This window comes from Streptomyces caeruleatus (genome assembly GCF_001514235.1).
Lineage (GTDB): Bacteria > Actinomycetota > Actinomycetes > Streptomycetales > Streptomycetaceae > Streptomyces > Streptomyces caeruleatus.
On record NZ_KQ948925.1, the window covers coordinates 57,672 to 114,291 of the forward strand.

45 protein-coding genes and 7 pseudogenes (2 of these 52 only partly in view) are annotated in these 56,620 nt (G+C 69.7%); 26 read left to right on the forward strand and 26 right to left on the reverse strand.

From position 1 onward, the window contains the following. Window positions 1-39 (forward strand): annotated as a pseudogene (locus tag AQJ67_RS48970) (ABC transporter permease) (its annotated part extends 534 nt beyond the left edge of the window); the annotation flags it as partial. A 200-nt stretch (window positions 40-239) separates the two neighbouring features. On the opposite strand, the gene AQJ67_RS48545 reads toward AQJ67_RS48970, so the two are convergent. Continuing rightward, a complete protein-coding gene (locus AQJ67_RS48545) occupies window positions 240-776 on the reverse strand; it encodes a phenolic acid decarboxylase (protein WP_062716842.1) in 537 nt (178 codons plus the stop codon). A 104-nt stretch (window positions 777-880) separates the two neighbouring features. Between AQJ67_RS48545 and AQJ67_RS05220 the strand changes: the two genes are divergently transcribed. Continuing rightward, window positions 881-1,324 carry a MarR family winged helix-turn-helix transcriptional regulator gene (locus AQJ67_RS05220; RefSeq protein ID WP_062717471.1) on the forward strand — a complete coding sequence of 148 codons (444 nt, stop codon included), beginning with the start codon at window positions 881-883 and terminating at the stop codon, window positions 1,322-1,324. A 789-nt stretch (window positions 1,325-2,113) separates the two neighbouring features. Here the strand turns inward: AQJ67_RS05220 and AQJ67_RS05225 are convergent. The 3 genes from AQJ67_RS05225 to AQJ67_RS05235 all read right to left on the reverse strand — a co-directional run bounded on the left by AQJ67_RS05225 (window position 2,114) and on the right by AQJ67_RS05235 (window position 6,640). Further along, window positions 2,114-3,067 (reverse strand): alpha/beta hydrolase fold domain-containing protein, encoded by a 954-nt coding sequence (locus AQJ67_RS05225; RefSeq protein WP_062716843.1) that lies wholly within the window; start codon window positions 3,065-3,067, stop codon window positions 2,114-2,116. Between the two features lie 54 nt (window positions 3,068-3,121). Continuing rightward, on the reverse strand, window positions 3,122-5,362 hold the full coding sequence (locus AQJ67_RS05230; RefSeq protein WP_062716844.1) for a glycoside hydrolase family 3 C-terminal domain-containing protein: 2,241 nt from the start codon (window positions 5,360-5,362) through the stop codon (window positions 3,122-3,124). 126 nt (window positions 5,363-5,488) lie between these two features. Further along, the gene (locus AQJ67_RS05235) at window positions 5,489-6,640 is read right to left on the reverse strand and encodes a serine hydrolase domain-containing protein (protein WP_062716845.1); all 1,152 of its coding nucleotides are present in this window, start codon (window positions 6,638-6,640) and stop codon (window positions 5,489-5,491) included. Between the two features lie 279 nt (window positions 6,641-6,919). Between AQJ67_RS05235 and AQJ67_RS47480 the strand changes: the two genes are divergently transcribed. Next, on the forward strand, window positions 6,920-7,108 hold the full coding sequence (locus AQJ67_RS47480; protein ID WP_159058717.1) for a hypothetical protein: 189 nt from the start codon (window positions 6,920-6,922) through the stop codon (window positions 7,106-7,108). Then, on the forward strand, window positions 7,105-7,335 hold the full coding sequence (locus tag AQJ67_RS05240) for a hypothetical protein (RefSeq protein ID WP_062716846.1): 231 nt from the start codon (window positions 7,105-7,107) through the stop codon (window positions 7,333-7,335). Before AQJ67_RS47480 ends, AQJ67_RS05240 begins: the two co-directional genes overlap by 4 nt. Before the next feature lie 62 nt (window positions 7,336-7,397). On the opposite strand, the gene AQJ67_RS05245 is transcribed toward AQJ67_RS05240, so the two are convergent. Beyond that, window positions 7,398-8,084, reverse strand: a complete 687-nt coding sequence (locus AQJ67_RS05245; protein WP_062716847.1) for an SDR family NAD(P)-dependent oxidoreductase — start codon at window positions 8,082-8,084, stop codon at window positions 7,398-7,400. Between the two features lie 39 nt (window positions 8,085-8,123). Next, window positions 8,124-9,836, reverse strand: a complete 1,713-nt coding sequence (locus AQJ67_RS05250; protein WP_062716848.1) for an IlvD/Edd family dehydratase — start codon at window positions 9,834-9,836, stop codon at window positions 8,124-8,126. Between the two features lie 49 nt (window positions 9,837-9,885). On the opposite strand from AQJ67_RS05250, the gene AQJ67_RS05255 reads away from it, so the two are divergent. The 5 genes and pseudogenes from AQJ67_RS05255 (at window position 9,886) to AQJ67_RS05270 (ending at window position 13,452) form a co-directional block, all read left to right on the forward strand. Next, the gene (locus tag AQJ67_RS05255) at window positions 9,886-10,731 is read left to right on the forward strand and encodes an IclR family transcriptional regulator (RefSeq protein ID WP_079055786.1); all 846 of its coding nucleotides are present in this window, start codon (window positions 9,886-9,888) and stop codon (window positions 10,729-10,731) included. Next, window positions 10,728-11,135, forward strand: a pseudogene (locus tag AQJ67_RS50615) (SMP-30/gluconolactonase/LRE family protein); the annotation flags it as partial. The gene AQJ67_RS05255 and the pseudogene AQJ67_RS50615, both read left to right, overlap by 4 nt. A gap of 88 nt (window positions 11,136-11,223) precedes the next feature. Then, window positions 11,224-11,388, forward strand: a pseudogene (locus tag AQJ67_RS50620) (SMP-30/gluconolactonase/LRE family protein); the annotation flags it as partial. A gap of 171 nt (window positions 11,389-11,559) precedes the next feature. Then, window positions 11,560-12,420, forward strand: coding sequence for a fumarylacetoacetate hydrolase family protein (locus AQJ67_RS05265; RefSeq protein ID WP_062716850.1), 861 nt, complete (start codon window positions 11,560-11,562; stop codon window positions 12,418-12,420). Between the two features lie 9 nt (window positions 12,421-12,429). Beyond that, on the forward strand, window positions 12,430-13,452 hold the full coding sequence (locus tag AQJ67_RS05270; protein ID WP_062716851.1) for a zinc-dependent alcohol dehydrogenase: 1,023 nt from the start codon (window positions 12,430-12,432) through the stop codon (window positions 13,450-13,452). A gap of 69 nt (window positions 13,453-13,521) precedes the next feature. On the opposite strand, the gene AQJ67_RS05275 is transcribed toward AQJ67_RS05270, so the two are convergent. Then, entirely contained in the window at window positions 13,522-14,517 is a 996-nt protein-coding gene (locus tag AQJ67_RS05275; RefSeq protein WP_159058718.1) for a LacI family DNA-binding transcriptional regulator, read from the reverse strand. 398 nt (window positions 14,518-14,915) lie between these two features. Continuing rightward, window positions 14,916-16,040 carry a serine hydrolase domain-containing protein gene (locus tag AQJ67_RS05280; protein ID WP_159058719.1) on the reverse strand — a complete coding sequence of 375 codons (1,125 nt, stop codon included), beginning with the start codon at window positions 16,038-16,040 and terminating at the stop codon, window positions 14,916-14,918. 455 nt (window positions 16,041-16,495) lie between these two features. Here AQJ67_RS05280 and AQJ67_RS05285 point away from each other — a divergent pair, with 455 nt between their 5' ends. The 4 genes from AQJ67_RS05285 to AQJ67_RS05300 all read left to right on the forward strand — a co-directional run bounded on the left by AQJ67_RS05285 (window position 16,496) and on the right by AQJ67_RS05300 (window position 22,391). Then, window positions 16,496-17,722: an MFS transporter gene (locus tag AQJ67_RS05285; RefSeq protein WP_159058720.1), complete on the forward strand. Its 1,227-nt coding sequence runs from the start codon at window positions 16,496-16,498 to the stop codon at window positions 17,720-17,722. A gap of 71 nt (window positions 17,723-17,793) precedes the next feature. After that, window positions 17,794-20,475 (forward strand): family 78 glycoside hydrolase catalytic domain, encoded by a 2,682-nt coding sequence (locus AQJ67_RS05290; RefSeq protein ID WP_079055788.1) that lies wholly within the window; start codon window positions 17,794-17,796, stop codon window positions 20,473-20,475. A gap of 24 nt (window positions 20,476-20,499) precedes the next feature. Continuing rightward, window positions 20,500-21,708: a glycoside hydrolase family 1 protein gene (locus AQJ67_RS05295; RefSeq protein ID WP_107122815.1), complete on the forward strand. Its 1,209-nt coding sequence runs from the start codon at window positions 20,500-20,502 to the stop codon at window positions 21,706-21,708. Between the two features lie 74 nt (window positions 21,709-21,782). Further along, the gene (locus AQJ67_RS05300; RefSeq protein WP_159058721.1) at window positions 21,783-22,391 is read left to right on the forward strand and encodes a TetR/AcrR family transcriptional regulator; all 609 of its coding nucleotides are present in this window, start codon (window positions 21,783-21,785) and stop codon (window positions 22,389-22,391) included. 114 nt (window positions 22,392-22,505) lie between these two features. Here AQJ67_RS05300 and AQJ67_RS05305 read toward each other — a convergent pair whose 3' ends face one another. From AQJ67_RS05305 to AQJ67_RS05315, 3 genes and pseudogenes are all read right to left on the reverse strand, one after another. Beyond that, a complete protein-coding gene (locus tag AQJ67_RS05305; protein WP_482258140.1) occupies window positions 22,506-23,186 on the reverse strand; it encodes an SDR family NAD(P)-dependent oxidoreductase in 681 nt (226 codons plus the stop codon). A gap of 10 nt (window positions 23,187-23,196) precedes the next feature. Then, window positions 23,197-24,395: pseudogene (locus AQJ67_RS05310) on the reverse strand (acyl-CoA dehydrogenase family protein). Window positions 24,396-24,433: 38 nt separating this feature from the next. Next, the gene (locus AQJ67_RS05315) at window positions 24,434-26,128 is read right to left on the reverse strand and encodes an AMP-binding protein (RefSeq protein WP_079055831.1); all 1,695 of its coding nucleotides are present in this window, start codon (window positions 26,126-26,128) and stop codon (window positions 24,434-24,436) included. Window positions 26,129-26,236: 108 nt separating this feature from the next. On the opposite strand from AQJ67_RS05315, the gene AQJ67_RS05320 reads away from it, so the two are divergent. Next, on the forward strand, window positions 26,237-27,100 hold the full coding sequence (locus AQJ67_RS05320; RefSeq protein WP_062716858.1) for a helix-turn-helix transcriptional regulator: 864 nt from the start codon (window positions 26,237-26,239) through the stop codon (window positions 27,098-27,100). 113 nt (window positions 27,101-27,213) lie between these two features. On the opposite strand, the gene AQJ67_RS05325 is transcribed toward AQJ67_RS05320, so the two are convergent. Both AQJ67_RS05325 and AQJ67_RS05330 read right to left on the reverse strand, forming a co-directional pair. Continuing rightward, a complete protein-coding gene (locus AQJ67_RS05325; protein ID WP_063807286.1) occupies window positions 27,214-27,831 on the reverse strand; it encodes a TetR/AcrR family transcriptional regulator in 618 nt (205 codons plus the stop codon). Window positions 27,832-28,106: 275 nt separating this feature from the next. After that, the gene (locus AQJ67_RS05330; protein ID WP_062716860.1) at window positions 28,107-28,619 is read right to left on the reverse strand and encodes a 2,4'-dihydroxyacetophenone dioxygenase family protein; all 513 of its coding nucleotides are present in this window, start codon (window positions 28,617-28,619) and stop codon (window positions 28,107-28,109) included. A gap of 147 nt (window positions 28,620-28,766) precedes the next feature. On the opposite strand from AQJ67_RS05330, the gene AQJ67_RS05335 reads away from it, so the two are divergent. Next, window positions 28,767-29,744 carry an AraC-like ligand-binding domain-containing protein gene (locus tag AQJ67_RS05335; protein ID WP_062716861.1) on the forward strand — a complete coding sequence of 326 codons (978 nt, stop codon included), beginning with the start codon at window positions 28,767-28,769 and terminating at the stop codon, window positions 29,742-29,744. A 311-nt stretch (window positions 29,745-30,055) separates the two neighbouring features. Here the strand turns inward: AQJ67_RS05335 and AQJ67_RS05340 are convergent, their stop codons facing one another. Beyond that, a complete protein-coding gene (locus AQJ67_RS05340; protein WP_062716862.1) occupies window positions 30,056-31,294 on the reverse strand; it encodes an MFS transporter in 1,239 nt (412 codons plus the stop codon). Then, the gene (locus tag AQJ67_RS05345; protein ID WP_062716863.1) at window positions 31,213-32,949 is read right to left on the reverse strand and encodes a SpoIIE family protein phosphatase; all 1,737 of its coding nucleotides are present in this window, start codon (window positions 32,947-32,949) and stop codon (window positions 31,213-31,215) included. The genes AQJ67_RS05340 and AQJ67_RS05345 overlap by 82 nt, the downstream gene beginning before the upstream one ends. 30 nt (window positions 32,950-32,979) lie before the next feature. Between AQJ67_RS05345 and AQJ67_RS05350 the strand changes: the two genes are divergently transcribed. Then, window positions 32,980-33,753 carry an SDR family NAD(P)-dependent oxidoreductase gene (locus tag AQJ67_RS05350; protein WP_062716864.1) on the forward strand — a complete coding sequence of 258 codons (774 nt, stop codon included), beginning with the start codon at window positions 32,980-32,982 and terminating at the stop codon, window positions 33,751-33,753. A gap of 307 nt (window positions 33,754-34,060) precedes the next feature. On the opposite strand, the gene AQJ67_RS05355 is transcribed toward AQJ67_RS05350, so the two are convergent. The 7 genes from AQJ67_RS05355 to AQJ67_RS05385 all read right to left on the reverse strand — a co-directional run bounded on the left by AQJ67_RS05355 (window position 34,061) and on the right by AQJ67_RS05385 (window position 45,387). Beyond that, on the reverse strand, window positions 34,061-34,351 hold the full coding sequence (locus AQJ67_RS05355) for a hypothetical protein (protein ID WP_062716865.1): 291 nt from the start codon (window positions 34,349-34,351) through the stop codon (window positions 34,061-34,063). 1,105 nt (window positions 34,352-35,456) lie between these two features. Continuing rightward, entirely contained in the window at window positions 35,457-37,079 is a 1,623-nt protein-coding gene (locus tag AQJ67_RS05360; RefSeq protein ID WP_079055790.1) for an ABC transporter substrate-binding protein, read from the reverse strand. A gap of 104 nt (window positions 37,080-37,183) precedes the next feature. Then, on the reverse strand, window positions 37,184-38,242 hold the full coding sequence (locus tag AQJ67_RS05365) for an esterase-like activity of phytase family protein (RefSeq protein ID WP_062716866.1): 1,059 nt from the start codon (window positions 38,240-38,242) through the stop codon (window positions 37,184-37,186). 191 nt (window positions 38,243-38,433) lie between these two features. Beyond that, window positions 38,434-39,936 (reverse strand): ABC transporter substrate-binding protein, encoded by a 1,503-nt coding sequence (locus AQJ67_RS05370; protein ID WP_062716867.1) that lies wholly within the window; start codon window positions 39,934-39,936, stop codon window positions 38,434-38,436. A 147-nt stretch (window positions 39,937-40,083) separates the two neighbouring features. Continuing rightward, window positions 40,084-43,086 carry a helix-turn-helix transcriptional regulator gene (locus AQJ67_RS05375; protein WP_062716868.1) on the reverse strand — a complete coding sequence of 1,001 codons (3,003 nt, stop codon included), beginning with the start codon at window positions 43,084-43,086 and terminating at the stop codon, window positions 40,084-40,086. 235 nt (window positions 43,087-43,321) lie between these two features. Beyond that, entirely contained in the window at window positions 43,322-44,947 is a 1,626-nt protein-coding gene (locus AQJ67_RS05380) for a solute symporter family protein (RefSeq protein WP_062716869.1), read from the reverse strand. Further along, window positions 44,944-45,387 (reverse strand): DUF485 domain-containing protein, encoded by a 444-nt coding sequence (locus AQJ67_RS05385; protein WP_062716870.1) that lies wholly within the window; start codon window positions 45,385-45,387, stop codon window positions 44,944-44,946. Before AQJ67_RS05385 ends, AQJ67_RS05380 begins: the two co-directional genes overlap by 4 nt. A 580-nt stretch (window positions 45,388-45,967) precedes the next feature. Here AQJ67_RS05385 and AQJ67_RS05390 point away from each other — a divergent pair. From AQJ67_RS05390 to AQJ67_RS05395, 3 genes and pseudogenes are all read left to right on the forward strand, one after another. Further along, window positions 45,968-46,456: a hypothetical protein gene (locus AQJ67_RS05390; protein ID WP_244190370.1), complete on the forward strand. Its 489-nt coding sequence runs from the start codon at window positions 45,968-45,970 to the stop codon at window positions 46,454-46,456. A 28-nt stretch (window positions 46,457-46,484) separates the two neighbouring features. Further along, window positions 46,485-46,858, forward strand: a pseudogene (locus tag AQJ67_RS44735) (transposase family protein); the annotation flags it as partial. A 185-nt stretch (window positions 46,859-47,043) separates the two neighbouring features. Next, entirely contained in the window at window positions 47,044-47,754 is a 711-nt protein-coding gene (locus AQJ67_RS05395) for a hypothetical protein (protein ID WP_062716871.1), read from the forward strand. 434 nt (window positions 47,755-48,188) lie between these two features. Here AQJ67_RS05395 and AQJ67_RS47485 read toward each other — a convergent pair whose 3' ends face one another. Continuing rightward, complete coding sequence (locus tag AQJ67_RS47485; RefSeq protein WP_159058722.1) at window positions 48,189-48,377, reverse strand: hypothetical protein; 189 nt, start codon at window positions 48,375-48,377, stop codon at window positions 48,189-48,191. Between the two features lie 145 nt (window positions 48,378-48,522). Here AQJ67_RS47485 and AQJ67_RS05405 point away from each other — a divergent pair, with 145 nt between their 5' ends. The 3 genes and pseudogenes from AQJ67_RS05405 to AQJ67_RS44425 all read left to right on the forward strand — a co-directional run. After that, window positions 48,523-50,112, forward strand: a complete 1,590-nt coding sequence (locus tag AQJ67_RS05405) for an ISL3 family transposase (protein ID WP_244190371.1) — start codon at window positions 48,523-48,525, stop codon at window positions 50,110-50,112. 55 nt (window positions 50,113-50,167) lie between these two features. After that, window positions 50,168-50,917, forward strand: coding sequence for a class I SAM-dependent methyltransferase (locus AQJ67_RS05410; protein WP_062717475.1), 750 nt, complete (start codon window positions 50,168-50,170; stop codon window positions 50,915-50,917). Between the two features lie 583 nt (window positions 50,918-51,500). Continuing rightward, window positions 51,501-51,903 (forward strand): annotated as a pseudogene (locus AQJ67_RS44425) (ATP-binding protein); the annotation flags it as partial. 148 nt (window positions 51,904-52,051) lie between these two features. On the opposite strand, the gene AQJ67_RS05425 reads toward AQJ67_RS44425, so the two are convergent. Beyond that, complete coding sequence (locus tag AQJ67_RS05425; protein ID WP_062716875.1) at window positions 52,052-52,672, reverse strand: LysE family translocator; 621 nt, start codon at window positions 52,670-52,672, stop codon at window positions 52,052-52,054. Between the two features lie 26 nt (window positions 52,673-52,698). Beyond that, window positions 52,699-53,442, reverse strand: coding sequence for a metallophosphoesterase (locus AQJ67_RS05430; RefSeq protein ID WP_062716876.1), 744 nt, complete (start codon window positions 53,440-53,442; stop codon window positions 52,699-52,701). Between the two features lie 167 nt (window positions 53,443-53,609). On the opposite strand from AQJ67_RS05430, the gene AQJ67_RS05435 reads away from it, so the two are divergent. After that, complete coding sequence (locus AQJ67_RS05435) at window positions 53,610-54,233, forward strand: CGNR zinc finger domain-containing protein (RefSeq protein WP_062716878.1); 624 nt, start codon at window positions 53,610-53,612, stop codon at window positions 54,231-54,233. Window positions 54,234-54,286: 53 nt separating this feature from the next. On the opposite strand, the gene AQJ67_RS50145 is transcribed toward AQJ67_RS05435, so the two are convergent. Beyond that, complete coding sequence (locus tag AQJ67_RS50145; protein WP_279616879.1) at window positions 54,287-54,409, reverse strand: hypothetical protein; 123 nt, start codon at window positions 54,407-54,409, stop codon at window positions 54,287-54,289. A 416-nt stretch (window positions 54,410-54,825) separates the two neighbouring features. On the opposite strand from AQJ67_RS50145, the pseudogene AQJ67_RS44750 reads away from it, so the two are divergent. From AQJ67_RS44750 to AQJ67_RS05450, 3 genes and pseudogenes are all read left to right on the forward strand, one after another. After that, window positions 54,826-55,511 (forward strand): annotated as a pseudogene (locus AQJ67_RS44750) (IS701 family transposase); the annotation flags it as partial. A gap of 229 nt (window positions 55,512-55,740) precedes the next feature. Further along, window positions 55,741-56,070 (forward strand): NIPSNAP family protein, encoded by a 330-nt coding sequence (locus AQJ67_RS05445; protein WP_062716882.1) that lies wholly within the window; start codon window positions 55,741-55,743, stop codon window positions 56,068-56,070. A 79-nt stretch (window positions 56,071-56,149) separates the two neighbouring features. Then, window positions 56,150-56,620, forward strand: the 5' portion of a protein-coding gene (locus tag AQJ67_RS05450; RefSeq protein ID WP_062716884.1) for an aminoacyl-tRNA deacylase. Its footprint extends 27 nt past the window's final position; the window shows 471 of its 498 coding nt (coding positions 1-471); it begins with the start codon at window positions 56,150-56,152; the stop codon falls past the right edge of the window.

The window sequence follows — 56,620 nt, forward strand, 5'->3', positions numbered from 1 at the left end:
CCGGTGATCCAGGGAGCGGTCGTGTACTTCACCTTGCTCGTCGTCGCGGTGAAGATCGCAAGGGCCGACGGGGGGTGTTCGTCCACCGCGTCGAGAGTGCCGGAGACGAGGAAGGAGCCTTCCTCGAAGCGGGGAAAGAGCCAGCCCCGGTGGGCTTGCATGAGCTCGTCGGAAGGGTCTGCGCGGTGTACTCCACGAGCAGGGCGAAGAGCATGTCGACTCCTGGGTCGCTGGGCAGGTCAGTTGGTGCGGGTGGACCAGTCGGCGGGGAGGTCACCCGGGGCGACGGAGATGACGGATTCGTCGTCGGCACCGGCGTACTCGAGGAAGGTGATCCTCGCGAACTCAGGGACCACGTAGATCGGGTAGGTCGGGCCCTTGTCACGGTACGCGCGCATCTCGTCGAGGTGCTCGTTCTGGAAGCAGACAGTGCGCTCGCCGTGCTCCTCGACCCAGTGCGGGAAGAAGATCACGCCGTGCAGGCGGCGCTTGCCTGGCATGACGTTGACCACGACGGAGGTGCCGGTGGGCTCGTTCCAGGAGATCTTGAAGCTGTCTTCGTCGAGTTGGACCAGGTCGACCTGCTGACCCTTGACCCAGCGGCCGCCGACCATGCCGGAGTGGATCCGGTAGTCGATGGTGCGGGCGTTCTTCACGTACATCTCGTACTGCCAGCCGTTGGCGTAGGTGTAGATGAAGCGGTGACCGACGATGCCGGACAGGTCCTGCGGGGGTACGGGGTTGGCGACGGTGGTGTCGTGGACCGCGCTGTTCATGTTGGTCTCTCCTTGCGTGCACTCAGGCGATTTCCCTTTGCTGCAAAACTCGTTTGCCACAAAACTACTTTGCATCAAATGTGATTGCGGGCACAATGGCCCTCATGGACACCGCGACCGAGTTCGGCCGGCTTCTCGGCCCCCTGCGCCGGGCTGTACTGCGCACCCGCCGCGCCGAAGGCCTGCCCGACCTCCCCGAGGCCCAGATCGAGTTGCTGCGCGCCCTCACCGAGACCGGCACCGCGACCCCGCGCCAGGTCGCGGTACGACTACGGGTCGCGCCGTCCACCGTCAGCAACCTGGTCCGGACGATGACCGCGGCCGGCCTGGTGGTGCGCACCCCGTCCGCCACCGACCTGCGCACCGTCCACCTCGCACCGTCACCCGAGGCCCTGGACATGCTCGACCGTTACGACCGCACCAGCACCGCCGCCCTGCGCCGCGCGCTGGACGACCTCGCCCCACAGAGTCGCGAGGCACTGGAGCGGGCACTGCCGGTACTCGCCGAGTTGCTCACCGCCCTGGAGGCGGAGGGTCCCGAGGACTGACCCCGAGGACTGACAGCGGGCAGCCCGCGCGCGTCCGCGGACGCGTCCCGGGCTGTCGTCGGCCTGGGTGCCGGGGGTGCTCGTCCATCTTGCGGCCGGCCTCCCCGCCCGCGGCTGACCGAGCAGGACGGGATGCCGTGAGCCGAGCGGCAACCAGCTGAACTGCAGCCCGTCAGTAACCTTCAGATCGAAGGCGCGCACGTGCTGGACGGCACGGGCACTTCGTCCGCCCGCCGCCGAGCAAGTGCGCGCCTTCGCCGTCGACCGGGTGCAGATGACCGCTGGCGGAAGAGCTCCGCGTCGAGGGCGTCGGCTGGAGCGCCGCTGTGGCCCGGCTGGTGCCGCCGCCGTTGTGTGTCCCGGACACGCGCCAAGGGCAACGGGATCATCTCGGGCCGCCAGAGGCATGACCGGGCAGGCTGGGCATCCGCGTCCTGCCGTGGGGCGTCAGGGCGGGACGATGTCGCGCCGGAGGCGCCGACGTCTTTGCAGGCGGGGTGAGCGGCCGGCTGTTCGAGACCACCGAGCTGCCGCTGCCGGGGGGCCAGTGCCGCAGCCTGTCTGATCGCGTCGCACTACCCCTGGACAACCGATCGGATGCACGACTCTCGCAGATCCGCCACGACCCGAAACGGGCCTTCAGAGAGTGTCGCCATCCTCCGAAGGCCCGTATCCATTTCAGAACCCACGTCTGACGAGCGCGCGGGTCGCCAGCAACCATCGGGCCAGATGGTGCAAGGGCGCGTCCGAACCTCCTTGCCGTACGACGTGCGGCGGGACGTCGACGGGTCAGCCCTTGCGCAGGCGGGCGGCCATCCGGTCGAGGGTGGCGCGCGCGGCGTCGAGGCCCACGATGTTGAGGTGCCCGTGCACCACACCCGTCGAGAGCACCTGCTCGACATCGACGCCCGCGGCACGCAGTTGCTCGGCGAAGCGTTCGCCGCTGCTGCGCAGGCTGTCGAACTCGTCGTTGTCGAGGTAGGTGGGCGGGAAGCCGGTCAGGTCCTCGGCATGGCCCGGGAACACGTACGCGGACGCCGTCTCGACCGGGGCGCCGTCCAGCATCAGGGCGGTCATCAAGTCCAGCTGCTCGTTGACCAAGACCAACGGGCCGGGCACCTGCGTCAGGGCTGCGGCCAGTTCTTCCGAGGGGTCGGGGATCGGTGCGTGGACGAGCGGGTAGAGCAGCAGGGCCTGCCAGGGCGTTTCGCCCTCGTCCCGCAGCCGCAGAGCGGCTCCGGCCGCGAGGTTGCCTCCGGCGCTGGCCCCGCCCACGGCGATGCGGGCCGGGTCGACGCCGAGGTCCGCGGCGTTGTCGCGCACCCAGCGGTAGGCGGCGACGACATCGTCGTGCGGGGCCGGAAAGTGCACTTCCTCGCTGCACAGGCGGTAGTCGACGGAGACGACGACGGCGTCGGCACGGCCGGCGAAGCCACGGGCGGTCTCGTGCGCCTCCGGCATGTCGAGGTCACCGCCGATCCAGGCGCCGCCGTGCATCCAGACCAGGCACGGCCGCGGGGACGTAGCCACGCCGGCCGGCCGGTAGATACGCACCGGGATCGCCGGGCCCGGTCCGGGAATCGCACGGTCCTCGATCCGCAGGTCCCAGTCTTCAGGGGGACCGAGCGGCGCGCCCAGCGCCTCGTAGTCCGCGATGGTGCGGCTGCCGGCCGGCTTCTTGTTGAGCTCCTCGATACGCCGGCCGAGTTCCGGATCGTATTCATGACGCGGGAGCGCGGTCATATGTGCCTCCAAGAGGTAGCAGCGGTTGGAGCGATTGGGGAGCGGGCGACCTGCTTAGGCAGCCCCGGCGCCCGCCTCCCCTCCCACGGCGGCGACGAGCGCCCTGATGGCGTCCGGGTCGAGACCGAGGGTGGGGCCGTCGAACTTGACGAGCGGGATCTGGACGGCAGCGGCCAGGGCCATCGGGTCGACGTCGTCCAGCCGGACCGCGCCGGGGTGTGCGTCGAGCCGCTCCCGCAGGAGCTTGCCGCCGACCGGGTGGTCCAGCCACTCCCCGAGCGAGGACTGCTCGGTGAGCGCCTCCGTATGGCCGTCACCGCGGGTGTAGAGCACGGTGTGCAGCCGGATGTCGCGGGAGGAGGAACCCACTTCCACGGTGAACGTGCCCGGGTCGATGCGCCAGCCGCCCCGCTGGGCCGAGTACCAGGCCAGGTCACGGCCGGTGAGACGGAACCGCGCCTGGCGCGAACTCCCTGGTGCCAGCGCCAGTTTGGTGAAGCCGCGCAGCTCGTGTCGCGGTCGGGTGGGGTGCGGCTCGTCGAAGGCGACGTAGAGCTGGACGACCTCCTCACCATGACGGGTCCCGGTGTTGGTGACGGTGACACTGACCGTCCACTCGTTGACACCGGTCTCTTCGACCGCGAGGTCTCGGTAGGCGAAGGTCGTGTAGCTCAGCCCGTGCCCGAAGGGGTACGCGACCGGCACGTCCAGCGTGTCGTAGTGCCGGTAGCCGACGTAGCGCCCCTCGCCGTGCACGGTGTGGCCGTCCTGGCCGGGAAAGTGCAGGTACGAGGGGACGTCCTGGAGCCGAAGCGGAATGGACTCCGTCAGCTTGCCCGACGGATTGCAGGCGCCGAACACAAGGTCGGCCACGGCCGAACCACCCGCCTGGCCACCCAGCCAGGTCTCCAGTACGGCCTGTGCGTGGTCCTGCCACTCGCTCACCGACACGGTCGACCCGTTGGCCAGTACGACGGCGACCTGCGGACAGGCGGCAGCCACCAAGTGCACCAACTCCACCTGCGCCGAGGGAAGTCGGATGTGCGTACGATCCTGTCCCTCGGTCTCCGAGGCGTCCGGCAGTCCGAGGAAGAGCAGGACGACGTCGGCGTCGGCCGCACAGGTCACCGCCTCCTCGGCCAGCGCCGGGTCGGTGGTGTCGTCGAGGGAGAAGCCGGGAGCGAAGGTCAGCTGCAGCTCCGGGCCGGCGGCCTTCCGCAGTGCTTCCCAGGCGGTGTCCAGACGCGTGGGCACGACGCGGGAGCTGCCCTGACCCTGGTAGCGCGGGGTGCGGGCGAACTCGCCGATGACGGCCACCTTCAGGCGCGAGGCCGGATCGATCGGCAGCAGAGCGCCGTCGTTCTTGAGCAGCACCGCTCCCGCTCGGGCAGCCTCGCGGGCCAGCTCGTGGTGGGCGTCCACGTCCCACCCGTCGAAGTGCGGGGCCCGGTCGACCCGTTCCTGGAGCTGAAGCAGACGGGCGGCTGCCGTGGCCACGGCCTCCCGGTCGAGGCGGCCTTCCTCGACTGCCGCTGTGATCTGATCGTCGGTGCCGTTCGGCGGCATCTGCAGGTCCAGGCCTGCCGCCAGGGAGGCCACCCGGTCGTCGACGGCTCCCCAGTCGGACATCACCAGTCCGTCGAAGCCCCACTCCTCGCGCAGCACTTGGGTGAGCAGCCACGGGTGCTCGCTGGCGGGCACGCCGTTGACGCGGTTGTAGGAACTCATCACGGCGTACGGCTTCGCCTCGCGCACGATGTGCTCGAACGCTGGCAGATACAACTCGCGCAGGGTGCGCTCGTCGACATCGGCGCTGACCCGCATCCGGTCGGTCTCCTGGTTGTTGACGGCGAAGTGCTTGAGGCAGGCACCGACGCCCAACGACTGGATCCCGTCGACGACCGCGGCACCCATGACGCCGCTGACGTGCGGGTCCTCCGAGAAGTACTCGAAGTTGCGCCCACACAGAGGGCTGCGCTTGATATTCACGCCGGGGCCCAGGACGACATCCACCTTGAGGGCACATGCCTCCCGCGCCACAGCCGCGCCGATCCGGCGGACCAGGTCGGGGTCCCAGCTGGACCCCATGGTGACCGCGGGCGGGTAGCAGGTGGCAGGGGCGCTGGGCGCGAACAGGCTGCCGTCCTCGATGGTGCGCCGGAGCCCGTGGGGACCGTCCGAGACGTTGAGGGCGCGCACGACGTCACGTACGGGGGCGGTGGACCAGGCCGTTCCGCCCGAGGTGAGGGAGGCCTGCTCGTTGAGGCTGAGGTGGGCGAGTTGCTCGGAAGTCATGTCGTTCCTGTTCGGTGCGGTATTGCACGTCTGCTCGGTTCGCGGCGCTGAATGTCTTGAGTGTCCGGTCGGGCGCAATGCGCCGGGCGCCGGGAAGGTCACTGGGTGGTGTCCGGCAGGTCGATGTCACTCCCCCTGGGCCACGGAGGACTCGATCGCGATGTGCCGTTCGTGGTCGGCCAGGACGTCGCGGTCCATCCCGCTGGTCAGCAGGCAGAAGGACAAGCCGGTCTCAGGGTCGGCCCAGGCGGACTGCCCGCCGGCTCCTCCATGGCCGAACCCCCGTTCGGACGTGCATCCACCGAACGGCCTCATGGGCAGGGCGGCTTCGCGCGACGGAATCCTCAGCTCGGTGCCGTCGTCCGGGCCGGAGATGATCAGGCCGATGCTCCGGTTCGCCCTCGCGCCCGCACGGACCGGATCGGGGAAGTCGTTGCGGATCCGCCCGGTGGCGTCGGCCAGCACGTCGGGCCGCCACAGCTCTGTCGAGTTCCAGAGGAGCTCCTGGTAGAAGAGGGCAACGCTGGCCGCGTCCGCGAAGGCGTTCGCGCCGGGCACGCCGGCCGCGACCAGCTCCGGGTCGTTGGCGACGGCCTGCACGTTCGCCTCGTTCGCCTCCAGAACCGCCTCGTCGACCGGGCGCCCGAGCAGCGCTTCGAGTGTGTCGATGGGGTGCTTGCCGGTCGCGGTGACCTTCTTGAGGTCGCCCTGCCGCCCCTCAGGCACGCCCAGCTCGAGTCGCATGAGCCCCAGCGGGTCCAGCACCCGGCCACGCAACGCCTCGCGGTAGTCCTGACCCGTCACCCGGTGCACCAGTTCCGCGAGCACCCAATGGGCGGAGAAGGCGTGGTACTCGTAACGGCTGCCCGGCTCCCAGTCCAGTTTCCAGTCGGCCATGCACGCCGCCCGCGCCTCGCGGTCGACGACCGCGGCACGGTCGATGACGCCCTGAGGGAGCCCGCAGGTGTGCAGGAGCACCTGCTCAACGGTGATGGCGTCCTTGCCGTGCGCGGCGAACTCGGGCCACACCTCCGCGACCCGGGTCTCCAGGCCGAGCAGCCCTTCCCCGAGCAGCTGCCACACCAGCGAGGCCATGATCGGCTTGGTGGCCGAGAACAGACAGAACCGGTCGGACTCCTTGGCATCGCCGAACGACTCGAACGCCAGGATCTCGTTGTGCCGGGCCACCGCGAACTGGACCGCCGGCCAGACGCCGTCGTCGACGGCAGCCTGGATTCGCGTACGCACCGCCGTGAGGGACGGACTCGTCGAGGTCATGGTGTGGCTATTCCTTGCGTGGGCGGTCAGTGACGTCACGGGGCCGCGCCGACGCCGCGAGCCCGACCTCGCGGCGCAGAAGCCGCCTCGACACGCGCTCTCCCGCCAGCGAATGAATCGATTCATATCGATCGACGAAGAACGCCGACGCAGCGAGCGCATCACCCCAAGCCCTTCGAGGCCACCGCTCCGCCCCCGACGCCCGGTACGACACCGACGCGAGGCGAATGACGGGGAGGGAGCGGTTACCATCGTCACTGATACGAACAAGTGAAACGTATGAGTACCGTAAGCCGCCGTACCTGCCCGGCACAAGAGGCCGGGTCCGCCAATCTGAGCTGGGCCAGGACCGCGGATCGCGTCACGGTGATCGCGGCGGGCCTGCTGTCCCTCGGCGTCGCGCCGACCGGGCGCCGCGGCCGCCGAACGGCATGCCCCGCCATCGCGGCGAGCACGCAGATCGCGTGAGGCCCTTCGTCATCGGCGCCACGGCCCTGTTCTCCGTTTCCTGGGGCGGTTCCCCCGGTGGGCGCAGCCTGTCCGAGATGTTCGTCCGGATCGGCCAGGCGATCGGGCCTGTCGTCGCGGGCCGGCTGATGGCGCTCACCGGCGGGTACCGCGGCATTCGGGTGCTCTCGCTGATCGCGCCCTCGCCCGAGCCACCGCCGTCCTCCGGGGGCAGGAACGTCAGATGACGGGCAGGGGGCCGACCGCCGCCCCGGCACGCGTCCGTCGGCGATCCAGCACGAGCCGGCCGTCAGTAGGTCGCCCTGCCTCCGCTGATGTCGTACACCGCGCCGGTGGAGAAGCTGACGCGGTCCGACGCGAGGAAGGCCACGAGTTCGGCCACTTCCTCAGGGCGTCCGATCCGCTTCATAGGAATGAGTCCGGTGATGTGGTCCAGCACCGCGGGGGCCGTGGAGGCGTTCATGGGAGTCGCGATGACGGCGGGCGTGATGACGTTCACGAGGACACCGCTGGTCGCGAGTTCCTTGCCCGCGGACTTGGTCAGGGCGATCACAGCCGCCTTGGACGCGGAGTAGACCGACAGGTTGGGGTTGCCGTCCTTGCCGGCCATGCTGGCGAAGTTGACGACCCGGCCCCAGCCGCGCTCGCGCATTCCGGGCACGAAGGCCCTCATGGTGTTGACGGTCCCGAGGACATTGACGTCGAGGACGCGATGCCACTGTTCGGGTGTGGTGTCGAGGAGCGGCGCGTTCGGTCCGACGATGCCGGCCGAGTTCACCAGGATGTCCACGGGCCCCAGCTCCGCGGCCAGCCGGCTCAGCGTCGCCGCGTCCGTCACATCCCCTGCGACATCCGCGCCGGCCAGGTCGAGCGTGGTCACCTTGACCCCCTCGCTCCGCAGTCGTTCGGCCGCAGCGGCTCCCAGGCCGCTGGCTCCGCCGGTGACGAGAGCGGTTCTGGCCTGGATGCTCGTCATCTCTCTCCTCTTGGTCATCTGTGGGAAGCCGAGGCCTGGTCAGTGGGATTCGCGGCTGACCCCGGAGCCGCTGGAGCCGACGAGGAAGTCGAGATCGGCGCCGGTGTGGGCCTGTTGGACGTGGTCGACGTAAAGGCGTTCCCAGCCCCGCTTCGGGTTGGCGAAGCCGTCGAGCGTGGACTTGTTGGGGGTGCGGCGGGCGAGTTCGTCCGCCGGTACGTCGACGTCGATCCGGCGGGCCTTGACGTCGAGGCTGACGATGTCCCCGGTGCGCACGAGGGCGAGCGGTCCGCCGGCCGCCGCCTCGGGTGCCACGTGCAGCACCACCGTGCCGTACGCGGTTCCGCTCATCCGGCCGTCGCAGATCCGCACCATGTCCCGTACCCCCTGCTCCAGCAGCTTCTTCGGGAGGGGCATGTTGGAGACCTCGGGCATGCCCGGATACCCCTTGGGCCCGCAGCCACGCAGGACGAGCACCGAGTCCGCGTCGACCTCCAGGTCGGGGTCGTCGATCCGGGCGTGGAAGTCCTCGATGGAGTCGAAGACGGCGGCCCGGCCACGGTGCTCAAGGAGGTGCGGGGAGGCGGCGGCGGGTTTGATGAGAGCGCCGTCGGGGGCGAGGTTGCCGCGTAGCACGGCGATGCCCCCTTCGGCGACGAGCGGCTGCTCGCGCGGGCGGATGACGTCGGCGTCCCACACTGCGGCGCCGTCGAGATGTTCGACGAGCGGCCTGCCGGTGACGGTGAGCGCGTCCGGGTCGAGGAGATCACGCACTTCGTGCAGGACCGCGAGAAGACCGCCGGCGCGGTGGAAGTCCTCCATGAGGAACCGGCCGGCCGGCTGGAGGTCGACCAGGACCGGGACCCGCGAGCCGATGCGGTCGAAGTGGTCGAGGCAGAGGTCGACGCCGAGCCGGCCGGCGATGGCCAGGAGGTGGACGACGGCGTTGGTGGATCCCCCGACGGCGGCCAGGGCGACGATCGCGTTGTGGAAGGACGCCTTGGTCAGGAAGGTACCGGGACGGCGGTCGGCGCCGACCATCTCGACGGCGAGTCGGCCCGTCTCGTGGGCGGCCTGCAGAAGGCGGCTGTCGGGCGCGGGGGTTCCGGCCACGCCCGGTACGACGGTGCCGAGGGCCTCGGCGACCAGGGCCATGGTGGAGGCGGTGCCCATGGTGTTGCAGTGGCCACGGCTGCGAATCATCGCCGACTCGGAGCTGGTGAAGTCCGCCTGGCTGAGCGTGCCGCCGCGGACTTCCTCGGACAGCCTCCAGACATCGGTACCGCAGCCGAGCGACTTGCCGCGGAAGGAACCGTTCAGCATCGGCCCGCCAGGCACGACGACCGCGGGCAGGTCGACCGATGCCGCGGCCATCAGCAGCGACGGGATCGTCTTGTCGCAGCCGCCCAGCAGCACCACGCCGTCCACGGGGTTGGCCCGCAGCATCTCCTCCGTGGCCATCGCCGCCATGTTCCGCCACAGCATCGCGGTGGGCCGCACATTCGTCTCCCCCAGCGACACCACGGGCAGATCCAGCGGGATCCCGCCCGCCTCGTACACACCGTTGCGCACCGAGGCCGCCACCTCGTTCAGGTGCGCGTTGCAGGGTGTCAGGTCGGACGCGGTGTTGGCGATGGCGATCTGAGGGCGGCCGGTGAAGGCGTCGTCCGGTACACCGCGGCGCATCCATGCCCGGTGGATGTAGGCGTTGCGATCCTGCCCCGCGTACCACTGCGCGCTGCGAAGCTTCACCCGTACCTCTTTCCAATAGTCGGTACGCCGGTCTAATGTTTGGAACGCCATGGACAATACGCAGACGTACGACGGACCGAAAGCCCCCGGCGGCAAGAAGAGCGAGTCCATGACGGTCCGCTCAACCGAGGCCGACAGCAAGGGGCTTGTGGGATCCGACCGGGTGCTCGCCGTGCTCAAGGAGCTCGCGCGTTATCCGGACGGAGTGGGCTTGGAGGAGCTGACACAGGTGATCGCCAGCCCCAAGCCGACCGTGCATCGTGCCCTGCAGTCGCTGCGCCGGGCAGGCCTGGCCGACCAGGACGGACGAGGGCACTATCTGCTCGGGGACGAGTTCCTGCGCATGGCCTTCGCGCACCACGAAGCACGCCCCGACCACGTGCGCGTCCACCCCGTTCTGGAGGCTCTGGCCGAACGGTTCGGGGAGACCGCGCACTACGCGGTGCTCGACGGCCACGAGGTCGTCTACCGTGCCAAGGTCGACCCGCCCACCGGCGCCGTCCGCCTGACCTCGACCGTCGGGGGCCGCAACCCCGCGCACGCCACCGGAGTCGGAAAGCTGCTGCTCGCCCACGAGCTGCGCACCGTCCATGACGTCGAGGCCTGGATCGGCGACGGTGCGCTGGAGCGGCGGACCCCGCGGACCCACTGCACCGCAGCTGAGCTGCATGAGGAGTTCGAGGCCATCCGGGAGCACGGCTACGCCCTGGACGACCAGGAGAACGAACCCGGCGTCAACTGCCTGGCCCTGCCTTTGTACGCAACCTCGGCGAACACCCCGTCCGGTGCGGTGAGCGTCAGCGCGCTGACCTACCGCACCCCGCTGAGCACACTGGTCGACGCGTACGCCGACATCCGTTCCCTGCTCGGCCCGTTGGGAGAACCACTCCGGTGACCGCACCGCGACTCACCGCCGCAAGCACCGAGGCGTTCCGGCTCGCCGAGGGGCCGGTCTGGGACCCCGTCCGGCGACGCCTGCTCTGGGTCGACATGCACGCCGGTCAGGTCCTCGAAAGCTCCCTCGACGACACGGGCAGTATCACCGTCGTCCGGCGTCACGCCTTCGACTCGATGGTCGGGGCGGTCATCGTCGCCGAGGCCGGCACACTGCTCGTCGCCGCTCAGGAGCATCTGATCGTCATCGAAACCGACGGCACCCGCCATGAGGGCGCCCGTATCGTGCCGTCCGGCGCCGGACGGCGTCTGAACGACGGATCCACCGACCCGTCGGGGCGCTTCGTCGGCGGCACCTTGAGCCTCGACGGCCCTCACGGCACGAGGCACTCGTCCGTCTGGAGACCGACAGCCGGATCATGGCAATCGACACCGACGCCCGTAACGGCACCGACCGCCGTGTCCACCTGCGCATCAAGCACGACTACCCGACGGCATCGCCCTGGACACGGAAGAACACCTCTGGGTCGCGGTGCGGGGCGCGGGGGAAGTCGGCCGCTACTCCCCCACGGGCCCGCTCACCGCGCGCCCTCCCGTACCGGCACCGCACACCTCGTCCGTCGCCTTCGCCGGTGACGACATGCGCACACACTCGTGATCACCACCGCCACCGCCGGACGGACCGACGTCCAGCGGTGCCAACACCCGGACTCGGGACACCTGTTCACGACGCGCGCGGAGGTGCCTGGCACGCCCGTGCCCCCCATGGTCGGGCCGCCCGGTCCGGCTCCATGCCTGAACTGCCCTGCCCACCCTGGAGATTGAGCCCATGCACCTCATGCGCATCGGCGCCCTCGGCGCCGAGAAGCCTGTCGCCCGCCTCGACGACGACACGTACGTCGACCTCTCCGACGTCGTCACCGACTTCGACGAGACGTTCTTCGGGTCCGGCGGTCTCGACCGCGTACGGCCCATCGTGGCCGAACGCGCGGCGGCGGGGCAGGTGTCCCGCTTCACCGGAGAACGTGTCGGTGCCCCCATCGCCCGCCCGCACCAGATCCTGTGCATCGGCCTCAACTACCGAGACCACGCCGCGGAATCCGGCATGGCGGTACCGGACGAGCCGATCCTGTTCACGAAATCGCCCAACACCCTTGTCGGTCCCGACGACGATGTGCGCATCCCCCGCGGGGCCACCAAGCCGGACTGGGAGGTCGAACTCGGCATCGTCATCGCCAAGCGCACCAGCTACCTGAATTCGGTGGAGGAGGCCCATGACGCCATCGCCGGGTACGTCGTCGTCAACGACGTCAGCGAGCGCGCCTTCCAGCTGGAGCGCGGCGGGCAGTGGGCCAAGGGCAAGTCCGCGGAGACCTTCAATCCGGCCGGGCCCTGGCTCGCGACCACCGAGGAGATCGACGACGTCCTCGCCCTCGACATGTGGCTCGACGTCAACGGCGTGCGCCGGCAGACCGGCAACACCAAGACGATGATCTTCGACCCGTACTTCATCGTGCACTACCTGAGCCAGTTCCTGGTACTGGAGCCGGGCGACCTCATCAACACCGGTACCCCGCCCGGCGTCGGCATGGGCTTCACCCCGCCCGTGTGGCTCAGGGCCGGCGACGTGATGGAGCTCGGGATCAGCGGCCTCGGAACACAGCGCCAGCACGTCCTCGGGCCTCGGTGAGCGGGAGCCATGCGCGCGTTCGTCCTCACGGGCCCTGGTGCGTACGAGATGCAGGAGGTGCCCGAACCGGTCGCCGCGCCCGGTGAAGTCGTCGTCGACGTCGAACGGGTCGGGGTGTGCGGCACCGACATGGAGTTCTTCACCGGCGAAATGGCCTATCTGCATCAGGGGCACGCCTCCTTCCCGATGCGCCTCGGTCATGAATGGTCCGGTCGTGTGCGAGCGGTCGGCGCGGGTGTCGGCCGGGAGTGGCTCGGCCGCCGGGTCATGGGCGACACCATGATCGGCTGCGGCGACTGCCGACGCTGTCTGCGGGGGCGCGGTCATGTCTGCGCGAAGCGAAGCGAGGTGGGGGTCCGGGACGGCCGGCCCGGCGCCCTGGCCGAGCAACTCGCCGTACCTGCCTCCTCGTTGCACCCGTTGCCCGACTCCGTCGACGCCACGCTGGGCGCACTGGTCGAACCGGGCGGCAACGCCCTGCGCGCGGCGCGGTCCGCGACGCCGGAGATGAACGAACGGGTGCTGGTCCTCGGGCCGGGAACCATCGGCCTGTTGACCGCGATGTTCGCGCGGGCCAGAGGAGCCGACGTACACATCATGGGCAAGACACGAAGTTCCCTGGAGTTCGCCCGCGGTCTGGGATTCGATCGGCTCTGGCAGGAGGACACCCTCCCCGACCTTCCGTTCGACGCGATCGTCGACGCCTCCAACGCCCCACAACTGCCCAGCCTGGCACTGGAGTTGGTGGAACCAGGCGGGCGAGTCGTCTGCATCGGCCTGGCCGGTGAACCCAGCCGCATCGACACCCGTACGCTCGCGCTCAAGGATGTCACCGCCGTCGGCCTCCTCTCGGCGTCCCCGGCGTTGGACCCGGCCATCAAGGCATACGCGGACGGGTCGGTGGATCCCAGACCGTTGGTGGCGGCGACCGTCGGTCTGGAGCAGGTCGGCACCGTGCTCGCCGGACAGCGCCCTCCAGGTGCCGGCGCAGGCCCCAAGATCCACGTCGACCCGCGACTCGTCGTGGACTGAACGGCGCCGCATGTCCAGCCGCCGTCGCGGCGCCGTCGGCCGCGTCTCGGCCTGGGGCGGGGGTCAGTCTCAGGCCGACTGCCGGGCGACCACGGTTGCCGACTCACCGCGCGGCTCGCCCGAGGCCTCGGGGAGGTCCTGACGGCGCAGGATGGCCTGCGCCAGTTCCCCGGCCACGATTCCCATGTGCTGGTCGACCGTGGTGAGCGGTGGTTCGGCGAACCGGGCGACCGGGATGTCGTCCACACCGATGACGGCGAGGTCCCCGGGCGCCGCCAGTCCCGCCGCACGCATCCCCGCCAGCAGCGCGAACGCCACCTCGTCATTGAAGGCGCACACCGCGGTCACACCCGCGGCCCGCCACTCCTGCGCCGCGACCGCGGCGAGGTCTTTGTCGGCCTCGATCTCGCGCACCACGGGTGGCGCGATGCCCAGCTCGCCGCAGGCGTCCCGGACACCCTGCAGACGCAACTCGTAGAAGTCGCTCAGACGGCGGTCGGCCGGCGCCGCGTAGCCCAGTTGCCGGTGGCCGGCCGCAGCCAGGTGACCGGCCTGCAACTCTCCGACGCGGTGCTGCGAGTGCGCCAGGGTGTCGTGCCCGACGTCCTCGGCGTCGCACCGCCAGGCGTTGATCACCTGGATGCCCGCGGCCTCCATGCGCCTACGGCGGTCGGCCCGCATCGGGGCAAGGACGACGACGGTTCGCGGCGCGAGGTCCGCCCACAGGGAGTCGCTTGCGCCACCGTCCTCGATCCGGGTGACCACATTCAGGCCCTTCCTCTGCAGGACCTGAGTGAGTTGTTCGACCAGCTCGATCGCGGTGTGCCCGAGAGGCATGTCCGCGAGGAGCAGCAGAACGATGTCGCTCTGCCCGGTCCGAAGCGCCCGAGCCGCGGCCGAGGGCGTGTATCCGAGCTTCGCGACGGCCGCGTGGACGCGCTCCCGCGTCTCGGCGGAGATCTTCTGGTGCGGGACATCGTTGAGTACGTAGCTGACGGTGGTCTGGGAGACGCCCGCCTCCCGCGCCACGTCCACCGCCGTGACACGTCGCTGCTGCCGAGCCACCGAGCCTCCCTGTCCGCTCTGCATCCACCCCGGACAGAGCAACTGAATCGTAACAGTGAAGCTCAGGAGGCCGGGATACAGCCGGTTTCCGAAGCGCCGACGCCTGGCACTCACATCAGTACGGGGCTGAAGCCGCACCCGAAGCACGGCCGGTGGCTCAGCGGCGAGGGTGATCCCTGCCCGGCCCGTCCACGCGCCGCAGCCGACTTTGCGGCAGAGCAGCGGGGCGCCGGCCGAACGCGCCGCGACCATGGCAGAGCTCTTCTTCGATCGCACAGCGACCTGCATGGGCCGCCGTGGAGCCCGGCTCGGCGCACCGGGGTCAGGGACGGTGCGCCGAGCCGGAGACAAGGGAACGCGCATGGTCTCGCGTCACTGCTGCCGGGAACCGGCCGCCGTCACACCAGGTCGGGGACGAGCGACTCGATCGCGGTGTGCCGCTGGTGATCGCGCACCACGTCCCGGTCCATCCCGCTGGTCAGCAGGCAGAAGGAAAGGCCGGTCTCGGGATCCGCCCACGTGGACTGTCCGCCGGCCCCGGAGTGGCCGAAGGCTCGGGCCGAGGTGCGGCCGCCATAGGGGCGAAGCTCCAACGGAGCGTCGTACGAGGGGAGTTCCACGGACACGGAATCGTCCGCGCCCGCGATGACCAAGCCGATGCTGCGGTTGGCGGGTGCGTCCGACCGCGACGGGTCGGCGGGCCAGGTGTTACGGATTCCGCCTGTGGCGTCCGCCAGCACGTCAGGCCGCCACAGGCCGGAGGTGTTGTGGAGCAGCTCCTGGTAGAAGAGGGCCACACCGGCCGCGTCGGAGAACGCGTTGGCGCCGGGCACACCGAGCGCGATCAGCTCCGGATCATTGGCGACGGCCCGTATCGCCGTATCGCCCGCTTCGAGGACCGCGGCGTCGACCGGTCGCCCCAGAAGGGCCTCCAGCGCACCCAGCGGGTACTCGCCCGTCGCCACCACTCGCTGGAGGTCCCCCTGTCGCTCCTTGGGGACGCCCAGCTCGAGTCGGTCGAGACCGAGTGGGTCGAGGACCCGGGCACGCAACGCATCGCGGTAGTCCTGGCCGGTCAGCCGCTGGATCAGCTCGGCCAGCACCCAGTGCGCGGAAAAGCCGTGGTACTCGTAGCGCGTACCGGGCTCCCACTCCAGCCGCCATTGCGCCATGGCCGCCGTCCGCGCCTGCCGGTCGGGCAGCGACGCCGCGTCGATGGCTCCGTTCGTCAGGCCGCAGGTGTGCAGCAGTACGTGTTCGAGGGTGATGACGTCCTTACCGTGTGCGACGAACTCGGGCCACACCTCGGCGACCTTGGTGTCGAGGGTGACGAGCCCCTCACCCAGGAGCTGCCACATCACCGACGCCACGATCGGTTTGGTGGTGGAGAACAGGCAGAGGCGGTCGCCGTCCCCCGCCTCACCGAAGGACTCGAAGGCAAGGATCTCACCGTGCCGGGCGACGGCGAACTGCGCAGCCGGCCAGATCCCGTCGTCCACTGCCTTCTGAACGTGGTCGCACATCGAGGTCAGGGTCTTACTGCTGTCGGAGCTCAATGGGTCGACTCTCCTTGAGGTTGAGGTCCGGGGCTGGACAGCACAGAGGACACACCCCGCACCTCAGCAGACGCCCGGCGACTTCGGTTCAGCCACGTTCACGACCGGACGCCCGGGCCTGCTGGACGGTGCGGGATCAGGCGACCGAAACATCGGGTCCACGCCCTGCAGATTTCCGGTGGATGAAAATCTATGCACAGACAGATTTAGTTGCTACGGTCCCCACCGTCAATATCTGGCACTGGCTAGATATCTCCCTCGCTGATCACAGGAGATCTGCGATGCACCAGTCTGAGCCGCAATCAGAGCTGATCCCCCCCGTCGCGCCCGAGCCTCATCCCCTCGATGCAGTCGAGAGCCGCCCATCTGCCGTGGCGACCGCTGAAGCCGATGAACCCTCCTGCGAGGCACCTGTCGAGAAGGTGTCGAAGCGAGCCGTCGTCGCGATCCTGATCACGACGTTCGGCAACACGGCCGCGGTAATGCTGCCCAGCTTGGTCGCCCTGCCGCTGATCATGGAGCGCATCGCGCCGGACAACAAAGAGACGGCGCTGGGCGTGGCCACGGGCATCATAGCCTTCGGCACAATGATCCTCGCCCCCGTCTGCGGGGCGCTGAGCGATCGGACCACTTCGCGTTTCGGCATGCGGCGCCCCGGCCTGGCCGTCGGCGGCATGATGGCCGTCGCAGGTCTGACGTGGCTCGGCCTCTCCGGAAGCCTGCCCGCTGCGTTCGGCGCCCTGACGCTCCTCGCCCTCGGACAGGGCCTCGTCAACGCGTCCCATGCGGCCATGACCCCGGACAGCATCCCCGAGCACGCCCGCGGGCGCGTCGTCGGACTCTCATCCCTGTTCGGCCTGCTCGCCGCCCTCCTCGCCGGCATCGTGGGTCCGCAGTTCATCGGCAACCAGCTCCTCATGGCCGCCGGCGGTGTGCCGCTGTACATACTGACCTTCGTCATCGGCATAGCCATCTACCGTGACCGAAGACTGAGCCCGGCCGAGGTGCCGCAGCAGCCGCTCATCCGCACCGTGGCGCGGGCGTACGTCTTCAACCCCAAGAGCGCACCCGACTACTCCTGGGTGTGGCTCAGCCGGTTCCTCATCACCTTCGGCGTCGCGTTCACCGGCTCGTTCGCCATCTACTACCTCACCGACCACCTCGGGGTGACCAAGAAGGAACTGCCTTCGCTGATCTCGGTCAACAACATGCTCAGCATGGTCGGCGCCCTGGTCGGCACGATCGTGGGCTCCTTCGTCACGGACCGGGTGCGCAGCCGCAAGCCACTGATCCTGATCTCCGCGCTGATGCTGGCCGCGGGGAGCGCCGTCGTCGCTTTCGCCCCGTCGATCCCGTTCTTCTTCGTCGGCAGTGCGCTCATCGCTGTTGCCACCGGATTCTTCATTCCCACCGACGGGGTGCTGGTCATGAGCGTGCTGCCCGACGGCGGCCGGGACGTCGCCAGGTACATGTCGCTATTCGTGATCGCCGACCAGCTCCCGCGCTCGATAGGGCCGGTCATGGCGCCCGCGATCCTTGCCCTGGGCGGGATGACGGCGCTGGGCGGATATCCCGCTCTCTACCTCGCCGGAGGCGTCGTCGCGATCGTGGGCGGCGTGGTCGTGCGCAGGGCCCGAGGCGTCGCCTGACCGTCCTTCGCACGCGGCCGACCCGACCGGACGGCTGGCCCGCCCCTCTTCTCACAGCAAGGAGCCACAGCATGACGCAGCACGATCCCCGCCCCACATGGCTGTCTGTGGGCCAGCAGCCTGGCACGGGTGTCCTGGCGACTCGCACTCCCCGCCTCAGCTGGTTGCCGCAAGCCGGCCCGGCCGACTGTACGGGGTACGAGATCGAGGCCCGCTGGGACGGTGGCGAGCCCCGCCGCCACCGCGGGCCGGGTTCCGCGCCTCGGGCCGACTGGCCGTGGTCGCCGGTACCGAGCCGCACGCGCGTCGACCTCCGTGTCCGGGTGGCGACGGGTGACAGCTGGTCTCCCTGGTCGGACACCCTCACGGTGCGCTCCGCGCTCTGGCACGAGGAGGACTGGACAGGCCGCTGGGTCTCTCCGCCGGACCATGACACCAGCGCCGTCGACCGCGGCGCCTGGGAGCTCAGCACCTCGTTCCATTTCACCGAAGTCCCCCCGCGTGCCAGCCTGTTCGCGACAGCCCAGGGCGTGTACGAAGTCTCGCTGAACGGCGACCGGGTCGGTGACATCGAGTTGGCCCCCGGTTTCACCAGTTACCAGGCGACACTCCACGCCCAGGCGTACGACGTGACCTCCCTGCTGCGGTCGGGCCCCAACACGCTCACCTTCACCGTCTCGGACGGCTGGTTCCGGGGCCGGAACGGTGGCCAGCAAGTGCGGAACACCTGGGGCGACACCCTGGCCGTACGGGCCCAGCTGGAGACCTATGACACGGCCGGCACCGTCACCGTGGCCGCCGCGACCGGGTCCGGCTGGGCCGCCCGGCGCTCGTCGATCACGCGCGCGGACCTGATGCACGGGCAGGCCACCGACCTGCGGATCCGGCCCGCCGACGAGCCCGGCGAGCCGGTCCGGGTGAACGCCGTCACGGCCCCGACCCCGAGCTGGTCCCCCGCTCCACCCGTGCGCCGAGTGGAGGAGTGGCGCCCCCGCTCGGTCACCCCGCTTCGCCAAGGCGTGTCGATCGTGGACACGGGACAGAACATCTCCGGATGGCTGCGCCTGCGCAACCTCGGCGACCGGGGAGCACACACCCGTCTCGAGTTCGGCGAACATCTTGCACCCGACGGTGACTTGACCACCTCGCACCTCGGTATCGCCGCCCCCGACGGCACGCCTGTGCCCTGCAGCCAGGTGGACGAGGTGACCGCCGCCGGCGAAGAGGGCGAGGAGTTCGAGCCTCGCCACACCGTCCACGGCTTCCGCTACGTCCGTGTCTCGCACCCGGGCCGCGCCCTGAGCCCGGACGACATCACCGTCGTCGCGGTCCACTCCGACCTGGAACGACGCGGCTGGTTCAGCTGCAGCGACCCCGACCTGGAGCGGCTCCACCACGCGGCCGAATGGAGCTTCCGGGGCAACATCGTCGATGTCCCCACCGACTGCCCCACCCGTGAACGCTCCGGCTGGACAGGCGACTTCGGCCTCTACGCGCCCACCGCCGCCCGCCTCTACGACATCCACGGCTTCAGCCGGAAGTGGCTGCGCTCCGTCCGCGACGACCAGCTCGACAGCGGGCTGCCCGCCATGTTCTCGCCCGATTCGGAGCGCATGCGGGAGCACCCTGACCACAGCGGCCTGGTCGGCGGCGGCTCCGCCGGCTGGGGCGACGCACTCATCGACGTGCCGTGGACGCTGTACACCGAGTACGCGGACACCGGGATCCTGGCCGAGAGCTGGGAGAGTATGCGGGCCTGGGGCGAGTACGCCCTGCGCTGCGCCAGAGAGATCCGCCATCCCTCCCGCATCGCCCGCTCCGCCGAGCCCGCGCCACACGAACAGTACGTATGGGACGGCCCGTTCCACTTCGGCGAGTGGTGCGAGCCGCGCCGCCCCGACGACCCGCCGCTCTCTGTCGCGGCCCTGTTCGCCGCCGACCACGGCGAGGTCGCCACCGCCTACCTCTACCGCTCACTCACCCGGCTCGCGTCCATCGCCGCCGTCCTCGAACGCCCCGAGGACGCGGACCACTACAACACCCTGGCCGTACGGGTACGCGACGCCTGGCGCACCGAGTTCCTGCGCCCCGACGGACGCACCGCCACCGACACCCAGGCCGCGTATGTCCGAGCCCTCACCTTCGGCCTCCTCCCCACCGATCTGCGCGACGCCGCCGCGGACCGCCTCGTCGGCCTCATCCACAAGAACGACGACCGGCTCGGCACCGGCTTCCTCACCACCGGTCTCCTGCTGCCCGCCCTCGCCGACGCCGGCCACGCGGACCTGGCCTACGCGCTCCTCCTCCGCCGCGGCACTCCCTCCTGGCTGGGCATGCTCGACCGTGGCGCGACGACCATGTGGGAGGAGTGGGAGGGCGTCGACGCCGACGGCGAAGCCCATGCGTCGCTCAACCACTACAGCAAGGGCGCCGTGATCCAGTTCCTCCACGCGTACGTGGCAGGGCTCCGGCAAGCCCCGTCCTCGGTGGGCTGGGAACGGTTCGTCGTCCACCCGTACCCGGGCGGCGGACTCACCACCGCCCGCTTCCTCCACCTCACCCCACGCGGCCCGATCGACATCCACTGGACCCTCGACGGCGCCCACTTCACTCTCGGCGTCGACGTTCCGTCCACCGCTACCGCCGAGATCGTCCTGCCCAACGGCGACGTCCACCACCGGGGCGTCGGCCGCCACCGATTCACCTGTACGACCAACCCCGCGCACCACGACCACGCCGCGGGCGTCCGCTAGACACCGAAGGAACCCATGTCGAACATGCCGACCACACCGAACTTCCTGTGGGGCGCCGCCTCGTCCGCTCACCAGGTGGAGGGGAACAACACCAACAGCGACTGGTGGTGGCTGGAGAACCAGCCGAAGAGTGCCATGGAGCGCAGTGGCAGAGCCGTCGACAGCTATCACCGCTACCCCGAGGACATGCGCCTGCTGGCCGACGCCGGTCTCAACTCCTACCGATTCGGCCTGGAATGGGCCCGGATCGAACCCGCACCCGGCGAGTTCGACCGCGCCGCCCTGGCCCACTACCGCCGCATGATCGACACCGCTGTCGACCTGGGACTCACCCCTGTTGTCACGCTCCAGCACTTCACCCACCCACTCTGGTTCGTCCAGGAAGGCGGCTGGCTGGAAGGAAAGGGGGTCGATCGCTTCGCCCGCTACGTGGAACAGACGGCCACGATCCTCCAGGACGTCCCGTGGGTGTGCACGATCAACGAACCGAACATCCTGACACTGTCGACGCGCATGGTCGACCGATTCGTCTCGGGTCAGGCGACATCGATGACCGTCACGTCCGAGAACAACATGGTTCTGCCCACCCCCGATCCGACGATCGGAGCTGTGCTGGCCAAGGCTCATGCCGCCGCCCAGGACATCATCCACACCCGCACCGACGCCAGGACCGGCTGGACCGTCGCCTGCCAGGCCCTCACACCGGCCGCCGGCAGCGAGGCGCGGTTCGCCGAAGTGAAGCACGTCTGGGAGGACTTCTACCTTGAGCAGTCCCGCGGCGACGACTTCGTCGGCGTCCAGGCCTACACCAGCCAGACCGTCGACGCGGACGGGATCGTGCCTCACCCCACGCACCCGGACAACACCCTCACCGGCTGGGCCTACCGTCCCGACGCCCTCGGCATAGCGGTCCGCAACGCCGCCGAGGTGACGGACGGGACCCCGATCATCGTCACCGAGAACGGCATCGCCACTCAGGACGACGAGCGCCGCGTCCGGTACACCTCCGAGGCATTGCGCGCCTTGTTCGCCGCTGTCGACGACGGCATCGACGTACGCGGCTATCTGCACTGGTCCGCGCTGGACAACTACGAATGGGGGCATTGGGGACCGACGTTCGGTCTGATCGCCGTCGACCGGACGACCTTCACGCGCACCCCGAAGCCGAGCCTGGGCTGGCTCGGGAAGGTCGCCCGCGACGGCTACCCCAAGGACGGCATCACCGCGGCCTGAGATACTAAAATCTCATCTGCGCAAGAATTCCTCGCGGTTGTTTCCCGCGTACATGGATGGAGGCTGGTTCAACGGTGGCGAGTTCGAGGGGACCCTACGCGAAGAGCGCCCGGGTGAGGGCGGCGGCGATCGAAGCCGCGGCCGAGCTCTTCGGCACCGCCGGCTACCGGGGGGCGACCTTCAAGGACGTGGCGTCGAAGCTGGGCATGACCGCCGCCGGGCTGACGTACTACTTCCCGGACAAGGACGCCCTGCTCGCCGCCGTCCTCCATGAACGGGACCGTCCTGCCGTGGCGGAGGAAACCGCGATCCCGCCCTCCCCCTCCCGCTCCGACATCACGGATCACGTGATGCGGATCCTGGCCGAGAACATCGCTCACCCGGGCCTCGCCGAACTGCACTGCGTGCTCTCGGCGGAGGCGACCTCTGCCGAGCACCCGGCACACGAGCACTTCCGCGACCGCTACCGCAGGGCCAGGGAACTGCTGACGGACACCTTCGCGGCGGCCACGGCACGCGGCGAGATCCGACCGTCCGTACCGCCCCGGACCCTGGCCACACTGCTTCTGGGCGTGCTCGACGGCGTCCAGTTGCAGTGGCTCCTGGACCCCGAGGAGATCGACATGCAGGCGACCGTACGTGCCTTCATCGCCGACCTCCTCGCGCCGCCGGACTCCCCGTAAGCCCTGGCGAGTCCACGCGCGACTGTTCCGAGGAAACCCTCTGTGGGCCTTGTCAACGAGGTGCCATCCGGATGGCACCGTCGAGACGGATGACCTCGCCGTTGAGCATCGGGTTCACCACGACGTGGTGAGCCAGCGCCGCGAACTCGGCAGGGTCGCCCAGTCGTGCCGGGTGCGGCACCTGCCGGCCGAGGGAATCCCTGGCCTCCTGCGGCAGTCCGGCCATGACGGGGTGTCGAAGAGTCCCGGCGCGATGGAGACGACCCTGATCTGATGCTGTGCCAGTTCCCGTGCGGCCGGAAGCGTCAGTCCCACCACCCCGCCCTTCGAAGCAGCGTAGGCGGCTTGGCCGACCTGTCCGTCGTAAGCCGCGATCGACGCGGTCGCGACGAGTACGCCCCGCTCACCCGCCACCGGCTCGGCCTCGGCGATGCGCTGGGCGGCGAGCCGGAAGACGTCGAACATGCCGACGAGGTTGACCCGGACGACGCGCTCGAACTCCTCCAGGGGCAACGGCCCGTTGCGGGAGAGCAGCTTGCCGGGGGTGGCCACGCCCGCGCAGTTCACGGCGGTACGCAGCGTTCCCAGCTCGGCAGCGGTGTCCACCGCGGCCTGTACGGGCCCGGGGTCTGTCACGTCGCAGGGCACGAACGCGACCTTGCCCAGGGAGGACAGTCCGGCCGCGACGTCCGCTCCCGGGGACGTGGGGAGGTCGGCGATGACCACGTGGGCTCCCGCAGTGAGAAGCTTTTCGGCGACAGCGCGGCCGAGGCCGCCGGTGACCGAGGCGACCATGCGTCGGGGTTCATGAGTGGGCCTCCAGCAACGGGGCGGTGAGAACGTGGGTGGCGGGCCCGGGTTCGCCACGGACGAGGTCGCGGCTAATGACCAGGCGCTGGATCTGGTTGGTTCCCTCGAAGATCTGCATGACCTCGGCTTCCCGCATGTAGCGTTCCACGGGGAAGTCACGGGTGTAGCCGGCGCCCCCGAAGATCTGCACCGCCTCGGTGGTCACCCGCATCGCAGCGTCCGTGGCGACGAGCTTGGCGATGGAGGCCTGACGGCTGTAGGGCAGCCCGGCGTCCTTGCGCCGCACCGTGGCCAGCACCGTCGCTCGGGCGGAGCTGACGGCGGCCTCCATGTCGGCGAGCAGGAAGGCGACCCCCCTGGTGGTCGATGATCTTGCGCCCGAAGGTCTCCCGCTCCTGCGCGTAGGTCAGCGCGTCGTCCAACGCGCCCTGGGCGAGCCCGACAGTCACCGCGGCGATGCCGAGCCGGCCGGCGTGCAGCCCCTCCAGCGCGATGGCAAGGCCCTGCCCCTCCGCACCGATCAGCCGGTCGCCCGGCACCCGGACGCCGTCCAGGCGCATGGTCGCGGTGGCCGACCCGGTCAGACCCATCTTCCGCTCCGGTGGATCGGCCTCCAGCCCGGGTGTGTCGGCGGGTACCAGGAAGCAGGAGACGCCCCGGGCCCTGTCATCGGCAGTACGCGCCATGACCGTGTAGAAGTCCGCGTGCCTGCCGTGTGTCGTCCATGCCTTGGCACCGGTCAACACGTACGCGTCACCGTCGCGTCGGGCCCGGCTGGTCGTGGCGGCCGGGGCCGATCCGGCGTGTGCCTCGGACAGACAGTAGGCCCCGAGCACCTCACCTGACAGCAACTGCCGCAACAGGCCCTCGCGTTGAGCGTCCGTACCGTGCACGGCCAGCGGGAAGCAGGACAGGGCGTGCACGCTCATGCCGACGGCGACGCTCGCCCAGCGGGCGGCGATCTCCTCGACAACCTGGAGGTACACCTCGTACGGCTGGCCGCCTCCGCCGTGCTCTACGGGATAGGGCTGGGAGAGGAGGCCGGACCGGCCCAGTGTCCGGAAGACACCCCGAGGAAGCGTTCAGCGGCTTCGTGTCCGCGGCGCGCGGTGCCAGGTGACGGTCGGCGATCTCGCGGGTCAGGTCGAGGAGGTCCGCCGCTTCTTCGGTCGGCAGCAGACACGAGACAGGTATCGGAACGGTCCCCGTTCTCTCTTCCGGGTGCGGAGGTGTCAGTGGCCGTCCAGGTCCGCCCGGCGCCGCTCGCGCAGGACGAAGCGCTGGATCTTCCCGCTGGGTGTCTTCGGCAGCCGGTCGGTGAAGTGGATGGTGCGCGGGTAGGCGTGAGCGGCGAACCGGGTCTTGACCAGTTGCTGCAGCTCCCCGACGAGTGCGTCGTCACCCACCGTGCCGGGGCGCAGGACCACGAAGGCTTCGAGGACCTCTCCACGCAGTGCGTCAGGAACTCCGACGACCGCGACGTCGGCCACCTGCGGGTGCTGCACCAGGACGCTCTCGACGTCGAAGGGACCGATGCGGTACCCGGCCATGATGATGACGTCGTCGTCCCGGGCGGAGAAGAAGAAGTAGCCGTCCTCGTCCCGGCTGCCGGCGTCGCCGGTCAGGTACCACCGGCCGTCGGCGGAGAAGCGTTCAGCGGTCTTCTCGGGGGCACCAGAGTATCCGGAGAACCACATCAGCGGGCTGTCGGCGACCTTGATCGCGACGCGCCCCGCTGTCCCCGCCGGGGCGGGCTCGTCCCGTTCGTCGTGCAGGATCTCGGCCGACCAGCCGGGCAGGGGCCTGCCCATCGACCCAGGCAGGAGGGGGGATCGTACGGTGTCGGCCCAGCCGTTGACGATGACCATGCCGTGCTCGGTCTGACCGTAGTGGTCCCGGACGGGGACGCCGAGCGTCTGCTCAGCCCAGCTGATCACCTCAGGCGTGAGCGGCTCACCTGCGGAGGACGCGGTACGCAGCCGCACGCCGTCCGGCACGGACGCCACATCATTGCGCAGGCTGCGGTAGACCGTGGGGGCCGCGGTGAAGTTCGTGACCCCGAATTCACGCATCACCCGCCAGGTCAGCGTCGGTGAGAAGCCGGAGTGCAGGAGCAGGCTCCGGTGGCCCGCGGCCAACGGGCCGAGGACGGCGTAGTACAGCCCATAGGCCCAGCCCGGGTCGGCGGCGTTCCAGAACACGTCGTCGCGCCGGACGTCCAGCCCGTACTCCAGGTACGCCTGGAACGAGGCCAGCGCCCTGACGGGGACGGGCACGCCCTTCGGCGTACCGGTGGTCCCGGAGGTGAAGAGCTGGACCATAGCCGCGTCTCCCCCACGGGCTACCGCTCGGCCTTCTGGCTCGTCCCCGCTGTATGTGGCGAGCAGACCGCCGAGCGACAGCTCACCCTCAGCCGGTTGGCCGCCCGCCACCACGATCCGCCACGGGGCCTCGGCGGGCATGTCGTCACCAGGCAGGAGCTTGTGCCGCTGGTCGGCGTCAACGACGACAGCCTTGGCCGCGCTCGCCTCCAGGCGCAGGGCGATGGCGGGCGGGGCGAAGGCGGTGAACAGCGGTACGTGCACCGCACCACGACGCCAGATACCCAACAGTGTCACGACCAGGTCGGCGGACTTGCCCATCAGAACGGCCACCGCGTCACCCGGGTCGACGCCGATGCCGGCCAGAGCGGCGGCGCATCGCGCCGAGTCACGCCGGAGCTCACCGAAGGTGAGGTCACGGGACGACAGATCGGCCTCGATGACGGTGAAGGCCACGGCGCCCGCGGGGTGCCGGTCGCACAGCAACTCGGCAGCACACGCTTGTGGAGAATCGAACCGGGCCAGCAGCTCCCGGACCCGCTCCGCCGCCGCGGCCCGAGCATCGGCTTCCCGTTGCTCACTGACAGATTGGTTGGTCTTGCTCACGATCAACTCCACCCTGTCTCGGTCTGCGGTCTCTTTGAGATGGCGTGACAGCGACTTATGCTCCGGGACACGTGGATGGCCGACTACCCCCGGAAAGGGGCAGGGGCAATGCAGCCCATTTGGGACATATCGATGCGCCCCGACGACGGTGACGCGTTCAGACAGGCACTGCGACTGGCCCAGCGACGCTGCGACTTCCCTGTCGTGTTCGGCGGCCCCGTCCAGGGTGAAGTCCTGCACCTGACACAACACATCGGGGTCCAGACGGCGGGCCTGCGTGGACTCTGCGTCCTGGCCGCTACGGGCCTGGGCGGACACGTCCTCGTGGAGCGCCGCTCCGCTGCCGTGGCGGACTACGGCTCGGACGACTCCATCACCCACGACTACGACGCCCCCGTCCTCGCGGAACGCATCCGCTCGGTCGTGGCCGTTCCCGTCGTCGTGGCCGGTTCGGTACGCGGGGTGCTGTACGGGGCGACGCGCGCCTCGACGCCGCTCGGGGACCGCGCAACCGACGCCATGGCAGCCGCCTCACGACGGTTGGCGACCGAACTCGCCGTACGGGACGAGGTCGATCGGCGACTGAGGTTCCGGCTGGCGTCGGAGACCGGCACGGGGCACGGCACGAGCCACAACGAAGCCGAGGAGATCCGCGAGCTGCACGCGGAGCTCCGCGTCATCGCACAGACCGTGCGGGACGACTCACTACGCGATCGGCTCCTCGATGTCTCCCGGCGTTTGGCCGGCCTCGGCGCGGCACAGGCGCCGGGGAGCCGTTCACGGCTGTCGCCCCGCGAGATCGACGTCCTGGCTCAGGTGGCCCTGGGATGCAGCAACGTCGAGGCGGCTGTTCGCCTGTCTCTCAAACCTGAAACGGTCAAGGCGTACCTACGGAGCGCCATGCGCAAGCTCAACGCACACACACGGTTCGAAGCCGTGGTCGCCGCCCGGCGCGGGGGTCTTCTCCCCTAGTACACCGACAGAGCCCGGAGCACGCTCTCCACGAGGTTGGTGATCATGACATGCCAAGAGTGAGCCGTGCCGGGCCCTCGGTCTGCGGACGGCGGCAGTGGGCCGACCGCGGGTCAGTTGTCGGGAAGCAGGTGGCCGAAGCCGGTGAGCATGGCCCGCAGCCCGAGGGTGAAGGAGTGCTCCGCGCGGGTGTGGTCGGTGGGGGTCTGATCCAGTACGGCGCTGAGGTGCGGTGCTGTTTCGCGGGTGACGTCGGAGACCATGACCGGGGGCGAGACCATGTCGAGGGCAGAGCCGAGAATGAAGCTCTCCAGTGCGTTGACCAGCGGCATGACCTGGGCTTCGGCGAACCCCGCGGAGAGCAGCAGCTCGGCGACCTTCTCGTACATGGCGTGCATGAAGGGCTCGGCGAGCGGGGCTACCGCGAGGAGCGGCACCGCGCCGGGGTGCGCGGCGAACGCGGCGAGGTAGGAGCGGGCCCAGGCCTCCAGGGCCTGGTCCCAGGGCTTGGACCAGTCCTGGTCGGCGCCACCGGTGGCCCCGGTCAGCTCCTCACGCATGAGGGAGATGATCTCGTCACGGCCCGAGACATGGTGGTAGAGCGCTGACGGGGCCACGCCGAGCGCACGGGCCAGCGCGGGGATGGTGAGAGTGCCCTGCTCATCGACCACGCGCAGTGCGGCGGCGCCGATGCGACGCCGGTCCAGCAAGGGGGTGCGTGGCCGTGGCACGGGGGCTCCTTGTCTCATGCGTGCGGCGCGGACCGCTCGGGCCGCCGTCGAGCCCCAGTCGTCACCGAATGGTTTTCAGTGACACTCTCCCCCGCCTGGAGCGACGCCCAGACTACCGGAAACCGAACGCCTTCCAGTTTCCGGGTCCGGGCGTCGTACAGGAGGGCACTGCCACGCCATGGATGCAGAGATCCCTTTGCGGTCCCCGTACGGCCGTGGTCGACCTGGCGGGCGGGACGCTGCTGCCCGCGTTCGGCGGGCACGCCTCGACCTGCTCAGAGGTAGAGCCGTTCGTTGATCTTCAAGCCGTTCTCACGGCAGTAGGTCTCGTAGTGGTCGATGAACCAGAACACGTCGACCGTCTCCATGACGCGGTCCTCCTCGTCGAGGAACTCCAGCGGTCCGTTGAGCCAGAACATCGTCTTCATCCCGTGCTCGGAGTAGAGGGTGTGGCTGCGCCCTGGGCTCTCCCGGACGAAGTCTCCCGGCTTCCCGACCCAGTCGTACTCCAGGTAGCGCCAGCTGCCTTCGAGGACATATCCGGAGACCGGGCCGCGGTGACGGTGGCGCCCCAGCGTGCCGCCCTCCTGCACCCACAGCACGTTGGCGGCGCTGCTGCCGCGCACGTCGAAGGTGAGGTGCTTGATGAACACATTGGGCACGAACGGCACCCAGGGGCTGCTGTCCGCGCTGATGTACCCCTCCTCCAAGGCGTACTTGTCCCGCATGCGGTCCACGCGCGCCTCGGTCGCGACGGACTGCGCCATGATCTCTTCGGACGTTGTCATGTCACCCTGCCTCATTGCCTAGGTGGTGTGTGGGTGCGAACGTACGGTGCTGCCTGCGTCGAGGGCTTGACTGAGGCGGCACGGTTACTTGAACCTGAGCGCACCCGCTACGGGGTCTTTGGAGGTGCGAAGCAAGGTGGCACCGGTATGACGTTCAACTTCTCCACCGCGCCACTCGACAGCCGCGCTCAGCTGGACTACTGGCGTGAGGTGGTCTCCACGACGTTCGTCGAGTACGAGATGGACGTGCCGCGGGGTGCGTCCCGCGGATTCCTGGGGCAGGTCACGGCCCAGACGCTGGGCGGCCTGGGAGTCGCGAGGGTGGTCTCCGACCCGCACACGGTGTTCCGGTCACCGAGGCTGATCCGCAGGTCCGGCGAAGACGACGTCCTGGTGAACCTGGCCGTGCGGGGCCGCGTCACGGTGACTCAGCAGGAGCGTGACGCCGTCCTGCGCCCCGGTGACTTCACCGTCTATGACAGCGCGCTGCCCTGCCGGATCGTGTGTCCCGACCCGTTCGAACTGCTGGTACTGAAGGTGCCCCGGCCGCTGTTCGACGCGCACTGCCCACTGGCGCGGGACACGATGGCCACTCCGGTGCCAGGCGATCAGGGTGCGGGAGCACTCTTCGCACCGTTCTTCCGCTCTCTGAGCAACCACGCGTCCGGTCTGTCCCTCGACATGAGCGCGCGAATCGGCGTCACCCTGCTGGAACTGCTGGCCACGGCCCTGTACAGCGAGAGCGACTCCGGCGTCCGGCTCAACGTGCCCAGAGCAGCCCATATGAGCCGCGCCCGCCGGTACATCATCGACCACATCGCCGAGCCTGACCTGTCACCCGCCATGGTCGCCCAGGCGCTGGGAATCTCCGTCCGCTACCTCCACACGATCTTCCGAGCCGAGGACACCTCACCGTCTCGCTCGATCTTGCGGCAGCGGATCGACACCGCCGCCAGGCTCCTCGCCGACCCGAGCCGGGCGGGCTGGAGTGTCACGGACATCGCCTACGCGGTCGGCTTCAAAGACGCCTCGCACTTCACTCGCGCGTTCAAGAGCCGCCACGGCGTCAGCCCGCGCGAGTACCGCAAAGAACGCTCGGCTGCTCCACAGGTGCCTGCCTCATGACGGTGGCGAAGGTCTGAAGGAGCCGCTGCGCAAGGCCGGCATCGAGCTCGTCGCGCCCAAGGGAAAGGCACGGGCGGACGCCGTACTGGTCGGCTGGCACCGCCGACGGCCGGGCCCTGGGCACGTCTCGGGCCATCTGCGCCATGATCAGCAGTGCCACGGGCGCCGCCGAGCAGATCGTCGGCAAGCCCTCGCTGATCGGCCTGCGATGCGCCGCACCAAACTTGCGGGCCGAGCCGCACGAACTGGCCGTCATGGGCGCCGACCCTGAACTGGAGCCCGACCGCATGTGGTGCGCCGGCCTGCCCAGATCAGGCCCCCTCAGGGGTGGTGGCGGGTGCGTCGGTGTCGTGGGGGGAGACCACGGCGGCCACGCGGGGCCGGGTCTCCACCGCGGGGGCGAGCAAGGCCGCGCAGCCGACACATGCGAGGACGGCGAGCATGGCGGGGCGCAGGCCGACGTGGTCGCCGAGGAAGCCGAGACCGGGCGGCCCGACGAGGAAGGCGACGTAGCCGATGATGGCCACCAGACTGACCCGGGCCGTCGGGTCGGGGCCGGACTCTCCGGCGGCCGAGAGCGCGAGGGGGAAGCCCAGCGAGGCACCCAGCCCCCACAACAGCACGCTGGCTCCGGCGAGGACAGCATTGTCGGACACGATCACGAGGAGCAGGCCGAGTGCCCCGGATATGGCACTGGCCCTTACGACGGCGGTACTGCCGAAGCGGTTCAGGAAGAACGTGCCGGAGAACCGGCCCAGTGTCATCGCGGCGGCGAATCCGGCGTAGACGAGAGAACCCGATGCGGCGTCCATGCCATGCCCGTCGACCATGAGAAGCGGCAGCCAGTCGTTGGCCGAGCCCTCGGCCAACGCCATGGCCATCACGATCGCACCGATGAGGAGGAGCTTCCCGTCCTTCCACACCGCTGGGCGGTGCCGCCCTCCACCATCGGTTCCGTGCGGCTTCTCGGGTAGGGCACGGCCGGTGCCCGCCGGGATGAAGCGCACCGAACAGAGGTAGAGGCCGGCGGCCAGTGGAACGACAGCCGCGAGGTGCCACTGGACCGGCACCCCGGCCGCCGTCGCCGCCATGCCCGCGCCGGCTCCGCCGACCGTGCCCAGGCTGAAGAAGCCGTGCAGGGCGGGCAGGGTGGTCCTGCCGCTGATCCGTTCGACGTCCGTGCCGTCGATGTTCACGGCGACATCGCCGACGCCCAGACCTGCGCCGAAAGCACACAGCCCCGCGGCCACCACCGCTGCCGACGTGACGAGACTGCCCACACTGATCACGGCCATGCCGACAATGAGCAGCCATGTCCCCCAGGCGATCACGCGGCGTGTCCCGAATCCGGACACCAGCCGCCCTGACAAGGCGATCCCCACCATGGAGCCGAGTGACAGCCCGAACAGCACCAGCCCCATCTGCGCGGTGGACACGTCCAGCCGGTCCCGGATCGCGGGCGTTCGCGTCACCCACGACGACATCGCGATTCCGGCGAGCAGGAAGAGCAGGAACAGCGCGTGACGGCGCCGACGCACAGCCTGGTCCATGTGCATGCTTCTCCGTGGTTCGGGGCAGCTGTCGGCCGGGCGACGGCATCACCGACCACCCGGTTCGGACAAATGTACATACCCCAACTTCGGCTGCGTACCCATGGAGACGCCGAGGTGGGACAGCACGTGGCGCGCACAACCGAGTTCGCCGCTGGTGTCCGGGCCCAAGGCCGCGCCGAGCAGGGCGCGCGTGCCGCGGCGGACCGCTCCGGTCGATCGCGCATCGCACTGTCGGCCGAGTTCTCGGAGGGAAGCGACTGAACACGGACCAGCAGCAGGGTCACGTCGTCCTCGGCCGAACCGGCGGAGGACGACCCGGTGATCACGTCGCACAGAGTGTTGAGATCCTGTGCCGGATCGACCAGGGCACGGCAGAGACTCGCGATGCCGCTGTCCACTCCGTCCCGCCGGGACTCGATCAGTCCATCGGTGTAGAGAGCCAGCACGCTCCCCTCGGGCACCCGGACTTCGGCGCACTCGAAGGGCAGACCACCGATGCCGAGCGGCGGCCCCACCGACAACTCAAGCGGTTCCGGCGGGCGACCGGGCACTGAGACGACCGGCGCGAGGTGACCGGCGCTCGCAAGGACGCATGTCCCGGTGACTGGGTCGTAGACGGCGTAGAGACAGGTTGCGCCGAGCGCCTGGTCCTCCAAGGCGTCGCTGCCGGCCCGATGGATCCCTATGCGAGCCTGACCGACCAAGTCGTCCAACCGGGCAAGGAGTTCGTCAGGGGCCAGGTCCAGCGCGGCAAGGGCACGGACCGTGGTACGCAGTCGCCCCATGGTGGCTGCGGCGTTGAGGCCATGGCCCACCACGTCCCCCACGACCAGACCCACTCGCGCACCGGAGAGGGGGATGACGTCATACCAGTCGCCTCCGACACCGAGCGGACCGGCCGTGGGCACATACCTGTGTGCGACCTCAACGGCCGCCGGCTGCGGCACGACCTGGGGAAGGAGGCTGCGTTGCAGGGTCAGAGCCGCCTCGTGTTCGCGCGCGTAGCGGCGGGCGTTGTCGATGCAGACAGCCGCGCGAGAGACCAACTCCTCTGCCAACCCCTGGTCTTGAGCGCTGAATGGATACCGGGGCACCGTGCGGGTGAAGGTCACTGAGCCCAGGAGGGCGTCGCGGGCTACGAGCGGCAGGGCCAGGCGACGAGGGCCGTCGTTCTCGGCCGAGACGAGCAACCCGAGTCTCGGCGCGGAACCGGGCGGAGCCTCTGCGCTGCGGTCGATGACCCGCCGCATGGACGTACCGCTCCTGACATGAGCGGGTGAAGGCCGGCCGTCGGCCACGACGTTTTCTGCGAGGTCGACCTCGATGCGGTCGGCGAAGTCCGGAACGGCCACCGACGCCAAGTCCTGCGCCGTGCGTACGGCGGCAAGGCTGGTGCCGATCTCGCTGACCCGGCCCAGCAACGCTACGCGCAGTCCCGCTTCGTAGCGGCGCGTGATCTCATAGGCGGACTCGCACACTCCGAGGGGACGTCCGTCCTGGTCGGAGAGCCGGAAGTACGAACAGGACCAGACACGATGATGGTCCGGGTCGGCCGGTGAAGGGCTGCCGAAGAGCAGATCGAAGACGGGTTCGCCGCTGGCGAGTACCTCAGCGATGACGTCCTCGAGGATGCCGCCGCGCTCCGGCGACAAGATGACGCCCTGCGGGAGGTGCGAATCGAAATGTCCCTCAAAGACAAGGTCGTTTTGATAACCGGGGCAGGCTCAGGAATGGGCCGTGCCATGGTGAACGAGTTCCTCCTCGAAGGCGCGCGCGTCGCAGCCGTCGACATCAACGCGGACAACGTCCGCGAGGTCGTCGAAGAAGCCGACGCCGGTGACCGGGCGATCGCCGTGACCACCGATGTGGCAGACGAGGCATCCGTCGAGGCCTGTACCGCGGCCATCCTCGCGTGGTCCGGTCAGATCGACGTACTCTGCAACAACGCGGGGATCATCGACAGCTTCCGACCGGCCCACGAGATCTCCCTCCACGAGTGGAACCGCACCCTCGCGGTCAACCTGACGGGCCCCTTTCTGATGGCCCGCTCCGTCATCCGCAACAGCATGCTGCCCCGGTCCAAGGGCGCCATCGTCAACACCGCGTCAATATCGTCGTTCAGCGCCGCGGGTGGCGGCACCGCCTACACGGCTTCGAAGCACGGTGTCCTCGGCCTGACCCGTCAACTCACCTTCGACTACGGGCAGCACGGCATTCGCGTCAACGCCATCTGCCCGGGGGCCACATACACGAATCTCGCTGCTCCGGACGGCGGCTCGGACACGCTTCCCGACAGCGAGACCGAGATCGCCCGTACACCCGCCCGTCGCTGGGGCCAACCGCGGGAGATCGCCCGGCTGGCTGTTTACCTCGCAGGCGACGACGCCGACTTCATCCACGGCAGCGCCATGGTGATCGACGGTGGCTGGCTGAGCGCGGCGCGCAACCCGATCTGATCGCCTACGCCAGTCACAGCCTGACGGCCACGCTTCCGACCGTCAGGCGGGGCAGCTCGGAAGCCGGCCGAAGTCGGGCACACGACGAGTCGATGTTCCACTGGTCCAAGCCCTGGGCCCCCCTCAGCGGTCGCGGCGTCACAGCGGCCGGTTGTCACCCGACGACCGTACGGTCTCCGTGCCAGACACCACGCAGGTGGCCGCAGCGAAGTGCGGTGATGTCCGGCAGATGCTCTCCCCCGCCTCTGGACGGCAAGCGTGCAGGAACCCAGGACCGGCCGCGTGCGCCGCTCGCCCACCGCACACCTCAGTCAGTGCCCGGCGGCCGCGTAGTGTCACCCCCGTCCAGCCACGCGACGACGTCCAGATGGCCTGACCATGCGGCGCTCAGCGTCAGCACCAGCCGCCGCCGATCCGGTGGCATCTCCCGGTGCAGGTCCACCACGGACCGGTACACCGCCGCTATGGCGCGACTCCACGTGTCATCGGCATGCTTCAGCAGGTCGAGAACGCGTGCCGGTTCCGCCGTGACCAGCACGGTGGGATCGGAGAGCAGGGAACGCAGTTCGACGCGAGCGTCCCCGAGTCCTTCAGTCATGGCTGAGACCCTTCATGTCGTGTTGTCGCCGATGTCGTCGAAGCGGGCCACGCAGGGGCGACATCTCCTGTCACGTGGACCACGGGCGTGCCGCCGTCCTCGTCGGCACGGGAGGACTTGTGAGGCGGCGTCGAAGCTCATCCGGCGCGTGCTGCCCGGTTAGAGGCCGCGCGGGAGTTCGGAGCGCAAAGTGGTGCGGTCGTCGTCACCGACGGAGGCCAGGGCGTGGGCGGCGAAGTGGACAGCGTCGTTCTCGGCCGCCCATACGGCCAGCGGATGCCTGGGGAGCGGGCACGGAGCACGGCGGCGAACGCCGGGGCGGGGCCGGCGCCTGCCTCCGTGGCTTTCGGGCCGATCTGACACGTCCTCGCCGGCGGTGAGAAGGGCAACGGCGGGGACATGCCCGCCCGCGCCCCGGGCACCTTCGGCGGCCCGCGTCACGCAGCGCCTCGGCCAAGACGGCCGCCCGGTCGGAGCTCACCCAGCGAAGGCGAAGAGGACGCGTCGTGCCGCCGGTCGGCGATGCGACGTCGTACCGGTGCAGTCCTGGTCGTCGGCGGCCCCTCCGACGCTCCCGGCCGGTCCGGCTTCCCGTGCGCGGTCCGGTACAGCACGCCCGTAGCGGCCCCGGTGCCGGACACCGACCGGCCTGTCGCCTGGTGGGCGAGGACGCAGCCGAACGTAAAGAGGTCGCCGAGGGGCCTGGTGGCCTGCCCGCGGGCCCTCGGGTGAGAGGTGGCCGGGCGAGCGGACGACGGTGTCACCCCCTGGGAAGCACCGTTCCGCCGACGACGGTGCCATCCGCGAAGAGCACGGTCCGCCAGGTCGGCCGACGGCACGTTCGCGGGCCGGACGTCCTGATGGACCAGCTTGGCCGTGCCTGGCCGTGTGCACCCCGTCCAGCGCTCCGGCCCGACGCGGCACCGGGGCGGCCGGGCCGCGCCTCGAACCAGGGTCCGTTCGGCGCGCCGGCTCCGGCAGGCAGGCGGTGGCCGGCCACGGCTCGCGTGCCTCGGCGTCAACCGCGACGACCGGGACGATCCACCGGCCGGTGAGGCATGAGGCGAGCTCCGCATCCTGGCGGAAGCGGGCCCGGAAAGCTGGGTCACCGGCGTACAACGCGCGGATCACCCTCCCGCGCACCGGGCGAAGTGCGGCGAGCACGCCAGGTGGACTGCGCCGATCCCGCCGGCGCGGAGCCGCCCGGCGAGTCTCTTCCGTCGATCACGGTCCGGGCCAAGGACGCGGGCCGTTCCATGTCAGCCGCCTCCGCCCGCCGCCTCGGCCGGCGCGGGGCCGTCGTCGCGCACTCCAGATCACTGAGGGACCCCAGCTGCCGGAAACGTCCGTCGTGGACCTGGTGGACGAAGGTGTCGTCCACCCAGCCCCGCTCGCTGTTGTTGTACTGGTGGTATCGGCCGAAGGTGTACGTCCTGGCGATGCCCTCGTACTTCGCCTTCGCCAGCCGCTCGGCCAGGTCGGCCCGCGCCGGGCGCCGACGCCCCCCGGCCGGGACCGTCCGCGCGAACTCGGCGAGCAGCAGCCGCACGCTGTCGTACGCCTCGGTCGCGTACGGCTCCGGGGCACCGCCGTAGCGCCCTCGCCACGCCGCGATGAAGTCCTTGGCCCTCCGCGTCGTCAGCGCGGCGGGGTCCACTTCCGACGTCACCACGTACCAGCCCTCGCCGGCGTCGCCCGCCCGGCTCGGGAAGTCGGATCCGTACAGCTGGTGCTGCATCCAGCGCGGCCCGGTGAAGTCGGCCGCCGCCAGTTGCCGTGCCGCGCGGACGGTGGCGTCCAGGGAGCCCAGATAGGCCACAGCCTGGACCCTTTCGTCGAGCAGTTCGCGGACCGCCTTCGGACCGCCGTCCGCGTCCTCGTCCACGGTCCGGGCGACGACCTCGCCGCCGAGGTTGTCCCGCCACTGCTGGACCAGCAGGGCGCCCTGGTCCTGGATGCCCGTGCCTCCGGAGCGGTCGATCACGACGCCGACCCGCACCACCTGACCGGTCACCAGGGCGTGGAGCGCGATACAGCCGCCGAGAGCGGAGTCCGCGGCACCGCTCTGGAAGGAGGAGTTCGGCGACGACAGAAAGTAGTCCTGTCGGCCCGTGGTGCTGGACATATGGGTGAGCCCGGCTCCGCCGTAAACGGCCGCGGCCGTCCGCATCGGTATCTCGGCCACCGGCCCCAGTACGGCGACGACGTTCCGGTCGGCCGTGAACCTCCGGGCCACCTCGCGCGCCGTACTCGCGTCGCCCCGGTCGGCGAGGACCTTCACCTCGAGGTCGTAGGCGCGCCCCTTCGCCGCGTTGTGCTGGGCGACCGCGAGGCGGGCGGCGCGTTCGCAGGCCCAGCTGACGGCGGCGTCCGCGGTTCCGGTGCTGGCGTGCACACCGAGGAGGTACATGGGGCGCGTTGTGCTGCCAGGCGGCTTCTCGTGGTCGTTCCCCCATGCCGCCACCGTCGCTCCGGTCCCGCCCCCGGCGATCAGCAGCGCACCGCCGGCCAGCAGCAGGCGGCGGCGTACGGGCCGGACGGGAGTGGCCGGCTCGGCCTGCTCGTCCACGACCGTGGGCTCGGCGCCGGGCCGGACGTGGCTCTCGCCCGGCCGTGCGGCGACCATCCGGGAGACGGAGTCGGGCACCCGGTCGCCGATGTCGTCCAGGGGCTCCTCACCAGTGAGCGGGCGCCGTACAGCGCAGCCCCCCGACCCGAACTTGAACATACGTTCGACTCCTGTTTCCGTTGTCAGCGGAGCAGCACATCGACGCGCTCTGTGCTGCCGATTCCCTTGCGAAGAAGGCCGGTCGAGGTGCTCCCCCTCAACCCTCAGTGCGGCAGCCGGACATCGAGGGAGTACAGGCGGGTGATCTGGGTGTCGCGCTCGTTGTCGTCGCTGGCCAGCAGGACCCGAAGGCGCCCGTTGGCCGTGCCGCCCGTCACGGTGAGCGCCTCGATGTTGTCCAGCAGAGGGTTGCGCTGGGGCTGCTCGGACGTGGCCCCGAGTGACGGACAGTCGGCGAGGTCGGCCAGCAGGGTCTTGCGAACGAGGCGGACCGTGCCGTCCGACGTGAGGGTCTCGGTCTCGCTCACGTCCTGAGCGCGGCGCGAATCGGCCAGGAAGAGTCGGACGGTGTTGCCGACTCCCGCGGTGAAGCCTCGTTCGAGGACGAGCAGCCGGCCGTCGCCGAGGCCGGCGAGCTCCACGGCACCGAGGCCCTCGTCCGTCCGGTAGCCGTACTGGGCACCCGTCCTGAACGGCGCGCCGGGAAGCTCGCGGTGCCAGGTCTGGAACCGGACCACGCCGGGCTCGTCACCGGAGAGCGCGCCTTCCATGGAAGCGATCAGAGTGTGTCCGCCGGGCTGGAGCGTCAGCCCTTCGAAGGTCTGGTTGCGCACCGCCCGCCCCGACGGGGCGACGGCCAGTTCGGCCGGCACGGGCAGCGCCTCCAGTGCCGTGCCGTCGCGGTCGTAGCGGGTGACGGAGGGTTCGGTCTCGGAGCCGATCAGCCGGGTGCCGTCCCGGTCGACGGCCAGCCCCTCGGAGTCCGGCGCCCTGTCGTTGAGATCGGTCAGCGGGGTGACGGACACCGCCTCGGCGCTCAACGAACGGGCCCGCTCACGCACCTTGAGCGAGTAGAGGAACGATTCGTCGGACACGGCGGCGATACGGCCGCCCCGGTCCACTGCCAAAGCGGAGATGCTGCCCACGAAGACGCCGTCGAGCGTCCGCTTGTCCAGGTCGTCGGAGAAGGCCCGGATACGGACCAGGCCGGAGCAGTCGTTCGCCGACGTGGACGGCGACGCCTGGGCGTCTCCGCCACTGAGCACGAGGCACCCGGCCATTCCCATGACCAGGGCAGCAGTGATCGACGTACGCAAGCGCATAAAGAACTCCTTCAGCGCCGAGAAAGGATAGGGAGGGAGAACCCAGGAATCAGGTCGTGCTGCTTTGATGCGACAACGGCCCGTCGTACAAGCCGAGTTCGGGACTTGCGATGGTTGGCCACAGCGGCCCGGGCCGGCGCCCCGCGCGTGCGGGGTCGCGGGCAGGGCAGCGGCGCGGCAGGACACTCGGTTCAGCGTCGGGTCCCGGTCCCGACCAACTGCCGCTCATAGGGATCGAGCAGCGCGCCCCGCACGGACGTGCCGATACCGGTGACGACCTTCAGGTGCGCGAGGGGAACCACCGCGTCGGTGCCGAGAATCGCGGCTTCGGCCTTGCGGACGGCCGCCTGCCGCTCGGCGGCGTCGGTGACGGTCCGGGCGTCCGCGACGGCGCGGTCGACCGTCCTGTCGCACAGCAGCGAAACGTTGTACGTACCGTCGCAGGTGAAGTCGCTGGAGAGGACGGACACGGGGTCACCGGTGTCGAGCATCATGTTGCGCGAGCTGACCGCGGCGTCGAACCTCCCGGCCAGCAGGTCGCTTTCGAGCCGCGCGTAGTCACGCACCTCCAGCTTCACCTTGAACCCGGCCCGCTGCAGCTGCTGTTGCAGCACCTGGGCGACCTCGGGCAGTTCGGGCCGGCTGGTGAAGGTGGCGATGGTGATGCTCCGGCCGGCGGGGGCGGTGGCCTCGGCCCGTCCGGTGGGCTCGATCCGCTTGCCGGACGCCGGGTTCAAGGCGGGACCGTACAGGCCCTGGGCGGGTTCGGCCTGCCCCTCGTAGACGTCCTCGGCGATGACGGACGTGTCGATCGCCTCGCGTGCCGCGGCCCGCAGTCCCGCGTCGGCGAAGGCACCGGACTTGGTGTTGAGGTACAGAACGGTGGCGCGGGCGGTATTCGTCTCGTGGACGGTGTCCTTGTCCAGCGAGGAGAGCTGGGCGACGGGGAGGGCCTCGGCGATGTCCACCTGGCCGGAGCGCAGGGCGTTGGCGCGGGCGGTGCCGTCGGCGATGAACCTGGCGTCGATGCCAGGGGCTTGGGCGCGCCCTCCCCAGTAGCCGTCGAAGCGGTCCAGAGCGGCGGCCGTGGTGCCGATGATCCTGGTGAGTTCGAAGGGCCCCGTCGCGGTGCCGGCCGGGTCCACACCGCCCTGTTTGTCGTACGCCTTGGGGGAGAACACCGCCAGGCTCGGGCTGGACATGCGCTGCGGCAGTACCGGGTCGGCGGCACCGGTGGCGATCCGCACCCGGTCCTCTCCCACCGCCTCGGCGGTCAGCTTCACTCCGGAGAGGGCGGCGGGGGCCGGCTCGGCCTCGGCGGCGTGCGTGAGGGAGGAGGCGACGGCCTGGGCGGTGACCTCACTGCCGTCCTGGAACCTGGCGTCCCGCAGCGTGAACAACCAGCTCCGCCCGCCCTTCTCGCTGGTCCACGACTCGGCGAGCGCGGGGACCGCGGTGCCGTTGGCGTCCAGCTTGGTGAGTCCCTCGGAGACACCTAGCTTGGACAGGTGGAGGGCGTCCTCGCCGTACGGGGAGAAGTTCTGCTTCGGCGTGAAGGCCAGCGCCACCCGTATCCGGCCGCTCTTCCCGGAGCCGGCCGAGTCCGAAGCGGGGGCATCGTAGGAGGAGAAACACCCGGTAAGGAGTGGAGCGAGGAGCAGGCCGGACATCAGCCGACGGCAAGGTTCTCTCATGTTCCCGTTTCTTGTCTGTCAGTTGTGCCGAGACGGCGGCGCCACATCGCGCAACAGCAACCATGCCGTAACCGCCGCTTCATTCCATCCGTGGAATTACGCAATCCGCGCGACATCCACGCTCAGGCGGAAGGGGCCGGGAGTGGCTCAACCGGGCGTGCCGGACACCCCGTCGTCGACCCGCGCAGCACCCCGGACCGTCAGCGCGGCGAGCGCCGTGCGGGATGACACGCCCGTCTTGCGGTAGATCCGGGAGAGATGGCTCTCGACCGTGCGCGGGCTGAGGTGAAGCTCGGCGGCGATGGCCCGGCTCGGCAGCCCGGTGGCGACCAGCTCGGCGATCTCGCGTTCGCGTGCGGTCAGCGCGTTCAGCATGTCGTCCCCCCGGAGCGGGCCCTGCGGCGCCGGACCTCGTGTGTCCTGGACCACCCGTCTCACCGGCCGGGCCGTGCCCTCGAACACGGCAGTGCGCGATTGCCCGGCCAGCCCGACGAGCAGTCCCGCGCCGCCGTCAGCGGCCAGCCGCCGGCCGCGCCGCCACATGGCGGCGCCACGGTCGCTCTGCCCGGCGGCGGTCATCAGCGGGGCACCGAGCAGCAGCGACTGAGCCTGAAGCAGCGTCGCCCGGCACCGCGCGTGCTCCTCCGCGGCCTCGGCGTACTTCCGCGCGGCCTGAGCCAGGTCGCCCCGGTGCTCATCGATCCGGGCCGCGGCGCGCAGCGCCGCACCACGTTGGTTCGGCAGGCCCAGCCGTTCCGCTTCCTCGGCCGCGCGCCCGGCCCACCGCTCGGCCTGTGCCGGATCGCCGGCGGTCAGCTCGGCGGCGACGAGCACCTCCAGGTGGATCGGACGTACGGAGGGTTGAAGCCGCGACAGGTCAGCCCCTCCCCCGGCATCCAGAAGAACGTCACGCGCCCGGTGCGGGTCTCCCACGGCCAGCGTGGCGCCCGCGAGCGCGCCCCGGGCCAGCGTCGCCCACCAGCTGTCGCTCGTGCCCACGGCGGCCACCGCCTCATCAGCGGTGGCCAGTGCGCTCCGGTCGCCCGGCGGGTTGGCCAGGAGCAGCGCCAGAGACCTGAAGCCCAGGACGAGGCCCAGCAGTTCGCCGCTGCCGAGGGCCCTCGCCACGGTCTCGGCCTCGTCAGTGAGCTCCAGGGCTGTGGGCAGCCGGCAGGTCAGGATGTGGATGTACGCCTTGCACACCAGGAGTTGGGACAGCAAGGAGATGCGGCCGGTCCGCCGGGCGATGGCGATTCCCCGACCGGCGTGCCGTTCGGCTTCGGGCAGGTCGTCGAGCATCGCCTCGCTCCAGGCCAGTCTGGCCAGCGACTCGCACAGGCCCGCGAGGTCGCTGTCCGTCAGCGCGTCCGCGAGCACGGCGGCGGACCGGGCGAGCGTCCGGGCCGCGGCCACTTCGCCCTCGTACGTCTCGCCCACGGCGGCCAGGGCCAGCGTGCGCACCTCGCGGACGCCGTCTCCGAGAGCACGCGTGGCCACCAGCGTGCGGGAGATCTCCGGGCGCGCCTCGGGGTAGCGGGCCGCGAGGAGGGCGCAGGCGCCCAGTTCCAGGGCGTAGTCGATGCGTTGGGGCGGTGAGGGCCGGGGGCAGCGGTCCAGTTCCCGGCGCAGCAGCGCGTCGGCCCGGGCGTAGTTGCCGAGGCCGCGTTCCGTCAGGGCGTACAGCGCGAGGGCCGAGGTACGCAGCACGGGATCGCCGTCCGGGCCGGGCATGTCGATCACTTGGTGGAGCAGGTCCCGACTCTCCTCGAGGCTGCCCGTCAGGCCGAGCGCCCGGGCGCGGAGCACCGTCAGACGCCGGCGCGTGTCCAGGTGCTCCGGGGTCTGTGGCAGGACTCGCAGAACGATCCCGAGCCAGTGGGCCGAGGTGGCGGGAGCGGTCTGGGCGATCTGTGCGGCCGCCTCGACGAGAACGGCGGCTCCTTGGGGGTCCCATGCGGTCAGGGAGTGCTCCAGGTGGTGTGCCTGGTCGACGAGGGAGGCACCGGCTGCGGCGAGTTCGGCGGCCGCACCGCGGTGGAGGGCCTCGCGCCGCCACGGGTCGGTCTTCTCGTGGGCCAGTGCGCGCACCAGCGGATGCCGTAGGACGAGACGGCGTCTGTCCTGGTCCGGCCGTACGAGGTCGCGTCGCATCAGCCGGCGCAGGGCGTCGACGACCTCGGCGACGGGCGAGTCGATGATGACGCCGACCAGCTCGGCCGTCGCGTGGTCGCCGAGGACCGCCACCGCCTCTACGGTGGTCCGCTCCAGAGGCGTCAGCGGGGCGAGTTCCTCCAGCAGCAGCGCCTCCAGAGGAGTGGGCCGGTGTTGCGGGCCGGCGTATCCGGAGGGTCTCGACGGCCAGGAGCCGCCGGTCACCGGAGCCTGACGTTCCGCGCGACGGGCCTGGAGCAGGGTCAGAAAGTACAGCGGGTTGCCCTCGCTCGCCGCGTAGATTTCGGCGGCCTGATGCCGCGGCAGGTCTTTGGCCAGCTGTTCGACGCAGTCGAGCTCGCCGAGCGGTCCCAGGGGGAGCCGCCGCACCACGCCGGTGTCCATGCCGCGGTCCAGCAGAGTGGTGAGTGCGGCAGGGGCCTGGCGGTCGCGCCGTGCGACGACGAGCAGCACCGGGGAGCGCACCGGGTGCCGGACGAGGTGGTCGAGCAGTTCCTGAGAGGCGACGTCCGCCCAGTGGAGATCGTCGAGCAGGATCACCAGCCCGGTCTCGCGTACTCGGCCCAGTACCTCCGCCGTCTCCTGGTAGAGGGCGAACCGGTCACGGGCCCTCGGGCCGCCCGCCGCCGCTGTGCCGCCCCGCAGTGCCGCAGGGAGGTCATTCAGCGACGGGTGGGTCTGCACCGCCTGCCGGTCGATGTCGGCGAAGGCGTCCGCGAAGGGCCGGAACGGGCCCCGCTGCTCGTACTCGGTGGCCCGGCCGCGCAGCACGATCGGACCGCGCCGGCGAGCACGCACGCTGAACTCCGTGAGCAGCCGGCTCTTGCCGATACCGGCGTCGCCCGTGATGTCGACGACGGCCGGACCACCCTTGCCGAGATGCTCCAGTGTCTCCTCGAGAAAGCCCAGTTCGGCCGCCCTGCTCACGAACGGCACCTCGGCCGCACGCGGAGCCGACACCTCGCGCGCCCGGGTCACCGCGGCACTCCCCCCGCACGGAACACCGCCTGGCCGGCCCACTGTGGTGGGTGGGAGGAGCGACGGCATCGAGGTCCGGGCGGGGACGTCATGCTGGTGCTGCCTGCTCAAGGGAAGCCTTTCTGTTGGGGTCGTGCGCGGCGGCTCGACCGTGACGAGGCTCTGAGCCTCGTGCCGAAATTCCGGATGAACGAACCGGACCTCGTGCGGTCCGACCGCGGCGGCGTCCGCCGCCTCAGGCGGGCTGCCCGGCGCCCGACCCGGTCTCGGTGCCGGCGGCCGCTCCGGTGAGCGCGCGGATCTCCGTCTGCGTGCAGTCCGCGCCGCCCGGCTCCCGCCGGTCGAGCACCGAGCCGAGCCACCCGAGGAAGAAGCCGACGGGTACGGACACCAGGCCCGGGTTGTGCAGCGGGAACACCGCGAAGTCGGCGTCGGGCAGAAGCGCGTGGGGCTCGCCGGACACGGCCGGGGACAGCACCGCCAGCAGCATCGCCGTGGCCAGTCCCCCGTACATGCTCCAGAGCGCCCCCCGGGTGGTGAATCGTTTCCACCACAGGGTGAAGAGGATGGCCGGCAGCACCGCGGACGCCGCGACCGCGAAGGACAGGCTGACGAGGAACGAGATGGGCACGTGCTGGGCGTACATCGACAGCACGATGACCACCAGCCCGACGCACACCACCGCCAGCCGTGCGACCAGCAGTTCGCTCTGCTGCGACGCCCTGCCCCGCATGATCACCGCTCCGTAGATGTCGTGGGCGAGCGCACAGGCCACGGTGAGCGTGATGCCGGCGACGACCGCCAGGATCGTCACGAACACCACGCAGGAGATCACGGTCAGCAGGACGGGACCGCCCACCTGCTCGGCGACCAGCAGGATGGCCGTGTTGCCGGAGGAGGCGTCGGAGACGACGGCGGCCCGGCCGAGCAGGGCGGTGGCGCCCAGCCCGTTCACTACGACCAGCACGACGAAGCCGAGGTTCAGCAGGCCCATCCACTGCACCGAGCGGCGCGCATCGGGTCTGGTGGAGACGGTCGTGATGCGTGCCAGGACGTGCGGCAGCCCCGCCGCTCCGAGCAGGAACGCCAGTTGGAGGCTCACCAGATCCAGCGTGCCGAGGCCGTCGTCGTAGCGGATGCCGGGGCGCAGGAACTGCTCCCCGAAGCCGCTGCGCCGGGCCGCCAGCGACAGCAGGTTCCCCGGGCTCCAGCCGAGCCGCCACAGCACCACGAGGGCGAGGGTGAGACACACACCCAGCATCAGCACGGCCTTGACGACCTGCAGCACGGTGGTGGCCCGCATCCCGCCGAGGACGACGAAGAGGATCATCGCCAGGCCCAGGCAGGCCACGATGCCCCGTTGGGCGGTAGGCGTGTGGTAGCCGAGGACGGGCGCGGCGAGCGCCCCCGCTCCGATGAGCTGGGCGATCAGGTACGGCAGGGAGATGAACAGGGTGGTGATACCCGCCGCCAGGTGCACCGGACGCGCGCGCAGACGGTGGGCGAGTGTGTCACCGACGGTGAACCGCGAGGTGCTGTGGTAGGGCTCGGCCACCAGCATCAGCACCACCACCCAGGTGATCGCCGGCGCCAGCACGTAGGCGATGCCGTCGTACCCGCTGAGGGAGACCTGCCCGGGGTTGCCGAGCATCGAGGCCGCGGACATGTAACCGCCGAAGAGCGCGATCCCGTTGACCGCCGACGACAGCCGACGCCGCCCGACGTAGAAGTCGCTGAGGTCGGTGCCGTCCGAGGTGGTGCCGAGGAGGGAAAGCAGCAGGGTGAGGACGACGAAGACCGCGAAGATGGTGAGGACGGGGCGGGCCTCGTGGGACCCGGCCACGGCGACGAAGGCGTTCACCGGTGGTCCTCCCGCCAGTGCGGCAGAGCGGGTCTGTGCCGAGCTGCTGGCGGATCGAATTTGCTACGCGCGTAGAATTCGTACCAGACCATTGCCCAGGCGGCGAGTCCGAGTTGCACGAGCATGAACACGAGGCCGAAGTTGACCGGCCCGGCGAGCCGGAACCCCATGACGGCGGGTACCTCGGCGGCCAGCACAACGGCGCCCAACTGCCCGCCGACCACCGCGGCGGCGACCTTCACCGGCGGCCTGCGCGCGGCCCGAAGCGCACTGAGGGCGGACTCCGTCCGGAGCGAGGCCGACGGCAGCTGACCGACGGCGCGGCGATATCCCCCGGGGGGCTCGTACGGGTGGATGCGGGGCGGGACACTTTCGTGCGCGTCAGTGCTCTCGTTCGCAGCACTGCTGTCGTCTCGGTCGGGCGGCTCGTACGGGTACATGGAAGTCCTCGGCGGAGAAGGGCACGGTTGGCGCAAGGACTCAGTCGCCGGGAAAGCGGCACATGACCGGAGTCGACGGGCGCCGCGCCCGCGAGGAGTTGGACTGCACGGTGCGCCGTGGGGAGCGCCCGGGCGGGTGCCGTCCGACTGCACAGACCGTACCGTCGCCGACGGGGGCCGCTGTGCGACCTCCAGGCGCCTGCGCCTCATCGATCGATTACGGTGCCGCAGCGGGCCGCTTCGGAACAAGGGAACTGGGGCAACGATCCGGCCTACTTGCGTACGTTTCGTTCTTCGCCGATTCGAACAAAGCGCTGGCGACAGGGGGGTGGGGCCGTGGCGCGGCCAACGTCGCGAACCGACGCCTCAGGGCGGGCGAGCAGCCCCCAGACTCCTGCCGGTCGGCGGCTTTCCATGCGGAGGACCGCGGCCCCCGGCGAGACTCGCGATGGAACTGCGGCCTTCTTCACCACAATTTCCCAGCTAAGAGTTGTCCCGTATTCACTGCTGCGGCAGGAGTGGTCCGTCGGTGGCCGAGCTCCTCGCACAGCCACGAACCTGATGTTGAGAGACTGCAGTCATGGGATCTTGGGGAACCTTGGGGCCGGCGCTGTTGTCGCTGGCAGGTGTTGTGCTCGGCGCGGGTGGATCGCTGTTTGGCCAGTACCTCGTGTCACGAGCAAGCACTCGGCAGCTCGAAGTGCAGGAGTCAGCCACGCACCGGGCGGAGCTCAAGAACGCGGTCCTGAAGTTCCTGGGCCTTGCGTCGCAGGTGGAGAAGGCAGCGCTCGCTCCCTCGGGCGCCGGTGGCGCCACGGCCGATGCCGGGCTCGATCAGCTCGTTGACGATCTGTGGCTGGCGCATGCGGAGATTGATCTGGCAGCCAGAAGCGAGCCTCTGCGAGGCGCTGCCTATCGTTATGCAGCCCGCCTCGCGGAGGCAGCCAAGGACGGGATATCCGACGGGTCCGCGCTGCGCGGGCCGCAGGCGCGGTTCTTCGACGCGGCGTATGACGACATGTGGCCTGGCCATCGGCGGGCGGCCGGTGATTCCGTAACGCCTCAGTGAGTTGGTGCGGCGGGTGAACGATCTCGTCGTGGCTGGTGTGATCACGGCGTCGGAGCCGTCTTGGACAGCCCTGTTCAGCGGACTGAGACCGCGTAGCTTCCGCAAACTGATCACCGCGCTGCGACGAGACGGCGTGGATCCCGTGCGCCAAGGTCTGCCCTGGAGCCTGCCGCTGGAGGACCGCGTGCTGTTGGTGACCACTCCACTTATTGGCGCACAAACCTGACGCTTCGCCAGCTGGCTCCGCTGTTCGGCGTCTCGAAGTCTGCGGCCAACCGCATCATCGATCATCTGGGGCCGTCACTCGCGCTTCGGCCCTGCCAGCGGTTCCGCCACGGCGCCGTGCTCATCGTGGACGGCACCCTGGTCGACGCCGCTACCCGGCTCGTCGTCCTGGTGGGGGATGAGCGAGGAAACCACGCAGTGCGCGACTGTGTCCAAGCCGACCCGAAGATCGCTTACTGGACAACTCTTAGGGCTGCGGTCACGTAATTCCCCAGGTGCCGGGCGGGGTGCGTAGGTGTTTGTCCTGTGGCTGAAGGAAACTGTTCGACGGGCCGGGCCGGAACAGGACATGATGCGCACTCGTGACGGCGATGAAGCAGTTCGTGATCCCGGCCGCTGCCCGCAACAACGCCGAGTGGTGCGCGGCGATGAGCCGATCGCACGGCTTGACGGGCGAGTTCGGAGTGCAGGCGTGGGCCGTCTCGGCCCGGCCGCCGCTGTACTACCCCGACGCGGTGACGCTGGTGCCGGGGGCCGATGCGGCCGCGCTGGTGGACCGGATCGATACCGCCGCTGCCGGCGCCTGTGTGAAGGACAGTTTCGCCGACCTCGACCTGGCTGCCGCTGGCTTCAAGGTGCTGTTCGACGCACAGTGGATCCACCGTCCGGCGAGCGCGCCGACCACCTCACCGGACCTCGCCTGGGACGTGGTCAGAGACCGGGACATGTTGCGGGCCTGGGCCCTTGCCTGGGATGACGGGGCCGGCAACGCGGGCCTCTTCCGGCCCGAATTGCTTGATGACCCGGCCACGTCCGTGCTCGTCGGGCACTCCGCTGACGGCCTGGTGACCGCCGGGGCGGTGGCGAGCCGCAATGACCATGTGGTCGGAATCTCCAACGTCTTCGCGCTGGAGGGCGGCGCTGACCGGGCCTGGCCGGTGGTGTTGGACGCAGTGCACCGGCTGTTCCCGACCCTGCCCGTAGTGGGCTATGAGCACGGCGCGGACCTGGATGCCGCTATCCGCCATGGCTTCGAGGCGGTCGGTCCACTGCGGGTCTGGCGGCACGGGTAGTTGATCCGCGGACAGTTCCTGTCGCTGGGGTTCTTCGGGTGCTTGTCAGGGCGGTAGCTGGGGCCGTTCATGATGGCGTGGCGGCTGGCGTTGATCAGCCGGTCCAGCAGCGATTCGGCGACGACCGGGGTGGGAAAGAGCATACCCGTCGCTGGGTGCCCGGTTGCTGGTGCCCAGAAAGTCAAAGTCGATCTGGGCTTCCGAGCCCGGCTCGCCATCATCCTGCAGCACCGTGACCTTCGAGCGGGCCGCCTCGTCGGGCAGGTTCTCGTGGACCCAGCGGCGGAACCTCGACAAGAGCACCTCAACTTGCCCTCGCCCTGACGACGTTGGTGGATCGTGGGGACCGTCGTGGTCTCCAGCAGGGACTTGCCGCAGTCGCGGTACGTCGCGTCCCGGTCTCCGCGGTTCGATCTCTGCCCACCGGAGCTGGTTCAGCTGCCAGCTGGCCAGCTCCGGGGGGACCAGCTCTTGAGCAGCTTGGCCCAGTCCGTCTCGCTCATGAGCGGCCCGCCCGGACTGGTCCCGGCCGCCTCCGCCGGCGCCAGGTACTTCCTGACCGTCTTGCGGTTGGCTATGAACGTGAGTTGGGGGCTCTGGCACAGATCTTGGGGACCGGTCACGGAGGGTCACAATGGTGTTCGGTTGTGAAGGCCCGAGTCCGTCTGAGACCGCGTACGCCCCGCCGTCCGACCGACGGGATTGACGCTCCGTCAGGTGTGCGGGCATCTGTCTCGTGGTCGGCTGTGGCCGGTGACGGTACTGGCTATGCAGGCCGACACATCCTTCTGGGACTCGCTGGTGTTCGCTGGGATCGACGAGGTGGACGTCGAGACGGTAACCGCTGCCTTCGGCACGGTCGACGTGGTGGCGAGAGGGCGGGCGGCCGGGGCTGCGTGCCCGGACTGCGGACGCTTCTCGGGTCGGGTGCACGACTCCTACCAGCGTCGGGTGAAGGATCTTCCGCTCGGTGGTCAGAGCGTTTTGATCCGGCTGAAGGTCCGGCGGTTCATCTGCGGCCAGGACGACTGCGCGCGTCGTACGTTCGCCGAGCCCTTTGCCCAACTGGCCATCCCGTACGCGCGTTTCACTACGCGGCTGAACCACGCCCTGGAGCGTGTCGGGCTCGCGCTCGCCGGACGAGCCGGCGCCCGGCTGGCCGGCCAACTGGGCTTACACGCGGGGCGGATGACCTTGTTGCGCAGGGTCATGTCACTGCCGGACCCGCTGTTCAGCACACCGCGCGTACTGGGCGTGGACGACTTCGCGATCCGCCGGGGACAGACCTATTCCACTGTCTTGACCTGCGGAGAAACCCATCGCGTCGTCGATGTGCTCCCGACACGGGAATCTGGACCGCTGACCGCGTGGCTGACGACCCACCCCGGCGTGGAAATCATCTGCCGGGCTCGGGCGGGCGCCTACGCCGAGGGTGCGAGGCTCGGTGCCCCTGGTGCTCTGCAGGTCGCCGACCGGTTCCACCTGTGGCAGGGGATCGGCCGGGCCGTGGAGACCTGCGTCGCCGCCCACCGAGAGTGCTTACGATCCGCGGCACCGCCCACGCCGACGAGCGCCGACACGCCGCCGGACGGCTCCGGGCTCCCCGTCCCTGCCCCCGCCGGCCGACGCGCTGAGCGAAAGAGGGCCGCACACGCCATGGTTCACGAGTTGCTCGCGCAGGGACACTCGCGCCGGGCGATCGCCCGCCATCTGGGCTGGGGACTTAACACCGTGCTGCGCTACGCGCGCGCAGCCCACTGGCAGGACACCCTCCGCGAGAACCGGCCCAGGTCCAGCAGACTGGATCCGTATAAGCCCTACCTGGAACGACGGTTCACCGAAGGATGCACGAGCGTCACCCGTCTGCACCGCGAACTGCTCGCTGAGAACGCCCCCGTCACCTACCAGATGGTCCGGGCCCATATCGCCAGCCTGCGCGCCGCCCCGCCACAGGCGCCGCCCCCGCCGCCGACGGTGCGGCAGGTAACCGGCTGGCTCACCCGACACCCCACCGCCCTGAGCGAGGAAGACCTCGCCGCACTCAAGGGTGTTCTGGCCCGATGCCCCGAGCTGGACGCCGCCGCAGGACATGTCCGCGACTTCGGCGAGATGATGGCCCACCGCCTCGGTCCCACGCTCCCTGCCTGGATCGACGCCGTTGACGGCAGTCAGTTGCCTGGCCTCACCGGATTCGCACTCCACCTGCTCCGGGATCTCGACGCCGTGACAGCCGGACTCACCCTGCACTGGAACTCGGGCGGCACCGAAGGAGCCGTGAACCGCATCAAAAAGGCCAAAAGGCAGCTCTACGGGCGAGCGGAATTCGCACTGCTCCGCAAGATGATTCTGCTGCAGTGACCCGCCCCTCGATATTCGGGTGAAGGCATGGGAGAGGCTGCGTAGGGTGACGCGCGTGGACCCAGCTGACTTCTACACCGGCATCGTCGCGGAGCTCTACGGACCTCTGAAGTCCTTCTCCCAGGACCCCGAGCCCTACGCAGCCTTCATTCAGCAAGCAGGCATGCCAGCACTGGAGTTGGGGTGCGGAGATGGTGAGCCCCTGCTCGAGCTGCGCCGACGCGGCCTGGACGTCGACGGCGTCGACTCCTCCGCCGACATGCTGGAGCGGCTCCGGCGAAGGGCAGACGAACAAGACATCCGTGCCACCGTGTTCCACCAGCGCATGGAGGCTTTACACCTGCCCCGGCGCTACCGGGCGATCTTCCTCGCCGGGCCGACCTTCACCTTGCTCCCCGACGATGACACAGCGCTCGCCGCCCTGCGCAACATCCACGCTCACCTGGCTGAGGGCGGCACCGCCCTGGTCCCCCTGTTCACCCCCGCACCGACCCCCGCCGAACAGATCGGCCGGGTGCGCACGGCCGCCGCACCCGACGGCGCCGAGCTTCGGGTGTCCATTGTCGCCGAGCAACGCGACGAGACAGCCAGGACACAGACGACGCTTCTCCGCTACGAACGGCACCACGGCTCAGACAGCACCATCGAAGAGCGCCCGTGGATCATGCATTGGTACACAGGGGACCAGTTCGAGAAGCTGGCCACGACCGCTGGCCTGGCCGTGACCGCGGTCACGGATTCGGACGGCAAGCCAGCCTCTGCTGATGCCACCGGCCTGCTGCACTTCCGACTCCAAACCACCTGACCGCCTCGCCTGTGAGAAGGTCCGGGATCACCCTCCGCAACCGGTCCCCAAGATCTGTGCCAGAGCCGAGTTGGGGAGTCGTTTCGCGATGAGTGTGGGGGTCGAGTTCTGACCGAGTTTGCGATGTCGGGTCTTTTTGACGTCAGCCGGGGGTTTGTGGTGGGACTGTGAGGTGTGCTTAGGGGCTGGGGGCCTCATGGGTAACTCGCAGTCGAAGGTCGAGCTGTACGCGGCGATCCGCAAGGACCACCTGCTGGGGATGTCGCTGCGGTCGTTGCAGCGGGTGCACAACGTGACGTGGCGGACGGTGCGGCGGGCCCTGGATGGACAGTGGCCGGAGCCACGGAAGTCTCCTCGGCGCAAGGAGTCGCGGCTCGATCCGTACAAGCCGTTGATCGACGGGATACTGCGGGCGGATCTGGATGCGCCGCCCAAGCAGCGGCACACCGCTCAGCGGATCTTTGACCGGCTGGTCGAGGGCCATGAGGCCCGCGACATCTCCTGTTCCATGGTCCGTCTGTATGTGCAAAACCGCCGCAAGGAGATCCGCCGCAAGGCTGGGGTCGGCCCGGAGGCCATGTTCGGCACCGAGGCCGCGATGAAGGGCTTCAGGGTCCGCTACGTGCTGGCCACCAAGCTCGTCAACGAACTGGTCGAGGCCGCCGACGACAAACAGCTCACCATGACCATCGCCCCCGGTACGGACGCGTCGATCTCTAATGCATCGATGAGCTCGGCTCCATGGAACTGGACCGCCGGGGAGCCGAGCTGCTGTTCCAGGTGCTGACCGAGCGCGAGGAGAAGAACAGCGTGGCTATCGCGTCAAACGAGTCGTTCTCCGGGTGGACCAAAACCTTCACCGCCCCCGGCTCTGCGCGGCCATCGTCGACCGGCTCACCTTCAACGGCGCCATCATCCAGACCGGCACCGACTCCTACCGCCTCGCCCACTCCCAAGCCCAGGCCGAACACGGCGCGGCTGGCTGAGCGCTTCTGCACGCTTCCTGTCGGGCCAGCTTCGGGTGGTGCTGGTTGGTCCCGGTCAGGGGCCCAGCGGCAGGCGGGGCGAGAGCCCGGTGCGATCGAGTGCCCTGCGAAAGACGGTTGTTGCAGACATCCGGGAAGTGGCTGCTGTCTACGTTGCGGCGGTTCGGATCCCGAGGGCGAGAAACACCACTGCTGTGATCTTGGCGGTCGTGCGTTTGAAACGGGGTTTTTGCAAGGTATGTGAGGCACGCCGGATGAGGACGGTCCAGGCAAGGAGCCAGAGTGCCGTCAACAGCGCGTGGGCGCTGGCCAGGGTGAGGATCTGGCTGTCGAAGGAGCGGTCGTCTTCGATGAACTGGGGTGCCAGGGTCAGGTAGATGGACGCCGCCTTCGGGTTGAGGACGTTGCCGAGCAGGGCTTGGGTATAGACGGAGTCCGACTGCACTGGGAGACGCCGAGGTCCGGGAGTGCGCGCCTTCCCCACTGCGGAACGCCATGTCCACAGCCCCAGGCCGATGAGGTAGGCGGCACCGATGGCCTTGACGGCTGTGAAGGCCTGGCTGGAGCGCATGACCAGGGCGGACAGGCCGACCATGGCGAGGGTAGCGTGGATGTACAGGCCGGTGACCGTACCGAGGACGACAGGCAGAGCCTGGCGGCGGCCCTTGTCGCTGACATGCCGCATCAGAAGGGTCAGGCTGGCTCCGGGGGCGGCGACGAGGGGCAGGAGTGCCGCCAGGAACCCGAGAACGGCGTAGAGGTGGACCACGTTTCCTCCGGGTCGAGCAGGTGGGATCAGAGCACAACGCGGTAGTGGGTGGTCAGGCGCCGGTCGTCGCCCAGGATGTGGAAGGCGAGACCGGGCGGCTGGTCGCGGTCTGCAGGGCGGTTGCCTTCCCAGGGCATGCGCAGGGTCCAGGTGACGGCCGGCCCGACGATCAGCGGGCGGGCGGCAAAGGTCGAGACGGCCGCGGTATGGGCGTGGCCGGTGAGGACGGCGACCACCTGCGGGTGCGCGTCCAGCAGCGCGGCCAGTTGTGCGGGCTGTTCCAGCATGCAGGAGTCGGGCAGTGGGTGGTGGACCTCGACCGGTGGCTGATGGAAGGCGATCACTGCCGGAGTGTCCTGCGGCAATGCGGTGAGTTGGGTGTCGATCCAGTCCAGCGTCTGTGCGTCGAGGCGTCCCTCGTCACGGCCGGGGATGGTGGAGTCGCACATCAGGATGGCGGTCCCTGCGATGTGGTGGATCCGGTTGACGGGCCTGTGATCGGGTGTCTCGCCGAGTAGAGCCTTGCGGTAGGCCGGACGCGCATCGTGGTTCCCGGGGCAGGTGAGTACCGGGAAAGGGGCCGTCAGGATGCGTGCCGCTTCCTCGTATTCGGCTTCCTCGCCGTGATCGGCGATGTCTCCGGTGACCAGGACCGCATCGACCGGGTGAGGCAGGGCCCGCAGGTAGTCCATGACGCGGCTCGCGCGCGCGGTGGCCCTCTCACTGCCGTCCAGGTGCAGGTCGCTGATCTGGGCAAGCAGCACCGTCATTGTCTGTCCCCTCCCACGGCGGCCGCTCTGGCCGCCGGTTCACCGCGAGGCGGGGCGTGTCACCCCCCCTCGACACCTAACGGAAGTTCATATTTTACCGTTAGGAACTTTAGGGTGTGCACGGGAATGTGATCAAGTGGTCAGGCAGGGCAAGGGAAGGAGGCACTATGGAGCGCTGGCTGGCACTGGAGCTGGTGAGCACGATCCGCCACGACGGTGACGGCGGCGTCACTGACGACCTCGCCACGACACACGGAACAACACGGTGGATCCAGGCGCAGGCCGATCTGTTGGCCGGCCATCTTCCGGCCGGAGAGCTCACGGCAGACGAGGGCCTCAGGTTGGAGATCACAGAGTTGCGGCGGTCAGTCCGGGCGCTGTTCGCCCGGGCGGTCAGCCCCGCTCCCCCCAGCTCGGCGGACGCCCAACGACTGATGCCTGCCGATCAGGCATTGGGCCACCTCAACACGGTTGCCGCCCGTGAACCCGTCGTCCCACAGATGGACTGGCTACCGGAAGGCACCCCCGTAGCCCGGCTGCTGTCGACGGAGAAGGAACCGAAGGTACGCCTCGTGGCGGCCCTGGCGCGCGCCGCCATCGACTTCCTGAGCGGCCCGCAGCGCGAGCAGTTGCGCGCCTGCACCGCACCCCGCTGCGTGCGCTACTTCGTCAAGAACCATGGGCGGCAGGAATGGTGCAAGCCGTCATGCGGAAACCGCGCCCGAGCAGCTCGCCACTACCAGCGGCAGCGCGTGGCGACGGCGAGTGACATCAAGACTCATCGCGATTGATCATGGCGAAGACCGACCGCTGATTCCCCAACACATCGCGAAACAACTCCCGTTCAGACCTTTGTAGCCATGCGGTCCACCCCCAGCGAGGCGGACACCTGGCTCTTCGAGAGGCCCGCGTACCAGTGCACGTAGATCTCGACGATGTCGACCACGGTGAACGTTCTCCTGGCCATCCGGCGTGTCCGTCGACCTCGCGGTTCGCAGGTCGACGGACCGCGACGTCTCCGAGAGGACCAGAACCCTCAACCCGGCACCGGCATGCCAACAGGGGAACCCGACGAATTCACAAGAAAGATCCAACTGCGCTGGCGGCCCAGCGCCGCAAGCGTGCCCGTATTCGCCGCGAGAAGGGCATCCGTCGGGGTGGACGTCCCCTCGCCGGTGCCGCTTGGCCAGCCCGGTGACCTCTCCCGGCCGGGTCCTAGTACTCCAGCTGTAGATCGTGATAGATCGTGATCTTGCTGGTCGAGGCCGGTCCGGGAACGCGTACGGCCACCGTGTTCATCGGTGTGTGAAGACAGAAGATCAGGCGATAGCCGCAGGTCGCAGCATAGGTCCTGCCCGCTGGCAGGACATGTTCGAGGCCCTGATGGGCCGCATCGCGGGCCGCTTTGCCCGGCTGGAATCGCGGCGCCGGCGCGGCAGTTCGTTCTCGGGCTGGCTGATGTCGGACCTTCCGCGCAAGTACTGCTGGACGCTTGCCGAGCACGCCGGATACGCGTCCCCGGACGGTCTGCAGCACCTGCTGTCCCGGACCAAGTGGGACGCCGACGCGTCCGCGACGACGTCCGCGGTTTCGTCATCGAGCACCCCCGGGGCGACGACGCGGTGCTGGTCGTCGACGAGACCGGCGACCTGAAGAAGGGCACGTACACGGTCGGCGTCCAGCGCCAGTACACCGGAACCGCCGGACGCATCGAAAACAGCCAGGTCGCCGTCCACCTCGCCTACTCCACCCCGCTCGGGCACGTGGCGATCGACCGGGAACTGTATGTCCCGCGCTCCTGGCCCCAGGACCTGGCCCGCTGCCAGGCCGCCGGGATTCCTGGCACCGTGGGCTTCGCCACGAAGCCCCAAATTGCCGCGCACATGATCGGCCGCGCACTGGATGCCGGAGTTACCGCTTCCTGGGTGGCCGGCGACGAGGTCTACGGGGGCAACCCGCACCTGCGGACCGCGTTGGAGCAATGGCAGCTCGGCTACGTCCTCGCGGTCGCATGCGGCCACCAGATCACCACCCATGCGGGCGCGTTCCGTGCCGACGCCCTGGTCAAAACGAGATCCAGCACCTTTCACGACACTCGTTGTCCGGCGTGTCCTCGACGCGGCACACCGGCTGCACTGGTCGATCTGGCGCCGCCGCCATCAAGTGCGCGCCCGCGCAAGCCACTACCACCGCCAGGTGGCCCTCCACCCGTGAAGACCGCATCTCGGCCAGCCCGCCGCCGAGGCACGCAACGCTCGATTCGGACCGGGCACCCACCAGACCAGGAAGAATATTCGCGTGATCACTTGTCATCTGCGCTACGAGATCGACCCCAACCAGACTGTCGCGTTCGAGAACTACGTGACGGGGTGGATCCCGATCGTCACCCGCTTCGGCGGCACGCACCACGGCTGCTTCTTGCCGCACGAAGGAGCCAACGACATCGCGTACGCCCTGTTCTCCTTTCCCAGCTTGGCTGCCTACGAGGACTACCGTGCTGCCATCCGGCAGGATCCGGAGGCTCAGCAGCTCTGGCAGCTGAGCACGGAGACGCGCTGCATTCGCCGCTTCGACCGGACTTTCCTCCGCCCGGCAATGCAACCGTCAGGCGGCCTGGAGAGCTCATGACCCCGGTTGAGCCGCGTGGCCGACTTCTGCTCCGCAAACAGCGATCAACTCTCGTTCCCTACACGGTAATCTCGGCGAGGTGACCGTTCCCGCACCCATTGGCCCGCCGGAGGTCCTCGCGGCGCCTGATGCGTCCTTCCGGCTGCGTGAGCACCCTGACGCGCTCAGCCCCCTGGAGGTGTGCGCCGCGTTGGGCATTCCGCTGGAGCGGACCGTCAAGACCTTGGCGTTCGTCACCCCCGAGGACGGTCTCCTGCTAGCGGCACTGCCTGGCCATGCACGGCTGCGGTACGGCGCCCTCGCCCGCGCGGCCGGGATCCGCCGGGGCGACTTGTCCCCCGCCGACGCCGGGAGGCCGGCGCGGGCAGGGATGCAGCCTGGCGGGGTGTGTCCCGTGTCCGCAGACCAGGCTGCGGTGGTGGTGTTCGGCGAGTCCGTCAGCGGCCTGGGACGTGTGCACTGCGGCAGCGTCCGACCCGACAGCAGCATCGAGATCGAGGCAGCGGAGCTCATGGCCGCCATCCCGACAGCCGCTACAGCGCCGATCGCT

Excerpts from the sequence above, each read along its gene's own strand:
- AQJ67_RS48545 (WP_062716842.1), bottom strand. The coding sequence starts at position 776 with ATGAACAGCGCGGTCCACGACACCACCGTCGCCAACCCCGTACCCCCG.
- AQJ67_RS05220 (WP_062717471.1), top strand. The coding sequence starts at position 881 with ATGGACACCGCGACCGAGTTCGGCCGGCTTCTCGGCCCCCTGCGCCGG.
- AQJ67_RS05225 (WP_062716843.1), bottom strand. The coding sequence starts at position 3,067 with ATGACCGCGCTCCCGCGTCATGAATACGATCCGGAACTCGGCCGGCGT.
- AQJ67_RS05230 (WP_062716844.1), bottom strand. The coding sequence starts at position 5,362 with ATGACTTCCGAGCAACTCGCCCACCTCAGCCTCAACGAGCAGGCCTCC.
- AQJ67_RS05235 (WP_062716845.1), bottom strand. The coding sequence starts at position 6,640 with ATGACCTCGACGAGTCCGTCCCTCACGGCGGTGCGTACGCGAATCCAG.
- AQJ67_RS47480 (WP_159058717.1), top strand. The coding sequence starts at position 6,920 with ATGAGTACCGTAAGCCGCCGTACCTGCCCGGCACAAGAGGCCGGGTCC.
- AQJ67_RS05245 (WP_062716847.1), bottom strand. The coding sequence starts at position 8,084 with ATGACGAGCATCCAGGCCAGAACCGCTCTCGTCACCGGCGGAGCCAGC.
- AQJ67_RS05255 (WP_079055786.1), top strand. The coding sequence starts at position 9,886 with ATGGACAATACGCAGACGTACGACGGACCGAAAGCCCCCGGCGGCAAG.
- AQJ67_RS05265 (WP_062716850.1), top strand. The coding sequence starts at position 11,560 with ATGCACCTCATGCGCATCGGCGCCCTCGGCGCCGAGAAGCCTGTCGCC.
- AQJ67_RS05270 (WP_062716851.1), top strand. The coding sequence starts at position 12,430 with ATGCGCGCGTTCGTCCTCACGGGCCCTGGTGCGTACGAGATGCAGGAG.
- AQJ67_RS05280 (WP_159058719.1), bottom strand. The coding sequence starts at position 16,040 with ATGTGCGACCACGTTCAGAAGGCAGTGGACGACGGGATCTGGCCGGCT.
- AQJ67_RS05290 (WP_079055788.1), top strand. The coding sequence starts at position 17,794 with ATGACGCAGCACGATCCCCGCCCCACATGGCTGTCTGTGGGCCAGCAG.
- AQJ67_RS05295 (WP_107122815.1), top strand. The coding sequence starts at position 20,500 with ATGCCGACCACACCGAACTTCCTGTGGGGCGCCGCCTCGTCCGCTCAC.
- AQJ67_RS05305 (WP_482258140.1), bottom strand. The coding sequence starts at position 23,186 with ATGGTCGCCTCGGTCACCGGCGGCCTCGGCCGCGCTGTCGCCGAAAAG.
- AQJ67_RS05320 (WP_062716858.1), top strand. The coding sequence starts at position 26,237 with ATGCAGCCCATTTGGGACATATCGATGCGCCCCGACGACGGTGACGCG.
- AQJ67_RS05330 (WP_062716860.1), bottom strand. The coding sequence starts at position 28,619 with ATGACAACGTCCGAAGAGATCATGGCGCAGTCCGTCGCGACCGAGGCG.
- AQJ67_RS05335 (WP_062716861.1), top strand. The coding sequence starts at position 28,767 with ATGACGTTCAACTTCTCCACCGCGCCACTCGACAGCCGCGCTCAGCTG.
- AQJ67_RS05340 (WP_062716862.1), bottom strand. The coding sequence starts at position 31,294 with ATGGACCAGGCTGTGCGTCGGCGCCGTCACGCGCTGTTCCTGCTCTTC.
- AQJ67_RS05350 (WP_062716864.1), top strand. The coding sequence starts at position 32,980 with ATGTCCCTCAAAGACAAGGTCGTTTTGATAACCGGGGCAGGCTCAGGA.
- AQJ67_RS05355 (WP_062716865.1), bottom strand. The coding sequence starts at position 34,351 with ATGACTGAAGGACTCGGGGACGCTCGCGTCGAACTGCGTTCCCTGCTC.
- AQJ67_RS05360 (WP_079055790.1), bottom strand. The coding sequence starts at position 37,079 with ATGTTCAAGTTCGGGTCGGGGGGCTGCGCTGTACGGCGCCCGCTCACT.
- AQJ67_RS05365 (WP_062716866.1), bottom strand. The coding sequence starts at position 38,242 with ATGCGCTTGCGTACGTCGATCACTGCTGCCCTGGTCATGGGAATGGCC.
- AQJ67_RS05370 (WP_062716867.1), bottom strand. The coding sequence starts at position 39,936 with ATGAGAGAACCTTGCCGTCGGCTGATGTCCGGCCTGCTCCTCGCTCCA.
- AQJ67_RS05385 (WP_062716870.1), bottom strand. The coding sequence starts at position 45,387 with ATGTACCCGTACGAGCCGCCCGACCGAGACGACAGCAGTGCTGCGAAC.
- AQJ67_RS05390 (WP_244190370.1), top strand. The coding sequence starts at position 45,968 with ATGGGATCTTGGGGAACCTTGGGGCCGGCGCTGTTGTCGCTGGCAGGT.
- AQJ67_RS05405 (WP_244190371.1), top strand. The coding sequence starts at position 48,523 with ATGCAGGCCGACACATCCTTCTGGGACTCGCTGGTGTTCGCTGGGATC.
- AQJ67_RS05430 (WP_062716876.1), bottom strand. The coding sequence starts at position 53,442 with ATGACGGTGCTGCTTGCCCAGATCAGCGACCTGCACCTGGACGGCAGT.
- AQJ67_RS05435 (WP_062716878.1), top strand. The coding sequence starts at position 53,610 with ATGGAGCGCTGGCTGGCACTGGAGCTGGTGAGCACGATCCGCCACGAC.
- AQJ67_RS50145 (WP_279616879.1), bottom strand. The coding sequence starts at position 54,409 with ATGGCCAGGAGAACGTTCACCGTGGTCGACATCGTCGAGATCTACGTG.